The following is a 55499-nucleotide window of genomic DNA, read 5'->3' as shown; positions in this document are numbered from 1 at the left end:
CGCACAGCGGGTGCCGTTCCAGTTCACTGGCATGCAGGCCCGAATCGGGCAGACGGCCAAGACGGATCGCCAGGTCGAAGCGCTCGGGAATAAGGTCTGCCGGCGCGGGAGACGTGGACAGGTGCAGCTGCAGGGCCGGATGCCGCGCACGGAAGGCTTCCAGTGCGGGAATCAGGCGAAGCTGCGCGTACTCCGGGGTGGTGGTCAGGCGCAGCACACCCTGCAGCTGGTGCTGGTCGCGCCGCGCGGCATCGATTGCCGCCTGCGCGGCATCCAGCGCCTGTACGCAGTGCTGCAGGAACTGTTCGCCAGCGTCGGTCAGGGCCAGGTGGCGGGTACTGCGCAGCAGCAGGGTCACGCCCAGCTCCTGCTCCAGCCGTTTCAGGTTGAAGCTGACCACCGCACGGCTCAGGCCGAGCCGATCGGCCGCTGCGGTCAGGCTGCCGGCCTCGACCACGGCACGGAAGATATCGAAGCGATCGAGACTGACCATGGCGGTTCATTGTCAAAACAGATTTGACAGTGTTGCAGGTGTTGTCGTGTTTTTCCAACAGCTCCCGGGCGGCATGCTGGCGGTCTCTCTGCTGGAGCACCGCCGATGCCGTCCCCCCGCCTGCGCCATGAGGCGATCTTCCTGCTGGTGTTCGCCCTGGATCTGGTCAACATGTTCATCGCCACGGTGGCCTATCCGGCACTGGCAGCGGAACTGCACGCTGATGTCGGTACCCTGGCCTGGGTGGGCACCGCCTACATGCTGGGCCTGAGCGTGGTGATTCCGCTGGCGCCCTGGTTGGCCGCGCGCTGTGGTGAGCGTCGCCTGCTGCTGGTGGCGTTGCTGTTGTTCGCGGTTGCCGCTGTGCTGGCCGGCGCCGCACCGGGTATCGGCTGGCTGCTGGGCTGGCGCCTGCTGCAGGGGCTGGCCGGTGGCCTGCTGATTCCGGTGGCACAGGCGGCAGCGTACCGACAGTGCACGCCGGACCAGCGTGGCGCGCTGACCCGCCGCATCCTGCTGGTGGCGCTGCTGGTGCCCGCACTGGCGCCGGCGCTGGGCGGGTTGCTGGTGCAGTGGTTGTCCTGGCGCGGCGTGCTCTGGGCCAGCCTGCCGTTGGCGGTGGTGGCGATCAGCCTGGTGCTGGCCTGGATGCCGGCCGATGGCGCGCGCAGTGCGCCGCGCCTGCAGGCCTATGCGCTGTCCACCGCGATGCTGGCGCTGGGCGCGCTGCTGCTGGCGTTGACCTGGCTGGGTGAACCCGGCCATCGGGCCGCCGGTGCCGTACTGCTGTTGATCGCAATGCTGTTGGCGGCGGCCCACCTGCGGCATGCACGGCAGCAGGCGCAGCCCCTGCTGCGCTGGTCGCTGCTGTCCCATCGGGGCCTGCGCCTGGCGATGCTGGTCTATCTGGCAGTGCCCGGTGTGTTCATCGGCAGCCAGCTGGTCAGTACCCTGCAGCTGCACCAGGCCGGTTACAGCGCGGCACGCATCGGCGCGTTGATGCTGCCCTGGGCGCTGGCCTCGGCCATTGCGATCACGGCCAGCAAGCGCCTGCTGGCGCGCTTCGGCCCGGCCACGGTACTGCGTACGGGCATGCTCCTGCAGGCCAGCGGCCTGCTGTTGATGGCGCTGCTGCCGCAGCCGGCCTTCGCGTTGGCCGGGCTGCTGTTCGCGCTGATGGGCGCCGGCGGCAGCCTGTGCAGCAGCACCGCGCAGACGCTGGCCTTCCATGGGGTCGAGGGCGAAGCATTGGGCGATGCCAGCGCACTCTGGAACCTCAACCGCCAGCTCAGCTTCTGCCTGGGCACCGCGGCCATCGCGCTGCTGCTGGCATTGACCATGCAATGGCTGCCGGCCCACGCCACCGGCATGGCGCTGGGTCTGGCCGCGGTACTGACCCTGCTGCCGATGGCGCTGCTGCGCCGGCCGCAGTTGCTCACCCTTTCGCAACCGGAGAACATCTGATGGATACCACCGCAGAATATGAAATCCACCACCTGCACGACAAGCTGCAGGCCTGGTTCCGTGCCGATGTCGGCGCCGATGCGCTGGAGGATCTGATGGCGCACTTCAGCGCGGACTTCAGCATGGTCGGCATCGCGGGTCGCCGATTGGATCGGCAAGCCGTGCAGGCGTTGTTCGCGGGCGGTCACGGGGCGCGCCCCGGGCTGCGGATTTCCATCGACGCCGTGCACGCGGTGGAAGCGCCTTCACCGCTGGCGGTGCTGCGCTATCGCGAAGGGCATTCGCTCGATGGCGGCACGCCTGCATGGCGGGAGTCACTGGCGGTGCTGCGGCAGGAAGAGGGTCGCTGGCGCTGGCTGGCACTGCATGAGGTGGTGGTGGCCTGATGTTGTAGAGCCGAGCCTACGCTCGGCTGCTCTTCGGGTAGGTCGCGGCGGTCTGAGCCGAGCGTGGGCTCGGCTCTACAGGACGCACTGCTCCCACATTGGCCGCACATGTGCCATCAGTCCTGCCTGCATCCACCGCAGAATGCAAAGCCCGCACACACTTCATGGCTCGGGGCAGGAGTAGGCTTGGAGCTTTCCTGCCGGGAGGGGTTGTCCATGCGTGTGCGTGCCGTCGCTGTAGCCATTGCCCTTTGCCTGTCCAGCGCCGTGCTGGCCGCCGATACCCCGCCGATGACCCCGGACATCAGCGGCAAGCCCTTCGTTGCCCCCGATGTCGGTCGTGACTACGACAAGCGCGTGGTGATGGTGCCGATGCGTGATGGCACCAAGCTGTATACGGTGATCGTGGTGCCCAAGGGTGCCCGCAATGCCCCGATCCTGCTGACCCGCACCCCCTACGATGCCGCCGGCCGCGCCAACCGCAGTGATTCGCCGCGCATGCGCGACCTGCTGCCACAGGGCGACGAGGTGTTCGTCGACGGCGGCTACATCCGCGTGTTCCAGGACATCCGTGGCAAGTACGGCTCCGAAGGCGATTACGTGATGACCCGGCCGCTGCGCGGGCCGTTGAACAACACCAGGGTGGATCACTCCACCGACGCCTGGGACACCATCGACTGGCTGGTGAAGAACGTGCCGGAGAGTAACGGCAAGGTCGGCATGCTCGGCTCGTCGTACGAGGGTTTCACCGTGGTGATGGCGCTGACCGACCCGCACCCGGCACTGAAGGTGGCCGCGCCGCAGAGCCCGATGGTCGATGGCTGGATGGGTGACGACTGGCTCAACTACGGTGCGTTCCGCCAGGTCAACTTCAACTATTTCGCAATGCAGACCGAGAAGCGCGGCAAGGGCACGCCGCTGCCCAGCCTCGGCTATGACGACTACAGCACCTTCCTGCGCCTCGGTTCGGCCGGTGACTACGCGCGTTTCACCGGCGTGGACCAGCTGACCTGGTGGAAGAAGCTGGTCGAGCACCCGGCCTATGATGGCTTCTGGCAGGGCCAGGCGCTGGACGCGGTGATGGCCAAGACACCGTTGAAGGTGCCGACCATGTGGCTGCAGGGCCTGTGGGACCAGGAAGACATGTGGGGTGCCAACCACGCCTACCAGGCGATGGAAGGGCGCGACAGCGGCAACAACCGCAACTACCTGGTGATGGGCCCGTGGCGGCACAGCCAGGTGAACTACGGCGGCAGCGAGCTGGGTGCGCTGAAGTTCGATGGCGATACCGCGCTGCAGTTCCGTCGCGATGTGCTCAAGCCGTTCTTCGACCAGTACCTGGTGGATGGCGCGCCGAAGGCCGATACGCCGCCGGTGCTGATCTACAACACCGGCGAGAACCACTGGGAGCGCCTGAAGGGTTGGCCGCGCAGCTGCGACAAGGGCTGTGCCGCCAGCAGCAAGCCGCTGTACCTGCGCGCTGGCGGCAAGCTGGCGTTCCAGGCACCGGCGGCGGGCGAGGGGGACTTCGAGGAATACGTGTCCGACCCGGCCAAGCCGGTACCGTTCGTGCCGCGCCCGGTCCGCTTCGGCGACCGCGACATGTGGACCACCTGGCTGGTCAAGGACCAGCGATTCGTTGATGGCCGCCCGGACGTGCTGACCTTCATCACCGAACCGCTGACCGCGCCGCTGCGCATTGGCGGCGCGCCGGTGGTGCACCTGCAGGCTTCGACCAGTGGCACCGACAGCGACTGGGTGGTGAAGCTGATCGACGTGTATCCGGACCAGGAAGCGTCGACGCCTGAGATGGGTGGCTACGAGCTGCCGGTGTCGCTGGCGATCTTCCGTGGCCGTTACCGCGAAAGCTTCAGCGATCCGAAGCCGCTGGCCGCCAACCAGGTGCTGCCGTACCGCTTCGACCTGCCCAACGCCAACCACACCTTCCAGAAGGGCCATCGGGTGATGGTGCAGGTGCAGTCCAGCCTGTTCCCCCTGTATGACCGCAATCCGCAGACCTACGTGCCGAACATCTACCTGGCCAAGCCGGGCGATTACCAGAAGGCCACGCAGCGGGTCTGGCACAGCGCAGCGCAGGCCAGTTACATCGATCTGCCGGTGTATTGAGGTTGATGAGGTACGCCGGGTGCGCGATGCCCGGCGGCGGTAGTGCCGGCCGCTGGCCGGCATCGGCGACGGTGCAGGAGCGTGTCGACCAAGGTCGACACCTACCGGAGCGGGGATCCTCACCCCACCTTCGAGGGGCCCGTACGCCAGCGGCTGGGGACCAGACCGAAGCGCTTGCGGAACGCGGCGGCGAAGTTGCTGGGGTGGCGGTAGCCGCTGGCGGCGGCGGCCTGCTCAACCGTCCATCCGTTTTCGCGCAGGCCCTGTTCGGCATGGCGCATGCGCTGTTCATGCAGGTAGTCGAACACCGAACTTCCATACTGCTGGGCAAAATGGCGGCGCAATGAGCTGGGGCTCATGCAGGCCAGCCGGGCCAGCTCGACCAGGCTGTGTGCATGGCTGGGGTCGTCATGCAGGTAACTGCGTACCCGTTCCAGGCGCTCGCGCTGGCCGGCACGCAGCGTGCGCACCGGGTCGGTCTGCAGATCCTCGGCCTGCAGGCCGAGGGCCAGCAGCTGCAATGCCACGCCTTCGCGCCACAGCGCGTCGATGCCGTCCTGCCACGGGCTGTCGAACAACTGGCCCAGCACCGGCAGCATGGCGTGGGGAATGGCCCAGTGGCGGCATTCCAGGTGCGTGCCAAGCGCTTTTTCCAACTGTGGCATCTGGAAAACATCCGCGTCGATGCCACCCGGCACGATCACGCTGACCCCGCGCAGGCGCGTTTCGCCGGGGTGCGCGCCGGTCATCTCGATCTGGTCGCGATGGTGGGCGGTCATCGCGGTGCCGGCACGCAGGGTGAAACTTCCGCGTCGCGGGATACGCACGTCGACCTGACCCTGCAGCATCACGCGGATGGCGAGCCCGGGCCGCTGTTGCGCGGTCGCCACATAGGGGAACCGGTTATGCACGTCGGAGGCGATCAGGCTCATGCCACCGCGCATGAACTGTTCGTTGACTTCGCCGCGGCCGGCCCACTGGTCGTCGCGCAGGTGTTCCGGATCAGCGCGGTAATCGAAGCCGTGGCGTTGGCCGAAGCGGCGGTAATCGGCAAAGGTGAAGTATCGGGACATCGCTCGTCACGTACAGGAGGGGAGGCGCTGGCACCATGGCCCATGTGCTGCCCCGCGTAGCGGGCAGCCTGGAAGGCCGGAAAACGCCAGGTTGGAAAAAATGTGTCGAAGAAACTGGAAACGTTTCCCATTGTCGCTGCGAATCATTCGCAGGGGATTTGAATACGGTCAAACCGATTGGTCATTACGGCCAAGTTGAACGGGGTGCCGGACATACGCCAGCGTTTTGCCGCTATATCCGTACTTGATTCCCTACATGAACTTCGGTTGAGGTTTCATTGCTGGAACGATCATCCGCGGACAGGCTGTTGGTCTGCTCGTCACAGCGGCCGGCGTAAGGTGATGGATTGGCGGCCGCGCGCCGCATCGCTCCCCCCACCGATGGAGAATGCAGATGATTGATTACCAGCTGACCGGCAAGACCGCGATCGTGACCGGCGGCGTGTCGGGCATCGGCCTGGCCGTGGCACAGACGCTGGCCGCATCCGGTGCCCGTATTTCGGTCTGGGACCTCAAGCAGGATGCGGTGGATGCCACCGTGGCGCAGTTGCGCAGCACCGGCGCACAGGCCATCGGCATCGCGCTGGACGTCACCGACGATGCAGCGGTGGAGGCGGCGGTGCAGCGCACGGTCAAGGAACTTGACGGCCTGCACGTGGCGGTCAACAACGCCGGTATCGGCGGGCCGGCGGCCAGCAGCGGCGACTATCCGATCGAGGGCTGGCAGCGGGTCATCGACGTCAACCTCACCAGTGTGTTCCTGTGCCAGCGGGCGCAGATCCAGGCAATGCGGGCCGCTGGAACCGGCGGCAGCATCATCAACATGGCCTCGATCCTGGGCCAGGTGGGCTATGCCGGTTCCACCGCTTACGCGGCGGCCAAGCACGGCGTGGTCGGGCTGACCCAGACCGCCGCGTGGGAACATGCGGCCGACGGCATCCGTGTCAACGCGGTGGGTCCGGGTTTCATCAGCACACCGCTGCTGGAGAAGATGGACCCGAAGGTGCGCGCCACGCTGGAAGGACGGCACGCGCTGAAGCGGCTGGGCACGGCCGAGGAAGTGGCGGCATTGGTGGCCTGGTTGGCCAGCGACGACGCCTCGTTTGCGACCGGCGCGTACTACGCCATCGATGGTGGCTACCTGGCGCAGTGATGCGTTGAACGCAGGGTGCGGTGCCGCCGGGTGTCGCCCGGCGCTACCGGGTGAACGGACTGTGGCGTGGCCTTCACCTCTGTGCCACGGGGGCCACGCGACGCTCCGGGAAAACCCCGGAGCTTGACCATGGAACTCACCCAGGATGTCTCGATCCTGCTGCGCGTAGCCGCAGCGATGCTGTTTGGCGGCGTGCTCGGCGTCGAGCGCGAGATGGGCAAGCACGCCGCTGGCCTGCGTACGCACATGCTGATCGCGGGGGCCGCTGCGCTGATCGTCGGCCTCGGCGACTCGGTGGCCGAGCATTTCCAGCAGGAGCGCTACCGCGACCTGCTGCAGGTCGATCCGGTGCGCCTGATCGAAGCGGTGGTGGCCTGTGTCGGCTTCGTTGCCGCTGGCACCATCCTGCGTGGGTCACGCGAGGACCAGGTCAGCGGCCTGACCACGGCCAGCTCGCTGATCATGGCAGCGGCCATCGGGATTGCGGTGGGGATCAGCAAGTACGTGATCGCCATCGGGGTGAGCGTGCTGTGCGTGCTGGTGCTGGCGGTGATGCGGCGGTTGGAGAAAAGGATTCCGTAGGGAAGGTCTAGTTGCCGGCCAGCGGCCGCCACTACCATGAGAGCCGTAATGGTCGGACCAATATGAAGTCTAGCCCTATGGTCTAATAGGCACTTCGTCGGAGCGGCGGTTAAATCCGCTGCAAGTGGTCTGATCGAAATCATTATTGGTACGATCAATAGTCGACAGCCACGGCGACCCACCGCCTGCGGTGGAGCACATCCCGCCCCAGTCGAGAGCCTTCATGCAGCCCTGGCAACACCTGTACGACCCCGCCGGCAACCTGTGGTTGTCCAGCCTGATCGCGCTGCTGCCGATCGCGTTCTTCTTCGTTGCCCTTGCGGTGCTGCGCATGAAGGGCTGGCTGGCCGGCACGATCACCGTGGCCATCGCGCTTGGCGTGGCCCTGTTGTTCTACCGCATGCCGTTGAGCCAGGCGCTGGGCGCGGCCGGTTTCGGCTTCGTCTACGGCCTGTGGCCGATCGCCTGGATCATCATCGGCGCGGTGTTCCTCTACAAGGTCTCGGTCAAGACCGGTCAGTTCGACATCATCCGCGCCTCGATCCTGTCGGTGACCGAAGACCAGCGCCTGCAGATGCTGATGGTCGGTTTCGCGTTTGGTGCCTTCCTGGAAGGCGCGGCCGGCTTCGGTGCGCCGGTGGCGATCACGGCGGCGCTGCTGGTCGGGCTGGGCTTCAAGCCGCTGTATGCCGCCGGCCTGTGCCTGATCGTCAACACTGCGCCGGTGGCGTTCGGTGCGATGGGCATTCCGATCATCGTGGCCGGGCAGGTCACCGGCCTGGATGCATTCGAGATCGGCCAGATGGCCGGCCGCCAGCTGCCGTTCCTGACTGTGATCGTGCTGTTCTGGATCATGGCCATCATGGATGGCTGGCGTGGCATCAGGGAAACCTGGCCGGCGGTGCTGGTGGCCGGTGGCTCGTTCGCCATCGCGCAGTACCTCACCTCGAACTTCATCGGCCCGGAGCTGCCGGACATCACCGCCTCGCTGGCGTCGCTGGTGTGCCTGACCCTGTTCCTGCGCCGCTGGAAGCCGGCACGGATCTTCCGCTTCGATACCGAAACCAGCGCCGAGGCGGCCGCGCAGGCACTGGAGGCACCACGCTACAGCGTCGGCCAGATCGCCAAGGCGTGGTCGCCGTTCCTGATCCTCACCGCGATGGTCACGCTGTGGAGCATCAGGCCGTTCAAGTCGCTGTTCGCGGCAGGCGGCCCGTTGGAAGGCTGGGTGCTCAAGCTCCCGGTGCCGGGCCTGGACCAGAGGGTGCAGAAGATGCCGCCGATCGTCGACGCGCCGCTCAGCTATGAGGCGATCTACAAATTCGACTGGTTCTCGGCCACCGGCACCGCGATCATCCTTGCGGCGGTGATCGCGATCATCGCACTGCGCATGCAGGCCCGCTCGGCGCTGCAGACCTTCGGCGAAACCGTGCGTGAGCTGCGCATGCCGATCTACTCGATCGGCATGGTGCTCGCCTTCGCCTTCATCGCCAACTACTCGGGCCTGTCGGCAACACTGGCGCTGGCACTGGCACACACTGGCGATGCGTTCCCGTTCTTCTCGCCGTTCCTGGGCTGGCTGGGCGTGTTCCTGACCGGTTCGGATACCTCGTCCAATGCGCTGTTCTCGGCGCTGCAGGCCACCACCGCGCAGCAGATCGGCGTATCCGACGTGCTGCTGGTGGCGGCCAACACCACCGGCGGCGTTACCGGCAAGATGATCTCGCCGCAGTCGATCGCCATTGCCTGCGCGGCGGTCGGCCTGGCCGGCAAGGAGTCGGACCTGTTCCGCTTTACCGTCAAGCACAGCCTGATTTTCACCACGATGGTCGGCCTGATCACCCTGGCCCAGGCCTACTGGCTGACCTGGATGATTCCCTGAGCCATGCATGGCTGGCCGACCACCCGCTGTGCGCTTCGGGCCACAATGGCGCCATGAGCACGCAACGTATTTCGGACAGGGTGGCCGCGCAGCTGCGCGGCCTGGTGCAGGAACAGCGGCTGCGGCCGGGCGACCGGTTGCCCGCCGAGCGCACCCTGGCGGTGCAGCTGGGGGTCTCGCGCACCGCGCTGCGCGAGGCCATCGCGCAGCTGGCCAGCCAGGGCCTGCTGACCGCACGCATCGGTGGCGGCACTTACGTGGCCGAACCGGCGGCGCGCGCGCGGCAGGCGCTGGATGAACCGCTGGCGCCGTACCTGCCGCTGTTCCAGGGCGACCCGGAATACCGTTTTGACGTGCTGGAGATCCGCCACGCGCTGGAAGGTGCCACTGCCTGGCATGCGGCGCTGCGAGCCACCGATGAGGACCGTATGCGCATCGCGCAGGCCTTCCAGACCATGATGGACGCGCACGGCAAGGACGACCCCACCGGTGAAGCAGAGGCTGACGCGGCCTTCCACCTGTCCATCGCCGAGGCCTCCCACAACCTGGTGCTGCTGCAGGTGATGCGCGGCCTGTTCGAACTGCTGCAGACCAACATCTCGCAGAGCCGCGAGAAGCTCTACACCTCGGCGAGGACCTTCTCGCCCCTGTCCGACCAGCACCGCGAAATGATGGATGCGGTGCTGGCCGGCGACCCCGAACGCGCGCGCGCCGCCGCGCATGCCCACCTCGAGTTCGTGCACACCACGCTGCGCACGCTCGATGACAACGAAGCCCGGCGTGCGCGGGCCTCGCGCCTGCCTTCCCCACACGGTTGACCCCATGATCATCTCCGCCTCCACCGATTACCGTGCCGCAGCGCAACGCCGGCTGCCGCCGTTCCTGTTCCACTACATCGATGGCGGCGCGTATGCCGAGCACACGCTGAAGCGCAACGTTTCCGACCTGTCCGACATCGCGCTGCGCCAGCGCATCCTGCGCAACATGTCCGACCTGAGCCTGGAAACCGAGCTGTTCGGCGAAACGCTGGCAATGCCGGTGGCGCTGGCGCCGGTCGGCCTGACCGGCATGTATGCCCGCCGCGGTGAAGTGCAGGCGGCGCGCGCGGCCGACAGCCGGGGCATCCCGTTCACCCTGTCCACCGTATCGGTGTGCCCGATCGAGGAAGTGGCACCGGCCATCCAGCGGCCGATGTGGTTCCAGCTGTACGTGCTGCGCGACCGTGGCTTCATGCGCAATGCGCTGGAGCGGGCACAGGCCGCCGGCGTGACCACGCTGGTGTTCACCGTGGACATGCCGGTGCCGGGCGCGCGCTACCGTGATGCACACTCCGGCATGAGCGGCCCGAATGCCTCGCTGCGCCGCATCGGCCAGGCCGTCACCCATCCGCACTGGGCGTGGGACGTCGGCCTGTTCGGCCGTCCGCATGACCTGGGCAACATCTCCACCTACCGCGGCAACCCGACCGGGCTGGAGGATTACATCGGCTGGCTGGGCAGCAACTTCGATCCGTCCATTTCGTGGAAGGACCTGGAGTGGATCCGCGAGTTCTGGAAGGGCCCGATGGTGATCAAGGGCATCCTCGACCCGGATGATGCGCGCGATGCGGTCAGGTTCGGTGCCGATGGCATCGTGGTTTCCAACCACGGTGGTCGCCAGCTGGATGGCGTGCTGTCTACCGCACGTGCATTGCCGGCCATCGCCGATGCGGTGCAGGGCGACCTGAAGATCCTCGCCGATTCGGGCATCCGTACCGGCCTGGACGTGGTGCGCATGCTGGCGCTGGGGGCCGATACCGTGCTGCTGGGGCGCGCCTTCGTCTATGCGCTGGCCGCGCAGGGCGAGGCCGGCGTGGCCAACCTGCTGGACCTGATCGCCAAGGAGATGCGCGTGGCGATGACACTGACCGGCGCGCGCCGCATCGCCGACATCGGGCGCGATTCGCTGGTCAACCTGCCATGAGTGGCCATGACGCCGTGCTGGCGCAGTTGCGCGACGCGGTCGGCAGCCGCCATGTGTTGACCGGCGACAAGGCCACGCGCCGCTTCCGTCGTGGCTACCGCTTCGGCGATGGCCCGGTGCTGGCGGTGGTGCGCCCAGGTACCTTGCTGGAACTGTGGTATGTGCTGCAGGCAGCGGTGCAGGGCGGAGCGGCGATCATCCTGCAGGCGGCCAATACCGGCCTGACCGGTGGCTCGACCCCGGATGGGGACGACTATGGGCGCCCGATCGTGCTGGTCAGCACGCTGCGCCTGACCGGCATCCAGCTGTTGAACGAGGGCCGCCAGGTGCTGTGCCTGCCCGGCGCCACGCTCGACCGCCTGGAGCAGACCCTGGCACCGCTGGGCCGCGAACCGCATTCGGTGATCGGCTCCTCCTGCATCGGCGCCTCGGTGCTGGGCGGCATCTGCAACAACTCCGGCGGCGCGCTGGTGCGCCGTGGCCCGGCCTATACCGAGCTGGCGCTGTATGCGCAGGTCGATGCGCAGGGCCAGTTGCAGCTGGTCAACCACCTCGGCATCGCGCTGGGTGATACGCCCGAGCAGATCCTGCAGCGCCTGCAGGCCGGTGACTATGCCGCTGAGGACGTGGGTGACGGCGATGGCCGCGCCGCGTCTGATCCACGCTACGCCGAGGAAGTGCGCCGGGTCGATGCCGATACGCCGGCACGCTTCAACGCCGACCCCAGCCGCCACTTCGAAGCGGCCGGTTCGGCCGGCAAGCTGGCGGTGTTCGCGGTGCGCCTGGATACCTTCGAAAAGGAGCCCGCCGAGGTCTTCTACATCGGCAGCAACCGCACCGACAGCCTCACTGCGATCCGGCGCCAGCTGCTGACCGGCTTCGAGCGCCTGCCGATTGCCGGCGAGTACATCCACCGCGATGCCTATGACATCGGCGAGCGCTACGGCAAGGACAGCTTCCTGTTGATCGACCGCCTCGGCACTTCCCGTGTGCCCGCCGCGTTCGCATTGAAGAGCCGGGTCGATGGATGGTTCGAGCGGCTGGGCCTGCGCGGGGTGACCGACCGGGTGATGCAGGTGCTGACCGGCCTGCTGCCCTCGCACCTGCCCAGGCGCATGGGTGAATTCCGCCAGCGCTACGAGCATCACCTGTTGCTGAAGGTCTCCGCACAGGACGCGGCGGCAACCGAGGCCTGGCTGCGCGGCTTCTTCGCCGATCATGAGGGTGGTTACTTCCACTGCACGGCCGATGAGGGGCGCAAGGCGTTCCTGCATCGCTTCGCGGTGGCCGGCGCGGCGGTGCGCTACCGCGAAGTGCATCGGGACCAGGTGCAGGATATCGTGGCGCTGGACATCGCCCTGCGCCGCGATGATGCCGACTGGTTCGAGCAGTTGCCGGCCGATATCGATGGCCGCCTGCTGCACAAGCTGTATTACGGGCACTTCCTGTGCCATGTGTTCCACCAGGACTACATCGCACGCAAGGGCGAAGACCCGATGGCGATCGAGCACGCGATGTGGGCGCTGCTGGACCAGCGCGGCGCCGAGTATCCGGCCGAGCACAATGTCGGCCACCTGTACCCGGCCAAGCCGGCCCTGGCCGGGTTCTATCGGCAGCTGGACCCGAGCAATACGTTCAATCCGGGCATCGGCCAGACCTCGAAGGAAAAAGGGTGGGGTGGCTGCGACTGCGGATGATGTAGAGCCGAGCCCATGCTCGGCTGCTCTTCCCGACAGACAGCCGTCGAGCATGGCTCAGCCCCACCCGGACAGCGGTTACCATCGGAATCCCGTACGCAGGAGCCGCCCATGCCCACCATCGTTGCCCGCGCGACCCTATGCGCTGCATTGCTGGCAACACCGCTGCTGGTGCTGGCGCAGTCCGCGATCCTGCCGCAGCAGCGCGACGCCGCCGGCAACGTGATGGAGCCGCTGGGGCAGGTGCTGGAACAGGGAGGGCAGGGCGAAGCACGCATGCAGTACTGCACCCTCGATCGTGCCTGGTGCGTGCGTGTGCAGCCGGTGGCCGAGGACGGCGATCGGCCGACGACGCTGGAAGTCTCTGAACGGGAGGCCGGCGAAAGCGAGCCGCACGTCTACCACGTCAGCATCGACGTGCCGCAGGAAAGCGAGCTTTCGCTGTGGCCGTGGATCGTGCGGCTTGCGCCTGGCGTTGGCAGCGATGAGGCAGTGAGCGACCCGCGGCAGCGCGCCCGCCAGAACGTGCTGGTGGGCGGTATCGTCAAATTCAGCACGATGTACTCAGGCGGTGGTGCCGACGCGTCCACGCTGCAGCTGGCGCGCGTGCGTCACCTGCAGGATGACATCCAGGTGGACGACGACGTGCTGACCCTGCCATGGCTGGGCAACGCGATGATCCGCGCCTGTTTCAGCGAGCAGGACATGAAGCAGCGCGCCGGTGCCTGCCACGACGAGTACGGGTTCTCGGCAAGGCTGGCGCTGGATACCGCCGCCGGGGGCATGCCGGTGCTGCGCTACCAGACGGTGGCGACGCGGTTCCCGGCCGGTGTCTCACGCTTCGAGGATTCGCTGGCCAAGGGGCCGTTGAAGAAGAAGGACCTGCGCACCGAGCAGGACCCGGCGTGCAGCTACACGCGGTTGTTCCGCTTCAGTGATGGGGTGTTCCACCCCGACCAGGCGCTGCCGGACTGCGCGGGGTATACCGAGCCCTGAGCTGTAGAGCCGAGCCTGCGCTCGGCTGTCACGGAAGCGCAGCCGGGCATGGGCTCGGCTCTACAGCGCCTACTCGCAGCGGGTGGCGGTGATGATGTTGTCCTTGTCCACGTACACACGCAGGCGGTCGTGGCGGATGTCCTTGGTGGTGATGGTGTTGGGGCCGATCGGGTTGACCAGGCCGGCACCGCTTTCGCTGGACAGGCGGCGGATGTTGGGCTCATTGGCAGGCTGGCCGATTGCCCAGCCCAGCTGGCTGGCGTCGCAGTGGCCGGTACCCTTGACCTGCGGACCGGGGGTGCTGACGCAGGCCGACAGCAGCAGGGCCGACGCGGGTAGCAACAGGGACAGACGGAAGGCGGACATGCAGCGCTCCTGCGCAGGGAAGATGGGCGGAACGATAGCACCCGGCGCGCGAAAGGCGTCAGCGCCCCGGTCATTGCCGGCACGGCGTAGCCACTGCATAGTGGGAGGGATGACTGGCATCGCGCCAGCGGGCAGGCCGGGCCATTCCGGTGCAGGTGCTGGATACGGTATGACGGCAGACAGTTTCCGCGACAAGCGCAGGGCGATGACGGTACTTGCAGTATCGGTGCTGGCCGTGGCGTGTGCCGCCACTGCCGCCGAGCCAGTGCCGGCCGCAGCCGCGGAAACGCCGGTGTTCGGCGCGTGGCGCAACCTTCAGACCGAGGCCGGCTACGCGCCGGCCCAGCGCAATCTGGCCTTCGCCATGCTGCCGCAGGCGGCGACCCGCGGCGACCGTTTCGCCGTCCTCGACCGTGAAGGCAAGCGGGCGGTGTGTTGCCTGCAGGTGGCCAGCCCGTCGCTGGGCGTGGCCGCGCTGCGCGAGCAGTACCACCTGCCGCAGGCCTGGGTGACCGACCTGAGCAATGGCCGCAGCCCGGCGCGTCCTTATCTGCCGCATGTCTATGCGATGCAGCGTGTGGACGAACTGGCAGACTACGGCTTCGCCGATGTGCCCGGGGCCTACAGCGACCTGGGTGGGCTGCTGATCCCCGAGGGCGCCGCCCTGGAGGACGATGGCAGTGCCGTCCTGCTGGGCGACAACCGTTATTCCGTGCATTTCCAGCGCCAGCCGCACGCCGATGATGATGGCGCGCTGGACCGCTACACCCTGCAGGGCGGCGACGGCGAGGCCCCGTTCGTGGTTGAAGTGCCGTTCGGCACCTACTGACTGCAGCACTGCACTGGCTAGAATGCAGCGCGGCGCCGTCTGCCGTGCCTGTTCCGTGAGTTGCTGCCGTGTCCCTGCGCCCTTTGCTGCTGTCGTCCCTGCTGCTGTTGTCCGCCTGCGCCAGCGCGCCACCTCCACCGCCGGCCCATTCCGATGCGCTGTGGCGCTTGATCGAGCGTGACTGCAAGGCGGTGGAAGGACCGCGTGGCAGTTGCCTGCGGGTGGAGACGGCGGCCGACCGCCGCGACGTGCTGGTCAAGGATGCGCACGGTGACTACCAGTTCCTGCTGATGCCGCTGGACAAGGTCAGTGGCATCGAGAGCCACGGCCTGTACCAGCGTGGGGTACCCAACTATTTTGCGGCCGCCTGGCAGGCGCGCGGGCATACCGAACAGGCCCTGGGCCGGCCGCTGCCGCGCAGCGTGGCCAGCCTGGCACTGAATTCGCCGCACGGTCGCTCGCAGCACCAGCTGCATATCCATGTCGACTGCCTGCGCGCGGATGTGCTGCAGGCACTGGATGCACATGCCGGTGCGCTCGGTCCGCGCTGGTCACCGTTTCCGGTGCCGCTGCGCGGGCATCAGTACCAGGCCTATCTGCTGCCCGGTGCAGAACTGACCGCCAATCCGCTCAATCTGCTGGCCTATGGCCTGAGCGGCGTGGGCGATGTGGGCCAGTGGAGCCTGGTGGTGGCCGGGCGCGGCGAGGTGCAGGGCGGCCCCGGCTTCATCCTGCTGGCTACCCGCGTGGATGCCGCCAGCGGCAACGATGCCAGCGGCGAGGAACTACAGGACCATGCCTGCACGGTCTTGACCGGTGCCGGTGCGGCACTGGAGCGGGTGCGCTAGCCGATCGGCTGCTGGCAGCTGCGCCAGGCCGACGCGGTCAGCGCCAGCAGCTGACGGTCATGCCATCCCTGCGCGTCCAGATGGTAGTCGCGCAGGATCCCTTCGCGGATGAACCCATGGGCCTGCAGCGCCTGGGCAAACGGGCTGGTGCAGCCTGGCGGCAGCAGCACGAAGAGGCGGTGCAGGCCGACATCGTCGAACAGGAACGGGCACAGTGCCCGCAGTGCCGCCTGCGGATGGGGGTGCCGGTGCTGCAGCGATTGCAGCTCGGCGCAGCGCGAGTGCAGCGACTGCAGGCGGATATGCAGCTGGTCGTGCAGTACGCCCTGCACGTCGTCGAACACACCCAGCACCAGCAGGTCGTTGTCTTCCTGCAGGCGTGAACGATAGACGCTGGCGAGGAACCGCGCCTCTTCATCAATGCCGTAGGACGGCCGTTGGCCGCGCTGGCGACGGTCGTCGAAGGCACGCCAGCGTGGCAGGTCGGCGCGCTGGAACGAACGCAGGGTGATGGGCGTGGCCTGGAGGTGGAGCAAGTGGCGGCGCAGGACGGGTCGCAGTGGGGCGAAGTGGGTGGAAGGGGCGCTGTTGGTCATCCCGGCACGATGCGCATCACCGACGCGCCAGGCCATGCAATTCATTGCAAAAGTGGGGTGGTGCCGTAAACGCGTCTGATTCGGTTCAGGCATAAGCCCATCAGGGCTGGTCATTTCCGTTGAAACCACCCATTCAGGACACTTTCGTTACGGGATCGTTATGTGTCGTACCGGCTGCGGCTCCCGTACCACCCGCCCACTCCCCCAGGAAGCCCATGTCCGCCTCCCACAAGGCGATGCGCCCGCGTCCGCTGGTGCTCGCGCTGTCGTCCCTGATGCTGGCCTCGCTGCCGGCCTTCGCGCAGGAAAGCGCGCCCACCACATTGCAGGAAGTGAAGGTCACCGGCTCGCGCATTCCACGTGCCAGTGTCGAGGGACCCTCGCCGGTGACGGTGATCAGCCGCGAGCAGATCGACGCACAGGGCTACCGTAATGCCTTCGACGCCCTCAGCGCGCTGACCGAGAACACCGGCAACGTGCAGGGCGAGGATTTCGGCAATACGTTCACGCCGGCCGCCAACACCATCAATCTGCGCGGGCTGGGTCCGAACCGCACGCTGGTGCTGGTCAACGGCCGTCGCCAGGCCGACTACCCGCTGGCCTACGAAGGCTCGGTGAACGTTGTCAACCTGGCCAACATTCCCAGCGCCCTGATCGAACGCATCGAAGTGCTGGCTGCCGGTGCGTCGGCGGTGTACGGCTCCGACGCCATTGCCGGTGTGGTCAACATCATCCTCAAGGACCGCTTTGAAGGCGTGGACGTGAACGTGCGCGCCGGCGGCACCCAGCAGGGCGGCGGTGACAACCAGCGCGTGCAGGTGGTGGGCGGCAGTTCCGGCGAGCGCTGGGACGGCCTGTTCGGTTTCGAGTTCGACGTGCGCAAGGCGATCCACGCGCGCCAGCGCGACTTCATGGATTCGCTGGACGATGACCCGGCCGGCAAGGCGCCGCAGGCGACCGCGATCGCCTATCGGCGCAATGCTGCCACCGGCCGCAACATCGATCCGGGCGTCAACGGCTGCGACGCCGCGTCGGACATCTATGGCGGCAGCGTGTTCCGTGCCAACAACCCGCGACAGGGCTGGTACTGCGGCAGCAACGAGGCCGCCGCCAGCTACTGGACCGTGCAGACCCAGAAGCGCAATCTCAACGGCTACGGTCTGCTGACCTTCCACGTCAACGAGAGCACCGACCTGTTCGCCGATGTCGCCGTGGGCAGCGCGCGGATCTACAACAACACGCGTGCACCGACCTGGACCTCGGCCCGCAACTACTTCTACAACCAGACCACCGGCAACCTGGAAAGCTGGTACCGCCGCTTCGCGCCGGAGGAAATCGGCGGCCTGCCGCGCAATGCCAACCGCTTCCTGGAAAACTCGTGGTCGTTCAACGTCGGCGCACGTGGCCAGATCGGCGACAGCGGTTGGGATTACGAAGCGGTCTACAGCCGCTCGCGTTACGAGAACCGCACCCGCCGACCGGTGCTGCTGGCCGGCATCAACGAATACCTGCTCGGTCCGAAGCTGGGCGTACGCAATGGCGTTGAGGTCTATGCGCCCGACCCGGCACGCCTGTTCAAACCATTGACCCCGGGCGAATACGAGGGCCTGTCCGGCTACCAGGAAAGCCGCAATGCGGCGTGGCTGCAGACCTTCAGCGCCAGCGTCAACGGCCGTTTGTTCGCGCTGCCCGGTGGCGACGCTGCATTGGCGGCGGTGGTCGAGGCCGGCAGCCAGGGCTACCGCAACCGCCCGGACCCGCGACTGGGCACAGGCGAGTTCTGGAACACCAGCGCCGGTATCGGTGCCGGCGGTGATCGTGACCGCTATGCGGCCGGCGTGGAGCTGCAGTTGCCGTTGCTGAAATCGCTGACCACGACGCTGGCCGGTCGCTATGACCAGTATCGCGCCGGTGGCGAGCACATCGGCAAGGCGACCTGGAGCTTCGGCGTCGAGTTCCGCCCGATCGAGAGCCTGTTGATCCGCGGCTCTGCTGCGACCAGCTTCCGTGCGCCGGACATGAACTACGTGTTCGCGACCGAGACCCGCGGCTACAACCCGGGCATGACCGACTACTGGCGCTGCCGCACCGCAGGCCAGTCGTACGACAACTGCGACTACAACGGCCTGTCGATCGACTACAGCAACCGCGCCAACGCGCAGCTGCAGCCGGAAACCGCTAAATCCTATGGTTTCGGCGTGGTCTGGTCGCCGCTGTCCGGCCTGGATTTCAGTGCCGACTACTACGACATCCGCATCGACAACGAGGTCACCAGCCTCGATACCAGCCGCATCCTGCGCGACGAAGCCGATTGCCGCCTGGGCCGCACGCTGGGTGGCGAAGCGCGCGATATCGGTTCACCGCTGTGCCAGGACGCGCTGTCGCGGGTGATCCGCAACCCGTCCACTGCAACCGTGCAGCCGGACCAGGTGACCCGCGTGCTGATCAATCCGATCAACGCGGCCTCCGAATCGGTGCGTGGCCTGGACCTGAAGGGTAACTGGCGTTTCGATGCCGGCCGCTATGGCCGCTTCACTACGCGCCTGGCCTATACCGTGGTGCTGGAGCACAAGTACCGGCAGTTCTCCGATGATCCGGAGCGTGACATCCGCAATTCGCTGGATGACTACCAGTGGCGCAGCAAGGCCAATGGCAGCATCACCTGGAACCAGGGTGACTGGACCACCACGCTGTACGGCAACCGTTTCGGTTCACTGCCGAAGACCGATGGCAGTGGCCGCATCGCGCCGTACATGACCTACAACGCCAGCGTGTTCCGCCAGTTCGGCGAGAACCTGTCGGTGGGCGTGATCGTCAACAACCTGCGTGACAGCCGCCCGCCGGCGGACAGGAACGGTGGCGGCTGGCCGTTCTATCCGGTTGGCAACTACGACCCGTATGGCCGCCAGTACTGGCTGCAGCTGGACTACCGGTTCCGCTGATCCGGCTGGCAAACAGAAGGCCCGGCAATGCCAGGCCTTCTGCTGTGTCGATGTCCGCTGTGATGGCGGGCGCCGGTGGCCTAGGGCAGTGCCTGCTGCAGGTACGACTCGATGACGTAGCTGAAGGGCTGCTGCTGGCGATCGCGCAGCAGGGCGCGCACTTCCAGGATCACGCCGCGGTCGCCTTCGCCACGCGGTGGCCAGAAGGTCTGGTCAGCCAGTGTCTGGCGCTGGAAGCCGAGCGGGCCAACCACGCGGCCAAAGGGTTCGTCGGTGCTGTCCAGCACCTGGTTCATGGCCGGGCTGAGATGGTCCGGCAGGTACCAGTTGTCGGCCTCGGAGAGCACGCGGCTGCCACAGACCAGCTGCACGCGGCGGTAGCGAAGGGCGGTGCCGGGTTTCGCACCCAGTGCCTGCAGCACGTCGGCCGGTGCTGTCTTGTCCTGGCCGTGTACACGCACCGCGCGCACCCGCGCCTGTTCGGCCAGGCCGTGTTCGGCGCACCAGTGTTCCAGGGTGGCGGTGGCGCTCTGCCCGGAAAGCACATGCTGGTGCAGCCGCTCGACCAGCGCAGCCGGGGCGATGCGCTGTTGGCCAGGCGGCGCCTGCAACGGCGCGGTGGCGGCCGCATCAGTGGCGGACAGGCTGGCCATCGGGGCAGCAGCCAGCAAAGACGCGGCCTGCCAGCGGCGGAGACGATCGTGGCGGTCGGACGGGCCCATGCGGCATCACAACGGAAACAGGCGCCTATGGTACCCGTTCAGGCGTGTGCACGGCGTGGCTGCGAGCCGCCGTCGCGGCGGCATTCATCGTTCTGATGAATGTATGGCATCCAGATATTTCGTTGGCCGATGGCAGTGCCAGCGCTCAGGATGGCGCCATGACTTGGCTTTCCGGGAGTTTCCGATGACGCTTCAGTTCGTCCATGGCGGTGTAGACCGCTACGGCGCGCCACTGCATTTCCACATCCGTGGCGGCCGCATCAGTGGCCTCAATGGCGAGGCCTCGCCGGCCGACGGAGCGGAATGCGTCGACCTGCAGGGCTTCGCAGTCCTGCCCGGGCTGGTCGACGGCCACATCCATCTGGACAAGAGTTTTGTCGGCGACCGCTGGCACCCGCATCAGCCGGTGAACAGCCTGCGAGAGCGGCTGGCGGTGGAGAAGGCCGCGGTGGCGGGCGCGGCGCCAATGGTGGACCGTGCCGAGGCCTTGATCCGCCAGTGCAGCCGCTTCGGCACGGTGGCGATGCGCTGTCACGTCGATGTCGACGGCAGCACCGGCCTGCGTCATCTCGAAGCAGTGCGCGAGGCCGCGCTGCGCTGCGCCGACATCATGCGGATCCAGCTGGTGGCGTTCCCGCAGGCCGGGGTGATGTCCTGTCCGGGTACCGCCGCCGTGCTTGAGCAGGCCCTTGCAGCGGGCGTGGAGGTGCTGGGAGGCATCGATCCGACCACGCTGGATGGCGATGCTGAAGGCCAGCTGGCCCTGCTGTTCGGCCTGGCCGAGCGCTATGGCGTGCAGCTGGACATCCACCTGCATGAGCCCGGCGAAACCGGGCTGGCCCAGCTGCTGCGCATCGCCGCACGCACCCGTGCCGCCGGCCTGCAGGGGCGCGTTGCGGTCAGCCATGCCTACTCGCTGGGCGACGTGCCGCTGGCGCGCGCGCTGCAGGTGGGTGAAGCACTGGCCACGGCGGGCGTTGCGATCATGAGCAACGCGCCGGGCGACCATCCGTTCCCGCCGCTGCGTGCATTGCACGACGCCGGCGTGCGCATGTTCGCCGGCAATGACAACATCCGCGACTGCTGGTGGCCGTATGGCAATGGGGACCTGCTGCAGCGCGCGATGCTGCTGGGCTACCGCTCGGGCTTCTACACCGATGGCGACCTGATGCTGGCGCTGGACATGGTCACCACCCATGGCGCGCAGGTGATCGGGCTGCCGCAGCACGGCATCGCCGAAGGCCGGCCGGCGACGTTCGTGGCCGTGCGTGCGGACCATGGCCCGGCGGCCGTGGCCGGGGTGCCGGTGGAGCGCCGGGTGGTGGTTGACGGCCGCTGGTTGTAGATCCACGCCGTGCGTGGAGGGAGCCATCGCGTGGTCTCATTCATCCACGGATGGCATGGATCCACCTCGATGTGTCGTCAGGCGTAATCGTCGGCGCGGGTAGCGACGAACGCTTCCAGCCACGCAAGCAGGTGGGCGATGTCGATGACTTCGCCCTGTTCGACGCGCTTGAGCAGCAGTGTGCTGGCGCCGATCTGCAGGCTGCTGCCGGCATAACGCAGCACTGCATCGATGCCCCAGGCGTCGGTGACCTGCATCCAGGCCAGCCCCGGCACGCGCTGGGCCAGGGTGTCACCGAACGCCACGCCCAGCGCTTCCCAGCCATCGCAGTCGGCACGGTCGATCAGCTCGGCATCGACCACGCGCTGCAGTGTGCTCGCCGCCAGCGGCCATTGCACCGGCAACGTCGGGAAGCCGGCCGCCACGCGCGCGGCGATCAGCGAGCGCTGGTGCTTCAGGTGCGTCTGCAGGGCGGCGGGCAGGGGCTCGAAGCGGGCGGGGATTTCGTCGGACATGACACGATGCCGTGGAGCACGGAAACAGGGGGCACTCTAGCGGCAGAGCCGTGACTTCCGCGCGACAGGCGTGATCAGCTTTCGATGGTCAATGCGCGGATTTCGCTTCGGGGTCAGATCCGTTTCGGAAAACGGATCTGACCCCACGCGGGACGATGTTGCCGTCGCGGCTGCCGGCCAGCGGCCCACGCTACTGCAGTTGCAGTGGTCAATCCGGTTCGCGCTGCACCTGCCGCCACAGCTCGCTGGCCAGCGCGCGCACCGCATCGTCGGCGTCCGCACGATGCAGCAGGCCGATTTCGTAGTTGTCGATCACCGGCAGGTCGCGCTCACCATCGATGATGCGATGATCGCGGGCGACCGCGCGGCGGGGCAGCAGGCTGATGCCGATGCCATCGGCCACGGCACCCTGGATGCCACTCAGCGACGAGCTGGTGAAGGCGATGCGCCAGCGCAGGCCCAGCGCTTCCACGGCGTGGATCATCTCGTCGCGGTACAGCCCGCGCGGCGGGAAGGTGACCAGCGGCAGCGGGTCCTGCTGCAGGCAGCTGCTGCGCAGGCTGTCGATCCAGTGCATCGGCTCGCGGCGGCAGTGCACCGCCTGGCGGCTGTTGCGTCGCTGCTTGACCAGCACAAGATCCAGTTCACCGTGGTCGAAGCCGTGCGCCAGGTCGCGGCTGAGGCCGCTGCTGATTTCCAGTTTCACCTGTGGGTGACGGCGGCTGAAGGCGGCCAGCACGCGTGTGGTCTGCGCGTTGACGAAGTCCTCGGGGACACCGATGCGCACCGCGGTTTCCACGGTGGCGCCGGCCAGCGCCTGCGCCATTTCCTCGTTCAGGTCGAGCATGCGCCGCGCATAGCCGAGCAGGGTGTGGCCGGCGTCGGTGGGGTGCACGTCGCGGTGGCCGCGCTCGAGCAGGCGATGCCCCGCCAGCTCTTCCAGGCGGCGCACCTTCTGGCTGACCGTGGACTGGGTCGAATGCAGGCGGGTGGCGGCCGTGGTGAAGCTGCCGCAGTCGGCCACCATCACCAGCGCCCGCAGCAGGTCCAGTTCGAACAGGGTTCTATTCGATTTGGCACTGTCTTGCATTTGAACATTTCACTTCTGGATACCCAGGCCGACTTCTACCATGCAGGGCAGGGGCCGGCAATGCCCGGCTGTTGCTACCGTCGCACGGCGTTCCGTGGCGACGGACATGAGGAGACACTGTCATGCGCGTCCATCATTCCGCTGGCTGGCCTGCGCCGTTCACGCGCGTGCTGCTGTTGTGCCTGCTGGCCATGTTCACCCCCGCCTGCACCGCCACGTCCCGGGCCGACGCAGACGCGCGCCTGCGGGATGCTGCCAGCCGTGGCGACGCCGATGCGGTGCGGCAGGCGATCGAGGATGGCGCCACGCTGGAGGCGCGCGATGGCCAGGGTCGCACGGCGTTGCTGCTGGCCACGCAGGGCAACAACGTGGATGCCGCGCGCGAGCTGATCGAAGCCGGTGCCGACGTCAATGCCAAGGATGTGTTGCAGGACAGCGCCTACCTGTACGCCGGCGCGCGGGGCCTGGATGAGATCCTGGCGATGACCCTGGCGCATGGCGCCGATCTGCGCAGTACCAATCGCTATGGCGGCACCGCGCTGATTCCGGCCGCCGAGCGCGGCCATGTCGCCACCGTGCGCACGCTGCTGCGTGCCGGTGTGGCGGTCGATCATGTCAACCGCCTGAACTGGACCGCGCTGCTGGAAGCGATCCTGCTCGGCGATGGCGGTGCGCGCCACCTGCAGATCGTGCAGTTGCTGCTGGAGGCCGGCGCCGACCCGGAGCTTGCCGACGGCGACGGCGTGACGCCGCTGGCGCACGCGCGCCAGCGCGGCTATACCGGAATTGAGACCCTGCTGCGCCAGCACGGCGCGGTGCGCTGAATGCAAACCCCTTCCACCCGCACGCTGGGCGTGCCCATCAGGATGCTGTCCATGTTCCGTTCCCGTCCGTTGTCCCTTGCCATCCTCCTTGCGGTGGCACCGCTGTCGGCGTCTGCCGCCGAGCGCGCCGACCTGCTGATCCGCAATGCCACCGTGGTCGATGTCGAGCACGCCAGTACCCGCGCCGGGCAGAGCGTGGTGATCCGTGGCGAGGACATCGTCGCCGTCGGCCCGGACGCGCAGCTGCGCAGCCAATGGAGCGCGGCCCGCCAGATCGATGCCAAGGGCAAGTACCTGATCCCGGGCCTGTGGGACATGCACGTGCACTTTGGTGGTGGCCCGGCGCTGATCGAAGAGAACAAGGCACTGCTGCCGCTGTACATCGCGCACGGCATCACCACGGTGCGTGACTGTTCCGGCGACCTGCCCGAGCAGGTGCTGCAGTGGCGCGGGGAAATTGCCAAGGGCACGCTGTTCGGTCCGCGGCTGCTCAGCTCGGGCGCGAAGATCGAAGGCCTCAAGCCGGTCTGGAAGGGCACGATCGAAGTGGGCAGCAAGGCTGACGTCGACAAGGCGATCACCCGCCTGCAGCACGACAAGGTCGATTTCGTGAAGATCACCGACAGCACGCTGAAGCCGGAACTGTTCCTGTACTCGGCCAGTGCCGCGCGCAATGCCGGATTCAAGGCGTCGGGGCACATCCCGATGGCGCTGACCGTGGAGCAGGCAATCGATGCCGGGCTGGCCTCGATCGAGCATCTGGACTACGCATTCAAGGCCGGGAGCAAGGACGAGGCGCAGATTGCCGGCGACTTCGGTGCCGGCCGCATCGACCGCGCCGAAGCCAACCGCCGCCTCGACGCCAGCTTCGACCGCGATACGGCGATGCATGCCTACCGCGATTTCGCCAGGCGCGGCGTGTTCGTGACCCCGACCCTCAACGGTGGCCGCATCCTCGATTTCCTTGACCAGGATGACCACGCGAACGATCCGTACCTGGCTTACATCGGCCCGGGCCTGCGCGCGACCTACCAGTGGCGCGTTGAACGTGCCGCCAAGGCAACGCCAGCGCAGATCGAAGCGCGCCATGTGCAGTACCACCAGGTGGCCGCCGTGCTGCCGATGCTGCAGGAAGCCGGCGTGACGATCATCGCCGGCACCGATGCGGGCTTCCTCAACTCGTTCAACTTCCCGGGCATCGCCCTGCACCAGGAGCTGCAGCTGTTCGTGAAGGAAGGCTTGAGCGCGCCGCAGGCGCTGTCGGCGGCGACCCGTTCCGGCCCGGCCTGGTTCGGCCAGATGAATCGTTACGGGGGTGTTGCTCAAGGCAAGGCCGCCGATCTGGTGCTGCTGACCGCCAACCCGCTGCAGGACATTGCCGCCACCGAAAAGATCGACAGCGTGATCCTGCGTGGCAACGTGTATGACCGCGCCGCGCTGGACAAGATGTTGGCTGATACCAGGGCCAAGGTGGCGGCGTGGAATGCCGAGGCGGCGAAGGCGCAGTGATCGACAGGGTCAGAGCCCTTCCCCGTGGGAAGGGATCCGACCCTGTGGCTTCTATGCGGTCGGTGACCTAGCGCGGTGCCGGCCGCATTCCGTGCAGCTGCGGCAGTGCGGCCTTCATCGCATCGATGAAGGCGCGCAGCCGTGGCGGCTGCTGGCGCGCGGCGGGAAATACCACGTGTACCGGCAGCGCCGGCGCCTGCCAGTCCGGCAGCAGCTGCACCAGCCGCCCTTGTGCGAGGTCTCCGGCCACCAGCCAGGCCGAGACCACCGCTGCACCCAGCCCAGCACATGCGGCCTGTTGCACCACGAACAGGTTGTCGCTGAGCAGGCGCGGGCTGATCGAAAGGGTATGCGCACGCCCCTGTGCGTCATGCAGCAGCAGGCGTTCGCGGTAGTAGGTGACCAGTGAAATCCACGGCAGTGCCTGCGCCTGTTCTGGTGTGCTGATCGCGGTGGCCTGCACCAGCGAGGGCGCTGCCACGACGATGCGCGGCACTTCGGCGAGCGGCAGTGCGACCATGCGCGGTTCGTCGACCGGTCCCACCCGCACCGCGCAGTCGATGCCTTCGGCGATGAAATCCGGGCGACGATCTTCCAGGATCCACTCCAGGCTCAGCTGTGGGTGCTGGGCGAGGAACGCGAGCATGGTCGGCAGCAGCTGCGCCTGGCCGAAGGCATGCGGCACCATCACCCGCAGGCGTCCGCGCAGCGTTTCCGGTTCGCCGTGCAGTTCGGCCTGCAGCGACTCCCATTCGTCGACCACGCGTTGCGCATGGCGCTGGCAGCGCAGGCCATCTTCGGTCAGCTGCAGGCCATGGGTGGAGCGCTGCAGCAGGCGCAGGCCGAGCTGCCGCTCCAGTGCCTGAAGGCGCCGGCTGACCGTCGGCTGGGTGGTGCCCAGCTGCACGGCGGCGGCAGACAGGCTGCCGGCATCGACGATGCGCAGGAAGGTGCGCAGCAGATCCAGGCGATCGGCGCCGGTGGCGAGGTCATTCATGCGTGTCACGTATGAAGTATATGTGCAGGAGCCTACTACAGACGCATGGCGAATACGGGCAGGATACGCCCACTTCCTCCACCGGACTCCCCCATGTCTACCCCTTCGCTGTCCGTCGTCGCACCCGCGAACGCGCCTTCCACCCCGCTGGTGCTGGCGATGGCGGCCGGCGCCGGCTTTTCGGTCGCCTCGCTGTACTACAGCCAGCCGATGCTGGGCCTGATCGCGCAGGACCTTGGCGCAGGTGAGCGCGCCGCCGGGCTGGTGCCGACCCTGACCCAGCTCGGCTACGCGCTGGGCATCCTGCTGCTGGCACCGTTGGGCGACCGCTTCGACCGCCGCCACCTGATCCTGTTGAAGTCCGCGCTGCTGGCGTTGGCACTGGGCGCCGCAGCGATGGCCGGGCACCTGCCGGGCCTGCTGATGGCCAGCCTGCTGGTCGGGTTGATGGCCACGCTGGCGCAGGACATCGTGCCGGCCGCTGCGGTGCTGGCGCCGGATGCACAGCGCGGCCAGATCGTCGGCCGGGTAATGACCGGCCTGCTGCTCGGCATCCTGCTGTCGCGCGTGGTCAGTGGCGTGGTGGCCGAGGCATGGGGTTGGCGCACGCAGTTCGTGCTGGCCGCGGTATCGGTGGCGGCGATGGGCGCAGTGATGGCGCGTGCGCTGCCGCGTTTCGCACCGACCAGCACGCTGCGCTATCCGGCGTTGCTGGGCTCGTTGCTGGCGTTGTGGCGCGAGCAGCCGCAGCTGCGCCGCGCGGTGGCGAGCCAGTCGTTGCTGGCGGTCGGCTTCAGCGCATTCTGGTCGACGTTGGCGCTGATGCTGCATGCCCGCCTGGGCCTGGGCAGTGCGGCGGCGGGTGCGTTCGGTATTGCGGGTGCGGCCGGTGCGCTGGCCGCACCGTTCGCAGGACGTTTCGCTGATCGCCTGGGTTGCCATGCCGTGGCGCGGTTGGCGATCGCGGTGGCGCTGCTGGGCTTCGGCCTGCTGCTGGCCGAAGCCTGGCTGCCGGCCGCCGCGCTGCTGCCGCTGCTGGTGGTGAGTGCGCTGCTGTTCGACTTCGGTTTCCAGTCGGCGCTGGTGGCGCACCAGACGCTGGTCTATGGCCTGGTGCCGCCGGCACGCAGCCGGCTCAACGCGCTGCTGTTCACCGGCATGTTCATCGGCATGGCCGCTGGCGGTGCGCTGGGCAGCCTGGCGCTGGCGCAGTGGGGGTGGCACGGCGTGGCCTGGCTGGCGGTGATGTGCGCGGGCGGCAGTCTGCTGCTGCGTTTGAAGTAGGGGTGGTGTTCGGCAGGGCTTGCAGCCCTGCACCTGCGGTAGTGCCGGCCGCTGGCCGACAACAGCGCAAACAGCGGATTTTCAGTAGCCTTCGACATGTTCCTGCGGTCTGTTGGAACGGCTCTTGGGATCAGATCCGTTTTCCGAAGGAAAACGGATCTGACCCCTGATTGATTTCGATATCTGACAGAAGTGTCGACCAAGGTCGACACCTACCAAACGCCATCGGAATCCGTCAGAGGTGGGGCGGTGTCGGAGTGCGGGGTGTCAGCCGCATGGATGCGGCTGCCAAGCTTGCAGGGACGTACTTGCAGCGTCCCCGCAGTCCGACACCGCCCCGCCATCCCACGGAATCCATGCTGTTGCTGTTGCTGTTGCTCCAGCGCGTAGCGGGTGCAGGGCTGCAAGCCCTGCCGAACAACCCCCTAGTCGTGACCGCTGTCGTCCAGGCTGATGATGCCGCGCCGCAGCGCCTGGGTCACCGCGTGCGTGCGATCACCCACCCCGAGCTTGTCCATCAGGCTCTTCATGTGTGCCTTCACCGTCTGCTCGGAAATCTGCATGCGCTCGCCGATGCGCTTGTTCGACAGGCCACCGGCCACATGCCGCAGCACCTCGGTCTCGCGCGGCGACAACCGGTCCTCCACCACATGTGCGGCAATGCTCGCAGCGACTGCCGGTGGTATCGGTGCGCGCCGGCCGCCAGCGACCATGCGGATCGTATCGACCAGCTCGTGGCGCAGCATGTCCTTCAACAGGTACGCACTGGCGCCGGCCTGCAGCGCCCGTACCGCACGCACGTCACCGCGATAGGTGGTCAGCACGATGATGCGCGCACGCGGGTCCATCGCGCGGATCCGCACGATGGCTTCCACACCATCCAGGCGTGGCATCTGCAGGTCCATCAGCACCACGTCCGGCTGCAGCTGCTGATAGCGCTCGATGGCTTCCTCGCCATCGGCGGCCTCGCCGAGCAGGCGCAGGTCGGAATGGGCGCCCAGCAGCGCGGCCAGGCCGTCACGCAGCAGCGGGTGGTCGTCGACCACCAGCACGCCGATCGGGGCAGGGGACTCAGTCATGGTGGCTTCTACTCCAGGGCCAGCGCCAACGCGATGGGCGGCGGTGATACAGGCGACGGGCGGGAACCGCCAGCGCGACTTCAGTGCCCAGCCCGGGGCGGGTCCACAGCCGCAGCTCCGCGCCGAGGCGCTGCGCGCGCTCACGCATGCCCTGCAGGCCCCAATGGCCATGCCCGGCATTTTCGTCGGCGATGCCGACGCCATCGTCGCGCACGTGCAGCAGGAAGCACCGCGCGCCGTAGGACAGCTCTACCTCGATGGCGCTGGCATTGGCGTGGCGCAGTGCATTGCGGATGGCCTCGCGGCCGATCAGGAACACCTCCTCGGCGGCATCGGCCTGCAGCGGTGGTGTTGCGCCTTCCACAGTCAGGCGCAGCGGATTGGTGCCGTGCCCGGCGTATTCGGCGTGAACATCGGCCAGCGCCGAAGCGAGGTCGCGGCCCGCGAAAGGACCGTCGCGCAGTGCGTTGACCCGCTCCCGGCCCTCGGCCAGGTTGCGTTCGGCCAGCTGCATCGCCGATTCCAGCTGGCCGCGCACCCTGTCCGGGGTCTGCGGCGACTGGCTGATCGCGTGCAGCCGCAGGATCAGGCCCTGGCTGCCCTGCAGCAGCGTGTCGTGCAGGTCGCGGGCAATGCGTTCGCGTTCGCCATGGCGTTCCTGCAGGCGCGCACGGAACAGTGCAGCCAGCTGCCCGCTGCGGATGCGCACCGCCAGGACCAGCAGCGCAAGCACCGCGGCGGCGCACAGCAGCTTGAACCACAGGGTCTGCATGAAGGTGGGGGCGATGCGGAAGGTGCGGCTGGCGGGTGCAGTGCTCCAGATGCCGTCTTCGTTGGCGGCTTCCACCTCGAACCGGTAATTGCCCGGTGCGAGGTTGGTGTAATACGCGCGCGTGCTGCTGCCGGCATCCTGCCAGCCGTCGTCGACCCCGGACAGGCGATAGCGGTAGCGGTTGCGCTCCGGGCGCGCCAACGACAGCGCCACGTAATCGATCTGCAATTGGCTGGTGCCGGCCGGAAGGCGCAGGCCGTCGCGCAGTGGCTGGTGTTCACTGCCATACAGCACGTCGCCGATGCGCACGCTGGGCGCCATGGTGTTGACGTGCGAGCGGGTGGTGTCCAGCCAGGCCAGGCCCTGGTTGGTGGCCAGCCACAACAGGCCATCGCTGGCCAGCGCGGTGGTGGAGATCGGTCCGCTCTGCAGGGCGATGCCCGGCATGCCATCCACCGCATCGAACAGGCGGGGCGTCACCGGCTGCGGGCTGCGCAGTGCGCGCCGCAGCTGATCGCTCCCGAGCCGGACCAGGCCACGACTGCCATTGAGCCAGAGGTAGCCATTCGCATCGGCCACCATGCCGGTGATGCCTTCCATGACGCCGGCCATGTCGGTGCTCACCTGAACGAACCGGCCATTGCCCGGGCGCACGGCCAATCCGGCCTCGCCGGCTACCAGCAGGAGGTCCTGATGATCGAGTACCGCCGTGATCGGCCCGACCGACAGGCCGTGGCTGGCGTCGAAGGTTTCGATCTGCGTCGCCCCCATGCGGCGCAGCCGGCCGTCTGCATAGCCGAGCAGCAGCTGGCCGTTGGCATCCAGCGCCAGTGACGAGCAGGCCTGTTCGGGCAGGCGGCGTTCGCGTTGCCACTGGCCCTGCTGGTAGTGCAGCACCCCCCGTTCGCCGGTGCAGACCCAGGCCTGTTCGTCGTCGGGGAACAGCAGGGCATGCAGTGGTTGCCCGGTGAACGGCGCAGGCAGCGGAATCCGCGTGGTGCGGCCGGCCACGGTGCGCGCAAGGTTGACCCAGTCGAACTGCCAGATCGGGGCAGCGGCCTGGCGCGCGGCGGCCTGCAGCTGCGTGGCGCTGCCATCGAGCAGGGTGCGCTCGAGGTCGTAGAGCTTGAGGTCTTCGCCATAGCCATACACATGGCCATCGCTGGCCCGCACCAGCGAGCGGTAGGGATCACTGGGACCAACCGCCAGCGTGTGCACGCTGCGCGCGCGGAAGCGGTTGAGGCCGAGATTGGTGCCGACCCAGAGATTGCCTTCGCGATCAACGATGATCGGCACGGCCGAGGTGGCGGTCAGCCCGTGCGGCGAATCGAAGCGCTCCATGCGTATGGCGCGGTCGCCATCGAAGGTGACCCGGGCGACACCGCCATGCGGGCTCATCGTTGCCCACAGCGCGCCATCGGCAGTGAACTGCAGGCGCGCCGCCACCAGCTCCGGCAACCGCCGTGCCTCGCGCTCGCTGTCCGGCAGCAGGCCTCGTGCGTTGGCCAGCGGCGACGTACCGCGCACGCGGTCGGCCAGCCACACTTCCCCCTGCGGACTTTCGGCCAGCGTCGCCATCTGCGAAACGGCGATGCCGGTGTCCTTGAAGGCCGCCTGGCCGGCCGCGCGCACCCAGATCTTCAGGTCGGCCAGTACCCAGAAGGTGCCGCGGCTGTCGTGCAGCAGCCATTGCACGCGATGTTCCGGCACCCCCATGCCAGCGGGCAGCGGCTGCCAGCGTTGGCCAGTGAACTGGCGTAGTCCACCATTGATCGCGGCCCACAGCCGGCCGTCACGGTCCTGGCTGAAGTGTGGCACCACACCCACCGGCACGCCCTGGTCGCGGCCGTAGTTGTGCAGCTGGCCGCGCGCAAACTGACTGATGCCGGCCTGGAAGTAGCCGATCCACAGTGCATCGTCGCGGCCCCGCGCAAGGGTGACCATGTTGGTGGACGGGAAATGGCTGCCCGCGGGAGCGGCCTGGCGTTCAAAGCGACGACCGTCGAAGCGGTACAGCCCTGAGCCGGTGGCCAGCCACAACAGGCCATCGCGGTCCTGGGTGATGTCCCAGATGTCACCGGGGGCGCCCTGGCCGACGCGCCAGGCCGTGTGCTCGTAATCGGGCAACCCGCCGCTCACCGGCGGGCGCTGCACGGCAAGGGCGGGCAGGGCGGTCAACAGCAGCAGGCAGGTCAGCAGCGTCCGCAGGTGACGTTGCAACGGGAAGGGGCGGCCACGCATGGCGCGCATTCTGGCAGGTGCGGGGCAGTCCGGGGTGACCCGAACGGGGTAGGCAGTGGCCGCCGTGGTCGGCTATCACGCCGGCATGACCCCTGGAGCCCGGCCATGCAGCGCCTGTTCGTGATGTTCCCTGATCGCGGTCCGGGCATCGGCCTGCTGTGGCTGCGGCTGTGCCTGGCCGCCGCGCTGTGCGCGCCTGGCACGCATGCTGGTTGGGGGGCGGTGCTGTGCGGGCTGGCGGCGGCCATGCTCGTGCTGGGCGTGTTGACGCCGCTGGCGACCCTGATGGCAGCCGCGACCATGTTCGCGCAGCAGGCACCCTGGCCGCTGGTGGCGTTGCCTGCGGCGCTGCTGATGCTGGGGCCGGGCGCCTACTCGGTGGATGCGCGCTTGTTCGGGCGCCGCCTGCTCGGCCGTCGGCCTCCCCCATTCGGGTAGGTGCCGGCCTCGACCGACGGGGGTAGGGCATCGTGCGCCGGCCACGCACCATGGGCCACCCCCTCGCGGCGCCCCGCATGGCCACCGTCAGTCCGTCCGATCCGTCCGCCACCCCGCTTGCCCCGCAGCAGGCTGCCGCACTGCAGCGCGCCCTGCGCTATGTCGATGAGCACCTGTCGCAGCCGCTGCGGGTGACAGAGCTGGCGCAGGCTGCCTGTGTCAGCCGCTTCCACCTGGTGCGCCTGTTCCGTAGCGGCACCGGTGCCAGCCCGCTGCGCTACGTGCGCCGCCGCCGCATCCAGCGTGCCTGCCAACTGCTGCCCAGCGCGCAGCTGCCGATGGCGTGCCTGGCCCAGCAGCTGGGCTTCTTCGACCAGAGCCATTTCGTCCGCAGCTTCCGCGCCGAGACCGGCTGCAGCCCCGGCCAGTATCGGGCCGGCGATGCGGCCCTGCTGCTTCCCCCTGATCATGTTTCCCACGGAGTCCACCCATGAGCCTTGCCACCGCCACGCCCGCCCCGGCCCTGCTGTCGCCCACCGACCATGCCCTGGTGCTGATCGACTTCCAGTCGCAGATGGCATTTGCTACCCACACGATCGACATCTCCGCGCTGCGCAACAACGTGTCGCTGATCAGCAAGGGGGCCAAGGGGTTCAACGTGCCGGTCGTGTTGACCACGGTGGCCGAGACGTCATTCTCCGGCCCGATGTTCCCGGAACTGCCGCAGATCTTCCCGGGCCAGCCGGTGTTCGACCGCACTTCGATGAATACCTGGGAAGACCAGCCGGTAATCGATGAGATCAACCGCATCGGCAAGCGCCGGCTGGTTCTTGCCGGCCTGTGGACCAGTGTCTGCATCGTGGGTCCGGCGCTGTCGGCGCTGGCGCAGGGCTTCGAGGTCCACGTGATCACCGACGCTTGTGGCGATGTCAGCGAAGAAGCGCACGAGCGTGCGATCACCCGCATGGTGCAGGCCGGCGCGGTGCCGATGACCAGCGTGCAGTACCTGCTTGAACTGCAGCGTGACTGGGCACGCGGTGAAACCTACGACCTGACCACCGGCATCGCCCGCGACCACGCCGGCGGCTATGGCATCGGCATCCAGTACGCCAAGCGCATGTTCGGCGCGCAGGAAGGCGGGCACTGAGCATGCTGGCCGGCCACGGCCTCGACCTGGCCCTGCTGATGCTGCGGGTGGCGGCAGGCGGCTTCCTGCTGCCGCACGCGCTGGGCAAGCTGTTTGGCTGGTTCGGCGGACCGGGGCTGGCCGGCTTCGCCACCGAGCTGCGCGGTTTCGGGCTGCCGGCAGTGGCGCCGTTGCCCCTGCTGTTGTCCCTGCTGCAGGTGCTGTCCGGGCTGGCCGTGCTGCTGGGCTGGCAGACCCGCATCGCCGCGCTTGCCGCCGCTGCCTTCATCGGCTTCACCGTCCTGTTGGCCTTGCCCAGGGGCTGGTTCTGGATGCGCGGCGGCAGTGAGTACCCGCTGATGTGGGCCACGGTGCTGCTGGCCATCGCCCTGGCCGGGCCGGGGGCCTGGGCGCTGGACGGCCAACGTCTTCCGGGAGCTTTCGCATGAGTCACGATCCCCCCGACCACGGCCGCCGCAACGTGGTGCTGGCCAGCGGTGCCGCGGTTGCGCTCGGCCTGGCCGGTCGCGCCGCTGCCGCACTCGATTCCACTTCCAAGGAGCGTCGCATGAGCACGCTGGTCATCCGCAATGCCCGCATCACCACACTCGACCCGCAGCAGCCGCACGCGCAGGCACTGGCCGTGCAGGAGGGCCGCATCGTCGCTGTCGGCAGCGATGAGGAGATCATGCGCGGCTGGGGCAATGAAGCGACCCTGATCGATGCGCAGGGCCGGCGCCTGCTGCCCGGCCTAAACGACAGCCATACCCACCTGATCCGCGGTGGCCTGAACTACAACCTGGAGCTGCGCTGGGACGGTTTGCGCTCGCTGGGCGACGCGCTGGACATGTTGAAGGCCCAGGTCGACCGCACCCCGGCACCGCAGTGGGTGCGCGTGGTCGGTGGCTTCACTGCCGCACAGTTCAACGAGAAGCGCCTGCCGACGCTGCAGGAGCTCAACGACATTGCGCCGGATACGCCGGTGTTCCTGCTGCACCTGTATGACCGCGCGCTGCTCAACCGCGCCGCGCTGCGCGCCTGCGGCTACAGCAAGGACACGCCGGATCCACCGGGCGGGCAGATCGTGCGTGACTCGCTGGGCAACCCGACCGGGCTGCTGCTGGCCAAGCCCAACGCGCTGATCCTGTATGCGACGCTGGCCAAGGGGCCACGCCTGCCGATCGAGTACCAGGCGAACTCGACGCGCCACTTCATGCGCGAACTGAACCGGCTCGGCATCACCTCGGTGATCGACGCTGGCGGTGGTTTCCAGAACTACCCCGAGGACTACCAGGTCATCGAGCAGCTGCATCGCGATGACCAGCTGACGGTGCGCATCGCCTACAACCTGTTCACCCAGAACAAGGGCAAGGAAGTGGACGACTTCCGCGGCTGGAGCGAGATACTGCAGCCGCGCCAGGGCGATGACCTGCTGCGCCACAACGGCGCTGGCGAAATGCTGGTGTTCTCCGCGGCCGACTTCGAGCTGTTCAACGAGCCGCGCCCGGAACTGCCGCCTGAGCTGGAACCGGAACTGCACGATGTGGTGAAACTGCTGGTCGAGAAGCGTTGGCCGTTCCGCATCCACGCCACCTATGACGAGAGCATCACCCGCATCCTCGATGTGTACGAACAGGTCAACCGCGAGGTGCCGTTCGATGGCCTGCACTGGTTCATCGACCACGCCGAGACCATCACCCCGCGCAACATCGAACGCATCCGCGCGCTGGGCGGCGGCATCGCCGTGCAGCACCGCATGGCCTACCAGGGCGAAGCCTTCGTCGAGCGCTATGGTGTGCAGGCGGCGCGGCACACGCCGCCGGTCAAGCGCATGCTGGCCGAAGGCGTGCCGGTCGGTGCCGGTACCGATGCCACCCGCGTGGCCAGCTACAACCCGTGGGTGGCGTTGTCCTGGCTGGTGACCGGGCGCACCGTGGGCGGGCTGGCCCTGTATGGCGATGAGAACCTGCTCGAGCGCGAACAGGCGCTGCGCCTGTGGACCCAGGGCAGCGCCTGGTTCTCCGGCGACGAAGCGGTGAAGGGCACGCTGAAGGTGGGCCAGCTGGCCGACTTCATCCTGCTCTCGGCCGACTTCTTCCGCGTTGATGACGCGCAGATCGCCGACATCACCAGCCTGCTGACCGTGGTCGGCGGCCGCATCGTGCACGCCGACGGCGACTACGCCGGCCTGGCGCCGCAGCTGCCGCCGGCGATGCCGGACTGGTCGCCGGTCAACCGCTTCGGTGGCTACCACGTTGGCGGTGCCGCCACCGGATTGGCCGCCGCGCATCGCCACCATCACGGTGTGCCCTGCAGTACGCATGGTGCTCACGGCCATGCCGCGCAGCATGCGGCGCCCACCGACGACCTGAGCGCCTTCTGGGGTGCGATGGGATGCTCGTGCTTCGCGTTCTGAGCCTGGCGCTGCTGGCCATGCCATGGATGGCGCTGGCCTGTGACACCGGCCGCTGCACCGACATGGGCGGCGGGCAACTGCAATGGGACGCCTCGCTGCGCTTCAGGGGGATGTACTACGACCCGGCCCGGTTCGGTATCGGCGGCAGTGAAGACGGCTACGGTCTGCTGCGTGCACTGGCGTCGGCCACGTATGTCGAGGACAACTGGCAGGCACGGGTGCAGCTGGGCGTGCATGCCGAGAATGGCAAGGCAGGTGGACCCGGCCGCACCGACCGCAGCGCGCTGGACGTGCAGCAGGCGTACTGGCGCTGGCAGCGCGGTGGCTTCCATCTGCAACTCGGCCGACAGGAAGCCGGCTATGGCAGCTCGCGGCTGTTGTCGGTGCGCGATGGGCCGAACATCCGCCTGGCGTTCGACGGTGCGCGCGTGGGTTGGAAGGGTAGATCCGGCACGCTTGAACTGATGGCGCTGCGTCCGCTGGAGAACCGACCGGGTGCCCTCGATGATCGCGGCGAACACGGCGCCCACCTGTGGGGTGCCTATGCCACCACGGCACGCGGGCGGGGCGCGGGACAGTGGGATCTGTACCTGCTTGACTACCGTCGCGACGGCGCGCGCTTTGCCGCCGGCAGCGGCACCGAACGTCGGCAGACCCTGGGCGCGCGCTGGTTCGGCCAGGCTGGTGCACTGGACTGGAACAGCGAGCTGGTGGCGCAGGGCGGTGCACTGCGAACGACCGCCGGCACGCTCGCTATCCACGCCTGGACGCTGGCCACCGATACGGGGTGGCGCTGGACGGACCTGCCGCTGCAGCCGCGTCTGGGGCTGAAGGCCGACATCGCCAGTGGCGATGGCAATCTGCACGACGGCCGCCTGGGCACCTTCAATGCCTTGTTCCCGAAATCGGCCTATTTCAGCGAGGCCAGCCTGCTGGCCCCGGCCAACCTGATGGACGTCCAGCCGACCCTGACACTGCGCCTGCACGACGCGGTGACCACGGAACTGGGCGTACAGATGGCCTGGAAGCATCGTCGCGCCGATGCGGTCTACACCACGCCGGCACCGCTGGTGGCGTTGCCGGGCAGCGCCGGCGGCGCGCGCCGCATCGGCACGCAGTACAAATCCGAAACCCGCTGGCAGGCCAGCGAACACTGGCAATGGCAGCTGCAGCTGGCCTGGGTCGATGCCGGGCCTGCACTGAAGCAGGCCGGCGGCCGGGACACGCTGTTCGCCTCGATCGTTGGAGCATGGCAATGGTGAACGCAACCGCGTCGCAACCCCCCGTACAGGCCGCAGGCGCCTGGTCCCCACTGAAGATCCAGATGTTCCGCTCGATCTGGCTGGCGATCCTGGCCAGCAACATCGGCACCTGGGTCAATGACGTGGCCGCCGCCTGGGTGATGGCCGAACGTACCGGCTCGCCGTTGATGGTGGCCCTGGTGCAGTCGGCCACCACCGTGCCGATCGTGCTGCTGGCACTGGCCGCCGGAACCCTGGCCGACATCGTTGATCGCCGCAGGTACCTGCTGGCCACGCAGGGTTGGATGCTGCTGGTCGCCGCCGTGATGGCGGCGCTGACCGCAATGGACATGCTGACCCCGCAGCTGCTGGTGCTGCTGACCTTCTGCATGGGCTGCGGTGCGGCGATGGCGATGCCGGCGCAGGCCGCCATCGTGTCCGAACTGGTGCCGCAGCCGATGCTGGCCTCGGCGGTGGCGCTGAACTCGATCGGCATCAACATCGCGCGCTCGATCGGCCCGGCCATCGGCGGCGTGATCGTCGCCCAGCTCGGTGCGGTCTGGGCCTTCGGCTTCAACGCCATCACCTTCGCCGCAATGCTGTTCGTGGTGTGGGGCTGGAAGCGCGACCCGAAGCAGTCCAGCCTGCCGCCGGAAGGCTTCGGTGCGGGCCTGAAAGCGGGCCTGCGCTATGCGAGCCGCGCCGGGCGGTTGCAGGCGGTGCTGATCAAGTCGGTCGGCTTCTTCTTCTTCGCCGCAGCGATGAATGCGTTGCTGCCGGTGGTGGTGCGTGGGCAGATGCAGGGCGGGGCGGGCCAATACGGCATGCTGCTCGGCTGCATCGGCATCGGTGCGGTGGGGGGGGCGCTGCTGCTGCCGAAGCTGCGCGCGCAGCTGGATCGCGACCTGCTGGTACTGCTGGCGACCCTGTCGCTGGCCATGAGCCTGGTCGGGCTGGCGCTGACCCGAAGCTGGTACGTGCTGCCGCTGGTGATGCTGGTCAATGGCTTTGCGTGGATCACCGTGCTGTCGTCGCTGCAGATCGCGGCGCAGACCGCAGTGCCGGCGTGGGTGCGTGCGCGTGCGCTGGCGCTGTACATCATGGTGTTCTCTGCCGGCATGGCCGCCGGCGGCCTGAGCTGGGGCGCACTGGCTCAGCGCACCTCACCGGAGCTGGCCCTGCTGGTGGCTGCCGCGGGTGCGGTCATCGGCGGGTTGCTGGTGTGGCGCGTGCGCATCGCCGGCACCGAAGACCTGAACCTGCGTCCGGCGGGGCACTGGCCAGCCCCCGAACTGTCGGTACCGGTATCCAATGATCGAGGCCCGGTGCTGGTGACCATCGAGTACCGCATTGACGATGCTGATCGCGCCGCGTTCCAGGCGCAGATGCGCGCACTGGGCACCATCCGCCGCCGCGATGGCGCCGTGGTCTGGGGCGTGGTCGAGGATGTGGCCACCCCGGGCATCCACCTGGAGTATTTCGTGACCCCGTCGTGGCTGGAGCACCTGCGCCAGCACGAACGCATCACCGCCGACGACAGGGCGATCCAGGAAGTGCTGCGCGGATTGCATCGGGGTGAGCGTGCGCCGGTGGTGCGCCACTTCGTGGGTGGGCATGACCCGCTGCCTGCCGCTGTGCCGCATCACCACAACGACATCTGACAAAAAAAGGGGACGGAGGGGATTAAGTCGTTTGTGCACAAACGACTTAATCCCCTCCGTCCCCTTTTTGCGATCGAAGGGGCGGCGGCACCGTTACAGTGCCGCCGCGGCGCATCAACTGCGCGCGAACGCCAACAGGTCGGCGTTGAACTGCTCGGCGTGGGTGATGGTCAGGCCGTGCGGGGCACCGGCGTATACCTTCAGTTCGGCATTCTTGATGATCTGCGAGGAGAGCTTGGCCGAGGCATCGAACGGGACGATCTGGTCGTCATCACCGTGCACGACCAGTGCCGGCACGTCGATCTTCTTCAGGTCTTCGGTGTAATCCACTTCCGAGAATTCGTGCACGCAGTCGTACTGGCCCTTGACGCCACCGAGCATGCCCTGCAGCCAGAACGCATCACGCATGCCCTGGGTGACCGTGTTGCCATCGCGGTTGGCGCCGAAGAACGGGGTGGTCAGGTCCTTGAAGAACTGCGAACGGTCGCCGCCGGTGCCCTTGCGGATGCCGTCGAAGACCTCCAGCGGGGTGCCGGCCGGGTTGCCGGCGGTCTTGAGCATCAGCGGCGGCACGGCGCCGACCAGCACCACCTTGGCCACGCGCGTGCTGCCGTGGCGGCCGATGTAGTGGGCCACTTCGCCGCCGCCGGTGGAATGGCCGACCAGGATCGCGTCCTTCAGGTCCAGCGCCTCGATCACTGCAGCCAGATCGTCGGCGTAGGTGTCCATGTTGTTGCCGTCCCAGGTCTGGCTGGAACGGCCGTGGCTGCGGCGGTCGTGGGCGATCACGCGGTAACCGTTCTGGCCCATGAACAGCATCTGCGGGTCCCAGGCATCGGACGACAGCGGCCAGCCGTGGGCGAACACGATCGGCTGGCCGTTGCCCCAATCCTTGTAGAAGATGCGGGCGCCGTCGGCGACGGTGACGAAGTTGCTCATTGCAGGTTCCTTGGCGGAAGGGAGGGAAGGCACCGGCAGGCTGCCGGTGCCTTCGGCAGTACAGCGCAGGTGCCGGCGACGGACTTGCACCGCTGTGCTGGATTGCAGAGGATGTGACGCATATCGCTCTGGCGGGACCCGAGTCGCGCGCCGAGGATGTCCGCAGCCCGCCTGTGGAATGCCCGGATGCCCGCCACGCGATGGTCCCTGCTGTTGTGCCTGCTGTTGCCGATGGCCGCGCCGGCTCAGACCAATGTCTACAAATGCGTGGATGGACCGCATCCGGTCTACCAGCAGACACCCTGCCAGGGCCGGGCGGCGTGGCGCTGGGATGTCCCGGCGGAGCAGTCATTGTCCCGTGGGGCGGTGGTTCCCGCAGTCACGCCATCGAAGCCGTCGCGTCGCCCGCGTCGTGCCGTCCGGGCGCAGGGCGCATTGATCACGATCAGTACGGATGCGGCGGCCTGCGAGCGTGTGCGCCGCCAGCGCGGACAGGCGCTGCTCAAACGTCGGCGGTTGGATTTCGTGCAGCGCCGGCAGCTGGATGACGCGGTCTACGACGCCTGCCAGTGAAGTGGTGCACTGAAGCGCCGAAAACAACAACGGCGCCCTGGGGCGCCGTCGTGTGCAATGCCGTGAGTGCAGCTCTCAGCGGCCGTCGCTGGTGGCGGCCGGTGCCGGCGAGGGCACGCTGTCCGGCTTGGGCAGGCTCAACTCCGGGTTGCCCTGTTCGGCCTGCAGGATCTGGATGCGGCGCTGCAGGGCGTCCAGCTGGCTGTTGGTGCTCTGCACATCGGTGCTGAGGCTGACTGCCTGCTGCTGGGCCTGCTGCAGGGCGGCGCTGACCTGCGCCGACTGTGCCTGCTGCTGTTCCATTTCCTGCTGCAGGGTGCGCAGGCGTTCTTCGTTGTAGGCCACCAGGCGCTCGGTGTAGCGCTTGCCGGCTTCCAGGCGGGTGGTGTCGATGTAGACCTGGGCCAGCTGCTCGGACTGCTGCGCGAAGGTGCGGTAGACACGTTCGGCGTTGTCCACCGCATCGGTCTTGATCACCCGCCAGAAGTTCTTCTCCTGGAACAGGGCGACGTAGTAGGTCAGGGTATTGGCGTTGAACAGCAGGCTGGCGCCGTAGTTGCCGTTGTAGGTGGTGCGCAGCTCGGTCAGCTGGCGCGAATCCATCAACTGCTTGAGCTCGTCCACGGTATTGCGCACCACCGGCGCGCTGCGCGCCGGTTCGGCTGCAGCCTCGCGGTCGCCACGCGCGGCCATCGCCGCCGGTGCCACCAGCATCATGGCCACGGCCAGCACTGCTGCGTTGCGCGCGTGCCGGGCGAAGACCGCGCCCCCTGAAGTTTCTCGCATGTCTAGACCATCCACGGATGAGTGTGGGTTGAGATGAAGGTGGTTCCCCGCCGGGAGTCTAGCATGGGCGCGGGCGCCGCCAAGGGCGGCGGTCACGGCGCGATTTCAATAGACCAGCTGTGCCGCGCTGCAATGGATCGACTGCACGTTGACGTCGGTCCGGCCCAGTTCCAGGCCCAGCACGCTGGCCAGCAGGTTGGTCAGCAGAGTGCCGACACTGTTGAGCACCGGTCGCAGTGCGGCCAGGATCGGCTTCAGCACGGTGCACAGCAGGCCGCTGCAGCTGACGCTTCCGTCCGGGTTGGCGACGCCGCTGCCACTGGCGCCATCGAGGAAACCCGCCGGCGCGGTCTGGATGTACGACGCCAGGTTGTTGCGTACGCAGCCGTTGTAGTCGATCAGGTTGCCGAGCAGGCTGTCGCAGCGGTTGATCAGCAGGCCGCCGACCAGCGAGCCGAGCAGGCCATCGAGCAGGCCCAGGCCCTGGCCGGTGACGGTCGTCCTGTAACCGGTCCACACCGAACCGTCCTCCCAGCAGGTGGTCAGGCCCAGCAGGCAGGGCTTGGGGACGCCATTCTTCACCGTCCAGTTGCCCAGCGGGGCGAGGTTGCGTGCCGGATCGCCATCGCGCAGCAGCGGGATGACCTGGTCGACGTTGTAGCGTCCGCCAGTGGGAAAGGCCGCCTGCAGGTAACGATCGGCCAGCGCCTTGGCCGTGTCGTTGGCACTCATGCCCTGCTTGGGCGAGCTGAGCATGCCCGACAGCACCCGCAGCAGCTCGTTGACCAGGCTCGACACTGCGTCACCGATCGCGAGCGGATTGATCCGGGTCGAGCCGGTCTCGCCCGCAGCCAGGGTCAGGTTCTGTGAGCCGGTGAGGGCGGGCAGGGTGATCCTGTCGTTGATCAGCGGCTGGCCCAGCAGCTTCAACAGCTGTTCGTTCTGCAGCGTGGCGTCGCAGACATTGGCCTTGGAGAATCGCTGTGCGGGGTCGACGTTGCCGACGCAGGCACGCAGCACCGATGAATCGACCTGGATGGTGGCCTTGGGGGGACTGCCGCCGCACTGGATGCCGGTCAGGGTACCCATGCCGTTGGCCACGTCGACGTGCAGCGGCAGGTGCAGGCGCGTGCCGAGCAGGTTCAGCAGCGGCCCAAGCGCGAACAGGTTGTTGCTGTCCACGTCCACCATCAGCCGCACCTGCGCATTGTAGGCGCGGGTGCCGACGCCGCCGATGGCGATCGACGGCGGCTCGACCACGCCGCCCTGGATGTTGATGCCCAGCAGGTCCAGCCCCTTGATCGTCACGCCGTTGCCATCGTTGGCGATGGAGATGGCGGTGCTGATCAGGTTGAGCACGTTGATCTTCGATTCCAGTGCGCTGCCGACGGTGCCGTCGGGTGAGACAACTTCCGCGAACAGCCCGCCGCCGCCGGCCTGGCTGCCGAGCACGATGTTGAGCTTGTTGATGTCCAGCTGGGTGGCGACCAGGTCGGACAGGGCGCGCAGCTGCACGCCCACCGTCGAGTCACGGCCGACCACGGTGGCGGTGGCATCGACCAGTTGCGCCAGCGAGATCTTGTTGACCGACAGCAGGCGGTTGAAATCGGCCACGCTGAGGTTGGCGCTCACCGGGATGTTGAGTGCCTTCAGCAGGCCGGATGGGGTGACGTTGGCCTGCGCCAGACCGTCATAGGACAGCACCGTGGCATTGCTGACATCCAGGCCGACCAGGCGCAGGGTCGACAGCAGTACGGAATCGCCATTGGTGCGCAGCAGCTGCGAGCCCACCGCGAACACCGCCGTGGGCTCCGAGCGGCGGGCGACCGCCTGCACGCTGACGGTCGGCAGGCTGGTGTTCTGGCCGAAGAAGGGCAGCACGCTGCGCTCGGCGATCACCTGCACCGCATTGCGCGGGTTGCTGGCATCAACGCTGGTGACGAAACGGTTGCTGGTACCGCGGCTGGCACTCCAGTTGCCGCAGCGGACCTGCAAGGTGCCTGCGAACCTGTTCTGGGCCAGTGCGCTTTGCCGGGCGGCGCTGTTGTCGCTGTTGTCCGCGCTGCACAACTCCAGTCGCTGCGCGCCGGCCAGTGCGGCCAGATCGGCAACCTTCTGCGCATCGCGCTTGGCCCAGAACAGATAGCCGATCTCGATCAGGCCCAGCATCGCCAGCAAGGCCAGCATGACCAGCATCATGGTGACCGACATGCCGCCGCGTGCGCGGCCGAAACTGAACTGGCGTGGGCGTTTCATGGCCTACCTCAGCGTCCGGAGGAGGAGGCATCCTTGGACCGGGCAACATCGGTCTCAAAGAAGTCCGGGATCTCGTGTTCAAAGCTCTTCAGGTAACGCGCATAACTCAGGGTGGCCTGGTCGCCCAGGATCGGCAGGCGCTGGCCGGCCTGCTGTCCCGACGCCTGCAGGCGGAACAGGTTGCGGGTGGCTTCGCCGCTCTGCAGGCGCGCACGCGGTGTTGCCGGCGGGGCACCGTCGGTTGCGGGGAGTGCCGGTGGCACCGCTGCCACCGCCGCGGATGCGGCGGGTGCGGCCAGCTCCACGGTGGGAAGCGGCTCGGCCTGCATCGGTGCTGCGGCCGGTGCCGACGGCAAGGGGCCACCTAGCATCTGTCCGGTCAATGGCTGTTGCTGGGCCTGCACGGCACCGGCAGCAAGCAGGCAGGACAGCACGGGCAACAGGCGTCGGGTCAGGCGCATCGCAGTCATGGTGTGCTTCCGGTCGGGTGTTCGGTGGTGCTGAAGCGTTCCAGCATCGACGGTGGCAGGCGCTGCGGATCGCGCTCGTCACGTGCTTCGCGGCGTGGTTCGGCTGCCAGCCGGGTGCTGCCCGACGCACGGGCGCCGTGTTCGCTGCTGGCCGCGGACGCAGGCGCAGGGGCGTTGACGGCGGCCGCCGCCTGCCGCTGCTGCAGGCGCGTGCGGATCTGCTGGGCCTGCTGCTGGATGCTGCGGCGCGTTTCGTCGTTGAGGTTGGCCTGTGCCGCCAGGCGCTCCGCGGTGGCCTGGTCGCCGCGCAGGAGCGCCCACAGTGCGAGATTGGCCGTGGCCTTGGCGTTGCCTGGCGACAGTTCCAGGGCCTTGGCCAGCGGCTCGCGCGCCTGGTCGAACTGGCCGGCGCGCAGCCGCGCATAACCCAGGTCGCCCAGGTAGTCGGTGTTCAAGGGCTGCAGTTGCGTGGCGCGCGCCAGCGCCTGTTCGCTGCCGGCGTCGTCATCGCGGCGTGCAGCGATCAGGCCCAGGCCGTGGGCGGCCGCAGCGGCCTGCGGCCCGCTGGACAGCTCGCGATACAGCGCGACCGCTGCGTCGCTCTGGCCAGTCTCGCGCAGGGCGTCGGCCTGCAGCAGGCGCAGGGCGGGGCGATCACCATAGCGTTGGCGGAAGGCCTCCACGTGGGCGAGCGAGGCATACCAGGCGCCCTGCTGCTGCATGCGCTCGATCAGCTCCAGATAGGTGTTGCGGCTGTCCTGCGGATCGGGCTCCGGCGGCGCAAGGCTGGGCGACCGCACGTACTTCGGCGTGGTCGATGCGCAGCCACTGGCCAGGGTGGCGAGGGCGACGGCAAGCAGCAGGCAGGAGGTGCGCAGGGCAGGCATCAGGGCGATCCCATCTTGGACATGGTGGTGGCCAGCGCGACCAGCGCTGGACCGGCAAGCACCAGCATCAGTGCCGGCAACAGGGTCAGCATCATCACCACGGTCATCTTCACCGAGAGCTTGCCGACCTTTTCCTTCAACGTGTTGCGGCGCTGCTCGCGCAGGCGGATGCTGAACTGGCGCAGCGGTTCCTGCACGGCGCCGCCGTGCGCATGCACCTGCAGGATCAGCTGCATCAGGCTGGCCAGGTCGTCATCGGCGTAGACCTCGCTCAAGCGCCGCAGTGACTGCGCGCGGGTGCGGCCGTGGGTGTAGGCCACGTTGGCTTCCTGCAGTTCGCCGCCCAGTACCGGCAACGCATCGCGCAGCTTGTCGCCCAGCGTCTGCAGGCTCTGGTCCATGCTGAAGCCCACGCCCTGCAGCAGGCGCAGCAGGTCGATCAGCAAGGGCAGTTCGTTCTCGACCGCGCGGCGGCGGCGCTTGACCCACGACGACAGCACGAACTTGGGCAGCAGCAGCCCGGCCGCCAGCGCACCGATCACCACCATCACCCTGGCCAGACCGTGCGCGCTGCTGAACGCCAGCGCCAGCGCCAGCACCAGCAGCGCAAGCAACAGGCGCAGGCCGAGATAGATGGCGGTGCCGCGGCGCGTGTTCCAGCCGGCCAGGTCCAGCAGCAGCCTGTCCTCGTTGGCCAGCAGCGCGGCCTCCAAGCGGCCACCACTGAGCGAGCGCCCGAAGCGCTCGAGCCAGCCCAGCGAGTCGCGGCGCGTGGCCTCGGTGTCGCGGGCTTCCTCGCGCGGCTGCAGGGCGGTCTTCAGCGCGGCCGAGGTGCGGTGCTCGCGATGGCTGCGCACCCAGCCGGCAATGCCGAGCAGGGCGACGCCCGCTGCCAGCACCAGCAGCGAAAGGGCGAACCAGGCGCTGGCGCTCATCGGGCACCTCCCGGGTAGCTGCGGGCGGTCATAGCGATTTGGCCAGGCGGTACAGCAGCAACGCCCCGAGCAGTTCCAGGCCCAGTGCGATCAGCAGGATCCTGTGGCCGAGCGGGTCATGCAGCACCGGCTGGAAGAACGCCGGGCTGGAGATCGCCATCAGCACCGCACTGGCCGGTGGCAGCAGCCCCAATACCCAGGCCGACATGCGGGTTTCCGAGGTGGTGGCGGCCAGCTCCTGCTGGGCCTGCTCCAGGTCGCGCATGAAATCACCCATGCGCTGCAGGATCTGGTCGGCGCGCCCGCCGATGCGCACGCTCACCCCGATCACCACTGCCAGCACCTTCAGCACGTCCATCCGGTACGGCTGTGCGGCCAGGCTCAATGCACGATCCAGCTCCATGCCGCTGCGCGCATAGCGCACCGTGGTGTCCAGCAGGCCGCGGAGTGGCGCGCTGGTCTGCATCGAAGACACCTGGAACGCGGCCTGCAGGCTGTTGCCCAGCGCGGTGAGGCGGACCAGGTTGTCGAGGAAGTCCGGCATCTGGTGCAGCAGCTGCGCGCGCAGTCTCGTGATCCGGCGCATCACCCACAGCCAGCAGCCCAGCAGGTACAGCAGAAGGGTCAGCGGAAACATCCAGGCCGTGCCCAGCCGCACCGCCGCCACGACCGCAAGCACCAGTCCCGGTACCAGCAGCATCAGTGGCAGCTTCCAGCCCGGCTGCAGGCCGGCGCGCTGCAGGACGCCATCCCAGGGTAATGCGCGGCTCCCACTGCTGGCGGGGCGGGCCGAATCGTTCGCCGCCGCAACGGCAGGCCCGGCCGGCGCCGCACCGGCCGTGCTGCCGCGTGCCAGCTGCTGCTCGGTGTGCTGCAGCGAGGCCTGGCGCTGTTCACGGCTGCTGGCGGTACCCCACAGCCAGACGGCCAGCGCCAGCAGCACCGAGATGATGCTCAACACGCCCAGCAGCAGGCCGGTGCCCATGTTCAGAAGTCCCCGTAGAGTGATTCGCGCAGCTGCTGGCGGAACGGCTCCAGCTTGTGCGAATGCGGATGGAAGCCCAGGCCGATCCAGCGGTCGGTCTCGCGGCCGGTGCCATCGATCTGCACCTCGTGGCGGAACATCTCCTGGGTGGTGATCAGGTTGTCGCTGACCCCGGTGATCTCGGTGATCGAGACCAGCACCCGGCGCCCGCTGCCCAGTCGCGAGATCTGCACGATGAAATCAATGGCGCTGGCGATCTGCCGGCGCAGGCTGTCTTCGCTGCCCTGGAAGCCGGCAAACCCGGCCAGCATCTCGATGCGGTACAGGCAGTCGCGCGGCGTGTTGGCGTGGATGGTGGCCATCGATCCGTCGTGGCCGGTGTTCATCGCCTGCAGCATTTCCAGCACTTCAGCGCCGCGCACTTCGCCGACCACGATGCGGTCCGGGCGCATGCGCAGGCTGTTGCGCACCAGGTCGCGGATGCTGACCGCGCCCTGGCCCTCGGCGCCGCCGATGCGGCTCTCCAGGCGCACCACGTGCGGATGGTTCAGCGAAAGCTCGGCGGTGTCCTCCACGGTGATGACGCGCTCATCGGCCGGCACGTAGCTGGCCAGGGCATTGAGCAGCGAGGTCTTGCCCGAGCTGGTGCCGCCGGAGACCAGGATGTTGCAGCGCCCCAGCACCATCGCCTTCAGCAGTGCCTGCATCGGTGCGTCGAAGGTGCCCTTGGCGAGCAGTTCGTCGGGGGTGAACGGGTCCTTGCGGAACTTGCGGATGGACACCATCGGTCCGTCCACCGCCAGCGGCGAGATGATCGCGTTGAGGCGGCCACCGTTGGGCAGGCGCGCGTCGACCATCGGATTGGAATCATCCAGCCGGCGGCCGAGCGGGGCGAGGATGCGGCGCAGGATGCGCAGCAGGTGGGTATCATCGGTGAAGCGCTGGGTGGCGCGCTTGAGCTGTCCGCCCTGCGAAACGTGCACGTCCTTGAAGCCGTTGATCAGGATGTCTTCGATGGAGGGGTCGTGGAGCAGGTCGTCCAGCGGGCCGAAACCGGTCAGCTCCTTGACCAGTCCCTCGGCGACGACCTGCATCTCTTCTTCGTTGATCGGGATGCGCCATTCCTGGATGAAGCCCACGGTCTGCACCTGCACCCAGCGGGCGATGGTGTCCGGGGCCCAGGAATCGATGTCGATGCGCTCGTCCTCGATGCTGTTGAGCAGATGCTCATGCGCGGCCGACAGCACCTTCTGGTACTGCTCGGTCTGCGCGAACGGCAGGTGGCCCGGGGCAGATTCGGGCAGTACCGGGCGGGCAACGGCGTGCGGGAACGGGGTTACCTTGTCTTCCATTGCGATCCACCCAGGGCAAGGGAGAGTCTTTCCCGCAGGCCATGCGGCTGGACCGGGCAGGCGGCCGGATCCAGGCGCGACACGAGCGGGGCGAGGGCACGCAGATAGGGGTCGCGCGGGGCATCCTGCAGCAGCAGGTGTCCCTGGCTGGCGGCCAGGCGCACGCGCGGTCGTTCGGGCAGCGTCGCCAGCAGCGGTACTTCGAAGCGGCGTGCGATCTGTTCCGGGCTCATGCCGCTGCTGTCATCGTGGCGGTTGATCACCAGTTGCAGGCGCTTCTCGCGCTCACGCTGGCCCGCCAGGTGCTTCAGGGCCTGGTCCAGAGAAACCAGCGTGGCGATCGAGGCATCGGTGACCAGCCAGATCTCGTCGGCCTGGTCCAGCAACAGGGGCGGAAGCTGCCGCAACGGGCAGCCGCCGGCATCGCACAGCACGCTGGCGAACACGCCGCGCAGGCGCTGCAGCAGCGCGCCAGGATCCGAGGGCGGAACGGCATCGCTGCCACTGGCACGATCCAGCAGCACCAGCCCGGAGTCATGGCGCGCCATGGCCGTGCGGGCGAGGGTGGCATCGATGCGGCTGGCATTGCGCAGCGCGTCTTCGTAGTGGAAGCGGCTGTCGAGATTGAGGTACAGCGCGAGGTCGCCGGAGGGCTGCGCCAGCTCCATCAGCAGGCCGTCCTGCTGCACGGCTTCGCCCTGGGCCAGGGCGCGCGTCTGCTGCGCCAGCACCGAAAGATGTGCGGCCAGGGTGCTGGTGCCGACGCCGGCGCGCACACCCAGCAGCACGATCAGGCGTGCCTTGTGTGCGTGCTGGGCAACCGCTGCCGGGCGCGGAGACAGGGCGCGCTGCAAGGCCGCCTCGATGCCTGCGTCGTCACTGTCCAGGTCCAGTACATCGCGCAGGCCGGCGCGCAGCGCGATCACCACGCCTTCGACCTGGCCGGCGCTGGTGGCGCCCACGGCCACCAGCGGCAGGTCCGGTTGGGTCTGCTGCAGCTGCTGCGCCAGCACGCTCGAGGCGGCCGCATGCTCGGGCCGGAAGTCGAGCAGCACCAGGCTCTGCGGGCCGCGTTGCAGGTCCTGGGCGGAGGTGGGGGCGTTGCTGTCCTGCCAATGCAGGGCGGTGCTCGGCGGCAGCTTGGCGGCCAGCCGGGGCAGCAGTTCGCGGTCGATGCCGTACAGGACCAGGTTCATTGGCGGTCCTTGCGGATGCAGCGGCTGGGCGGTGGCGTAGGGCATGGGCGTGGTATCGCAGGCATCATGGAGTCAGCGCGAGAATCCGGGCACCGGGTCCTGGCTGACCGGACCCAGCAACCAGGAACCCCACTCGGGGAGATGCGGCCTGGCTTCGCGCTCGCCGGGCAGCGGCAGTTCGGTGTTGCGCGCCAGTGGCTGCACCAGGCGCGGGGTGACGATGATCACCAGCTCCTTGTCCTGGCGCTTGTAATCGAAGTTGCGGAAGAACGAGCCGATGATCGGCAGGTCGCCCAGCAGCGGAATCTTGCTGACGTTGGAGACGATGTTGGAGCTGACCAGGCCCCCGATGACGAAACTCTCGCCATCACCCAGCTCGACGGTGGTGTCGGCGCGGCGGGTGGTGATCGAGGGAATCTGCACGTTGTTGAGCACAATGGCATTGCTGTAGTCCAGGTCGCTCGCTTCGGGCGCTACCTTCAGCGCGATGCGGTTCGCTGCCAGCACGGTCGGGGTCACGGTCAGGCCGATGCCGAACGGCTTGTAGGTGATGGTGGTGGTGCCAAGCCCCTGCGGTTCCAGGATCGGCAGTTCGCCACCGGCCAGGAAACTGGCGCTCTGCCCGGACAGCGCCACCAGCGTCGGCTCGGCCAGTACGCGGGCCATGCCATTGGCCTGCAGCAGTTCGACATCGGCGTTCCACAGCCCCTTGGTCGAGCCGAAAACAAGGCGGAACGCCGAGGAAATCGGCGAGACGGCCTCGTTGCTGCTGTTGCCTTCCTTCATGCCGGGCAGCAGGCCGGTGTTGCCCGGCAACCCGGTGCCGGGCCGCGCGAAGCCGTAGGCGAAGCCGCCGTTGCGGTTCTGGAAGTTGATGCCGATCTGCTTCATCGCGGTCTTGTTGAACTCGACCACCTTGACCTCGACCTGGACCACACCGCCGCTGCTGATGGTGGACGTATCGGCAAGCGCACCTTCCTTGCCCAGTGCCATCGCCGCCGTGCGTTGTTCCTGCATGTGCGAGAGCACGCTGTCAGTGCTTCCCTGCAAAAGGCCCTGCTGGTCCTGCTGGGTGAACACCAGATCGTTGCCGCCGGTGCTGGCCGCACCCTGTACGGCGCTCTGCACCCGTACTGTCACCCGTTGCGGCTCGGCCTGCTTGCGGTGCCACAGCAGCAGGGTGGTGGTGCCGGGCATCCTGCCCACCAGCAGCGCCTGGCGCTGGCCGCGCAGCATCACGATGTCGGCAACGCCGGGGTCGGCAATGGCCACCCGTTCCAGGTCGGCCGGCAGGTTCCAGGGACGCTGCTCACGGGCCTGCAGCACCAGGTCATCGGCGGCCACGCTCGTTGCCGGTGCCAGCAGCACCAGCATCAGGGCCAGCCACCGCTGGCGGGGAGAAAGGCGTGGACGGCGGCGACGTTCGGTCATGGATGCGCTCGATGCAGGTCAAAGGGAGCCACGGGGGGCGGAACTGTCGCCACGGATGATCTCGATACCCGAAGCGCGCGGGGCGCTGCGACGGGGCGCCGGCGCACGTGCGGGTGCATCCGCGTTGCTGCGTGGCGGGGCACTGTCGCGGCCGGCCAGCGCGTCGCCGTCGATACCGGCGAAGGCGTGGTTCTCCGGGCGCTGCAGTGCCAGCTGCTGCTCTGCGTCGAGCCCACGCAGCGGATCGATCACGCCGCGCGACTGAGGGAACAGTGCGAGGTCGGGCAGGCCCGTATCAGCGGGATTGCGCAGCGCCAGGAACAGCTTGCCCTGCTGCGCACCCAGCAGCAGTCGATTGGCGTCGGCCACCGGTACCGCCAGCACCGCGCTGCGCGCGGGTTGCGGGGCTTCATTGCTGCTGTGGCTGCCGCCACTGCCGGTGATGTCGGCCGCGCGCGGGTCGTTGCGGGTGTCGGCCTCGCTATTGGAGGTGGCTTCCGAGGCGACCGGCGCGATGTCCTGCTGCCCATAGCTCAGCACGCGCAGGCGCGACAGCAGCAGGCGCGTCTGCGCGGCTTCGGCGGGGCTGTTGATGCTGGGCTGGGCATTGCGCAGGTTGAGGAAGACGTCGACGAAGTCACCGGGAAGGATGCGGTTGCCGGCACCAACCAGTTCGTCCACGGGCACGGCCAGTGCGCGCTCGCCCGGCCGCAGCTGCAGCGAGAAGCCCTGTGCCAATGCGCTGCTGCTGATCGGGCTGCCTTCGGCGATGTCCTGCACCGGCACCTTGCCGACCACGGCGGCGATGCTGGTGGCGGCACCGGCGACGGGGGAGGTGCGCTGGGCCAGGCGCAGGTCGTTGGCGCTGATCGGCTCGCCCGCGGGCAGGCGCGCCACGGCTTCCACCACCGTGATGGCCTGCACTTCGTTGTGCGCGATCGGCGCGGCCGTGACCGGTGCGGCCGGTTTGCGCCCGATCATGAAGGCGATCAGCGCCAGCAGCACGGCCAGGCCGATCAGGGCGACGGCAGCGATGCGGGTCAACTTGAGCATGGAACCGTCTCCAAAATACCGGTCATCAGTTGCCGCTGCCGAGATCGAGCTGGGCGACCGCGACGCTGCGGATGGGAGCCTGCATCACCCACTTGTAGAGCGTGGCGGTGCCGGGCAGGAAGGGATGGCTGGCGTAGTCGTAGCTGACTGTCACGGTCATGCACTGGGCCGTGGCCAGGCCGGCGCAGGGCGCCTGCGCGGACACCACGATGGCATTGCTGCCCCCCGCGCTGCAGTCCACGTTCTGCTTGGAGAACTGCAGCAGCCATTGCATCGAGGTGCGTGCGGCGACGCAGGCGGCGGTGCGCCGTTCGCCGGCCGTGCCGTAGCGCAGCGAGGCGCGCGCGCCTTCGGCCGAGGCGGTGGCCAGGGTCTGCTGCGCTGCCATGATCATCACCCCGGAGAAGGTGAACAGCAGCAGCGGCAACAGGCCGAGCATCAGCATCAGGGCGAACTCGATGCTGGCGACGCCGCGTTGCTGGCGCGGGCTGCGGATGTTCATGGTGCACCTCCGTAGATGCTTGCCAGCACCCAGCCGATGGCGGCGAGTGCGAGGTAGGCGGCATAGGGAATGCCACGTCGTCCCTGGCGTGCGGCCTGCATGTCGCGCAGGGCCGGATGCGCGTGCCATTGCGTGCTGGTGCGATTCACCTGCATCTGCAGGTGGCCGGGCAGCAACACGCCCAGGCGCCGGCCCGCCAGCACCAGCACGGCGTGCAACCCGGCGGCGAGGCTGGCAACCAGCCAGACCGGCAGCAGCGCCTGCCAGCCCAGCATCAGCCCCAGCACGGCAAAGAACTTCACGTCGCCGGCGCCCATCCAGCGCAGGGCATAGAACGGCAGCAGCGCCAACAGGCCGAGCGCCGCGCCGGCAACGTGGGGCAGCCACGGCTGGCGCGGCGCACTGAACTGGCCGAAGACGATCACCACGGTGGCGATCACGCAAGCGGCGATCAGCCAGGCGTTGGGCACCCGACGGGCATACAGATCACTGATCGCGATCCGCAGGCATACGCCGATGGCCAACAATCCCAGCAGTGTCATCGCACACTCCGTGGTCCGTCACTGGACGGTCTTCGCCTGGTTCCATGCGCCCCACCGTCGCGGCTCTGCCGGCCGCGCGCGGTCGCCGCTCAGGTCGTCGAGCCCGACGCCTTGGTGGCCAGTGCGGAGAGGTTCTTGAACAGCGTTTCGAAGAACCCCTTGATCTGGTCGTTGCCGACCGCGATCAGGACACCAGCGATGACGGCAGCCAGCAGCCCGTACTCGAGCGCGGTGACACCGTCTTCTTCCTTCAGGAATTTGCGGATCGATGCTTTCATGACCAATGTCTCCCTCTACCTGTCTGCGGATGCAGTACACCTGCGTTGGGCGGTGGCCCGGCTCCGCCGGGATCGTCCGTGGGCCTCCGCGCGTCCTGGCGGAGGAGGCACGGCGGGATGGACCCGCTGTGCTCAAGCAGGGTGATCGTCTCCAGGCTGGCCGCCAGCCGCACGGTCGCGACCGCTCGGCCCGGGGCCGGTGGTCGAGGCATCCAATGATGCGTGCGTGGTCATGCTGTCCCCCTGGGTGCGGCCGGATCAGTTGGCCGGATCACCGTGCTATCGACTTTGCCTGAATGGACGTTGGCTGCAACAGGAACCTATATGCAAATTCGGCAGAAACCCCGGGATGCTGAAACTTTCAGGCCGTTTCTGTGACGAGAATCCTTTCGAAGGCAAAACGATTCATGGTCGTGCAGATTATGTGATTTCCATTTTCCGGCGCATGCGAGGACCGTGCCAATGGCGCCGACATTTTGTTCATCTGTGTATCTTTTTTCTTCATTGCAGCCCGCGGGTTTACCTTCGCCGATTATCGGGCATACTCGCATTCAAGCTGTTGCATTTCCATGGTTGGCCGCATCGGAGCCGATGCGGCCTGCACGACAACGGAAGTGGTTTCTGGATCGCTGCGCGCCCTGTCAGGCAGTGGGGGCCGCATCGCATGGCGGATCAACGGGGGACAACACTGTCATGGTCGATGGTGGGGTAGGAGACAGCGGCGACAGCGGCCTGCGGTCGATAGACCTGGCCACGCTGAGCGGCGTGCTTCGTGTCTGTGATGTCGAACTGCTGCTGCTCGATGGCAATGGGCCACGTGCGGCATTCGCTTCGCGCGTGCACGAGGAAGCCCTGTTCTGCAGCATCAGCTGCGGTTTCCACTGCCGCGGCCGTTTCATGCTGCCGCCGGACTGGGCGATGCTCGGGTACCTGCACGCCACCGATGAGACGCTGAGCTGGTGCCATGGCGTACCGCTCACGCCGGGGATGGCGTTGACGATCATGCCGGAAGGCATCAGTGAGTTCACCCTGAGCCCAGGCACGCACATGACCCTGATGCTGCTGCCGGTGGCACGGGTGCAGCGCAAGCTGACCGAACTGAGCCTGCGCAGCACGCCTCCCGCTGGCCAGGCACTGTCACTGTTCAATCTGGCCAGCGAAGGCACGCCGTTGGCACGCCACTACCAGCAGCTGCACCTGCAGCTGGGGCAGGGTGCAGGCCTACAGCCGGAAGAAACTGAAACCCTGCTGCACGAGCATGTGCAGGCCCTTCTGGGTGCCGGTGCGGCGGATCGCCCGGGTTGCAGCCGTGCACGGCGTACGCATTATCTGATCGCACAGCGGGCAGAGAACTTCATGCGGCTCAACCTGCGCCGCAATATCTACATGAATGAAATCTGCGATGCGGCTGGGGTCAGCGAGCGCGGCCTGCGTTATGCGTTCGAGGACCTGTTTGGAACCTCGCCCAACCGGTATCTCTCCATGCTGCGCCTGTGCGCGGCCTGCCGCAGCCTGTCGATGGCCGATTCCAGCCGTCGCTCGGTGAAAGCCATCGCCCTCAGCTGCGGCCTGTGGGATCTTTCGCGCTTCGCCGACAATTACCGCAAGGTATTCGGCGAACTGCCGCGCGATACCCTGATACGCGCGCCCGCGCAGATCGGCCAACCGGCCTGAGCCAAGCCCCGCAAGGGTTTTCGCGGCATTCGTGCCGGAATTGCACATCCGCTTGCCGATCATGTTGCCGCTTCTGCATAAACGGCTGCCGATTCCGGCCGTGGATTTGCCGGAATGCGCGATTGTCGTGCCGGATTGAAGTGCGCCGCCACCGTTGCAACCGCTGAAATGTCAGTCACCTGCCTAACGGCAAGTCCACTGACATTCCAGTTGTTCGCCTACGGGGGAAATGCTCATGAACCGCATCTACCGGCGTGTATGGAACCGCCAGCTCAATGCTCTGGTTGTGGCCTCGGAACTGGCCACCGGCGACAGCGGCGGCGCCGCACGCGATCCGCGCGCCTTCCTGCTGATGCCCACCGCGCTGGCCCTGGCACTGCTGTGCGCGCTGGCCAGCGGCCACGCAGGGGCATCGGAAACCAATCAGTCGCTGCGCGACCTGCAAGCGCTTGCGGCGAAGTATGCGCAGCCGATGCCGGTCAAGGTCGATGCGGAAGTGGCCTTGGCTGCCGCCGCGCGACAGGCGCAGAGCAGCCCCGCGATCAGTGCGGACGCTCGCCTGGGCCTGCAGTTGAACACCACATCGCTGCCGGTGGTGCGTGACGTATTGCCGGCCGCCGTGCAGGTGAAGCTGGCAGCGAACACCACGCCGAAGCAGGTGGCCGTGCCGGCGCTGGCGGCCGATGTACGCGCCACTGTCGGCCTGGGCAACACTGCGATCAAGGCGGCACAGGTGGATGCATCGCTGGCAGCGCACGTTGCGCCGGGCGCGCAGGCGCCGCTGGGCGTGGCTGCCGATGCGCGCGCCAGGGCCAAGGTCGGCATCGCTGGCCATCAGGTCGCTTCGATCGATTCGGGTGCCCAGGCGGCAGCGGGCCTCAGCGGTTCGTCCCTGAAGGCCTCTGTCGACGGCGACACCGACGCGCATCTGGCGGTGGCTGGCCATCACATCGAGGGGCAGGGCCAGGCCCGGGCGACGGCGGC

The 55499-nt window shown here is 67.9% G+C and carries 50 protein-coding genes and 1 pseudogene (2 of these 51 cut by a window edge); 27 read left to right on the top strand and 24 right to left on the bottom strand.

What is annotated here, in order from left to right; translation table 11 throughout:
- Positions 1-493 carry the 5' portion of a LysR family transcriptional regulator gene (locus AC5P7F_RS13970; protein WP_164077361.1) on the bottom strand. The gene continues 404 nt to the left of window position 1, outside the view, so 493 of the gene's 897 nt are visible here — the first part of the coding sequence; the start codon lies at positions 491-493; its stop codon lies beyond the left edge, outside the window.
- 105 nt (positions 494-598) lie between these two features.
- Between AC5P7F_RS13970 and AC5P7F_RS13965 the strand changes: the two genes are divergently transcribed.
- From AC5P7F_RS13965 to AC5P7F_RS13955, 3 genes are all read left to right on the top strand, one after another.
- Positions 599-1957: an MFS transporter gene (locus AC5P7F_RS13965; RefSeq protein WP_164077362.1), complete on the top strand. Its 1359-nt coding sequence runs from the start codon at positions 599-601 to the stop codon at positions 1955-1957.
- Positions 1957-2343: a DUF4440 domain-containing protein gene (locus AC5P7F_RS13960; RefSeq protein WP_164077363.1), complete on the top strand. Its 387-nt coding sequence runs from the start codon at positions 1957-1959 to the stop codon at positions 2341-2343. The genes AC5P7F_RS13965 and AC5P7F_RS13960 overlap by 1 nt, the downstream gene beginning before the upstream one ends.
- A 216-nt stretch (positions 2344-2559) precedes the next feature.
- Positions 2560-4470 (top strand): CocE/NonD family hydrolase, encoded by a 1911-nt coding sequence (locus AC5P7F_RS13955; RefSeq protein ID WP_164077364.1) that lies wholly within the window; start codon positions 2560-2562, stop codon positions 4468-4470.
- Positions 4471-4589: 119 nt separating this feature from the next.
- On the opposite strand, the gene AC5P7F_RS13950 is transcribed toward AC5P7F_RS13955, so the two are convergent.
- Complete coding sequence (locus tag AC5P7F_RS13950; protein ID WP_049407541.1) at positions 4590-5543, bottom strand: helix-turn-helix transcriptional regulator; 954 nt, start codon at positions 5541-5543, stop codon at positions 4590-4592.
- Between the two features lie 394 nt (positions 5544-5937).
- Between AC5P7F_RS13950 and AC5P7F_RS13945 the strand changes: the two genes are divergently transcribed.
- The 7 genes from AC5P7F_RS13945 (at position 5938) to AC5P7F_RS13915 (ending at position 13815) form a co-directional block, all read left to right on the top strand.
- Positions 5938-6696: an SDR family NAD(P)-dependent oxidoreductase gene (locus AC5P7F_RS13945; protein ID WP_014647496.1), complete on the top strand. Its 759-nt coding sequence runs from the start codon at positions 5938-5940 to the stop codon at positions 6694-6696.
- 129 nt (positions 6697-6825) lie between these two features.
- Positions 6826-7278, top strand: coding sequence for an MgtC/SapB family protein (locus AC5P7F_RS13940; RefSeq protein WP_014647495.1), 453 nt, complete (start codon positions 6826-6828; stop codon positions 7276-7278).
- Positions 7279-7501: 223 nt separating this feature from the next.
- Positions 7502-9160, top strand: a complete 1659-nt coding sequence (gene lldP, locus AC5P7F_RS13935) for an L-lactate permease (RefSeq protein WP_481462463.1) — start codon at positions 7502-7504, stop codon at positions 9158-9160.
- Positions 9161-9213: 53 nt separating this feature from the next.
- Positions 9214-9978 carry a transcriptional regulator LldR gene (lldR, locus tag AC5P7F_RS13930; protein ID WP_053495068.1) on the top strand — a complete coding sequence of 255 codons (765 nt, stop codon included), beginning with the start codon at positions 9214-9216 and terminating at the stop codon, positions 9976-9978.
- 4 nt (positions 9979-9982) lie between these two features.
- Positions 9983-11122, top strand: a complete 1140-nt coding sequence (gene lldD, locus AC5P7F_RS13925) for an FMN-dependent L-lactate dehydrogenase LldD (RefSeq protein ID WP_075076509.1) — start codon at positions 9983-9985, stop codon at positions 11120-11122.
- Positions 11119-12819, top strand: a complete 1701-nt coding sequence (gene dld / locus AC5P7F_RS13920) for a D-lactate dehydrogenase (RefSeq protein WP_142234898.1) — start codon at positions 11119-11121, stop codon at positions 12817-12819. The genes lldD and dld overlap by 4 nt, the downstream gene beginning before the upstream one ends.
- A 111-nt stretch (positions 12820-12930) precedes the next feature.
- Positions 12931-13815: a hypothetical protein gene (locus tag AC5P7F_RS13915; protein ID WP_032957700.1), complete on the top strand. Its 885-nt coding sequence runs from the start codon at positions 12931-12933 to the stop codon at positions 13813-13815.
- A 69-nt stretch (positions 13816-13884) separates the two neighbouring features.
- On the opposite strand, the gene AC5P7F_RS13910 is transcribed toward AC5P7F_RS13915, so the two are convergent.
- Entirely contained in the window at positions 13885-14181 is a 297-nt protein-coding gene (locus AC5P7F_RS13910; protein WP_014037553.1) for a hypothetical protein, read from the bottom strand.
- Between the two features lie 169 nt (positions 14182-14350).
- Between AC5P7F_RS13910 and AC5P7F_RS13905 the strand changes: the two genes are divergently transcribed.
- Entirely contained in the window at positions 14351-15010 is a 660-nt protein-coding gene (locus tag AC5P7F_RS13905; RefSeq protein ID WP_142234897.1) for a decarboxylase, read from the top strand.
- Positions 15011-15078: 68 nt separating this feature from the next.
- A complete protein-coding gene (locus tag AC5P7F_RS13900; protein ID WP_046431172.1) occupies positions 15079-15858 on the top strand; it encodes a CDP-diacylglycerol diphosphatase in 780 nt (259 codons plus the stop codon).
- Here the strand turns inward: AC5P7F_RS13900 and AC5P7F_RS13895 are convergent.
- Entirely contained in the window at positions 15855-16490 is a 636-nt protein-coding gene (locus AC5P7F_RS13895) for a GNAT family N-acetyltransferase (protein WP_164077366.1), read from the bottom strand. The two genes, AC5P7F_RS13900 and AC5P7F_RS13895, sit on opposite strands and share 4 nt — an antisense overlap.
- A 179-nt stretch (positions 16491-16669) precedes the next feature.
- Here AC5P7F_RS13895 and AC5P7F_RS13890 point away from each other — a divergent pair, with 179 nt between their 5' ends.
- Complete coding sequence (locus tag AC5P7F_RS13890; protein WP_164077367.1) at positions 16670-19396, top strand: TonB-dependent receptor domain-containing protein; 2727 nt, start codon at positions 16670-16672, stop codon at positions 19394-19396.
- A gap of 80 nt (positions 19397-19476) precedes the next feature.
- On the opposite strand, the gene AC5P7F_RS13885 is transcribed toward AC5P7F_RS13890, so the two are convergent.
- Positions 19477-20118: a hypothetical protein gene (locus AC5P7F_RS13885; RefSeq protein WP_197639986.1), complete on the bottom strand. Its 642-nt coding sequence runs from the start codon at positions 20116-20118 to the stop codon at positions 19477-19479.
- A gap of 184 nt (positions 20119-20302) precedes the next feature.
- Here AC5P7F_RS13885 and AC5P7F_RS13880 point away from each other — a divergent pair, with 184 nt between their 5' ends.
- Positions 20303-21463 (top strand): amidohydrolase, encoded by a 1161-nt coding sequence (locus AC5P7F_RS13880; protein WP_164077369.1) that lies wholly within the window; start codon positions 20303-20305, stop codon positions 21461-21463.
- A gap of 77 nt (positions 21464-21540) precedes the next feature.
- Here the strand turns inward: AC5P7F_RS13880 and AC5P7F_RS13875 are convergent, their stop codons facing one another.
- Both AC5P7F_RS13875 and AC5P7F_RS13870 read right to left on the bottom strand, forming a co-directional pair.
- Entirely contained in the window at positions 21541-21978 is a 438-nt protein-coding gene (locus tag AC5P7F_RS13875; RefSeq protein WP_164077370.1) for a DUF3806 domain-containing protein, read from the bottom strand.
- Between the two features lie 208 nt (positions 21979-22186).
- Entirely contained in the window at positions 22187-23068 is an 882-nt protein-coding gene (locus AC5P7F_RS13870) for a LysR substrate-binding domain-containing protein (RefSeq protein WP_075076517.1), read from the bottom strand.
- Positions 23069-23190: 122 nt separating this feature from the next.
- Between AC5P7F_RS13870 and AC5P7F_RS13865 the strand changes: the two genes are divergently transcribed.
- The gene (locus AC5P7F_RS13865; RefSeq protein WP_495204161.1) at positions 23191-23892 is read left to right on the top strand and encodes an ankyrin repeat domain-containing protein; all 702 of its coding nucleotides are present in this window, start codon (positions 23191-23193) and stop codon (positions 23890-23892) included.
- A 51-nt stretch (positions 23893-23943) separates the two neighbouring features.
- On the top strand, positions 23944-25401 hold the full coding sequence (locus AC5P7F_RS13860; RefSeq protein WP_075076518.1) for an amidohydrolase family protein: 1458 nt from the start codon (positions 23944-23946) through the stop codon (positions 25399-25401).
- A 67-nt stretch (positions 25402-25468) separates the two neighbouring features.
- Here the strand turns inward: AC5P7F_RS13860 and AC5P7F_RS13855 are convergent, their stop codons facing one another.
- Positions 25469-26398 carry a LysR family transcriptional regulator gene (locus tag AC5P7F_RS13855; protein ID WP_014647478.1) on the bottom strand — a complete coding sequence of 310 codons (930 nt, stop codon included), beginning with the start codon at positions 26396-26398 and terminating at the stop codon, positions 25469-25471.
- A gap of 93 nt (positions 26399-26491) precedes the next feature.
- On the opposite strand from AC5P7F_RS13855, the gene AC5P7F_RS13850 reads away from it, so the two are divergent.
- A complete protein-coding gene (locus tag AC5P7F_RS13850) occupies positions 26492-27682 on the top strand; it encodes an MFS transporter (RefSeq protein ID WP_014647477.1) in 1191 nt (396 codons plus the stop codon).
- Positions 27683-28107: 425 nt separating this feature from the next.
- Here AC5P7F_RS13850 and AC5P7F_RS13845 read toward each other — a convergent pair whose 3' ends face one another.
- Complete coding sequence (locus AC5P7F_RS13845; RefSeq protein ID WP_014647476.1) at positions 28108-28761, bottom strand: response regulator; 654 nt, start codon at positions 28759-28761, stop codon at positions 28108-28110.
- Positions 28754-31783: a two-component regulator propeller domain-containing protein gene (locus tag AC5P7F_RS13840; protein WP_164077983.1), complete on the bottom strand. Its 3030-nt coding sequence runs from the start codon at positions 31781-31783 to the stop codon at positions 28754-28756. Before AC5P7F_RS13840 ends, AC5P7F_RS13845 begins: the two co-directional genes overlap by 8 nt.
- Positions 31784-31879: 96 nt before the next feature.
- Here AC5P7F_RS13840 and AC5P7F_RS13835 point away from each other — a divergent pair, with 96 nt between their 5' ends.
- From AC5P7F_RS13835 to AC5P7F_RS13805, 7 genes are all read left to right on the top strand, one after another.
- The gene (locus AC5P7F_RS13835) at positions 31880-32212 is read left to right on the top strand and encodes a hypothetical protein (RefSeq protein WP_046431144.1); all 333 of its coding nucleotides are present in this window, start codon (positions 31880-31882) and stop codon (positions 32210-32212) included.
- Between the two features lie 77 nt (positions 32213-32289).
- Entirely contained in the window at positions 32290-32706 is a 417-nt protein-coding gene (locus AC5P7F_RS13830) for a helix-turn-helix transcriptional regulator (RefSeq protein WP_049407118.1), read from the top strand.
- Positions 32703-33359, top strand: coding sequence for a hydrolase (locus tag AC5P7F_RS13825; RefSeq protein ID WP_014647472.1), 657 nt, complete (start codon positions 32703-32705; stop codon positions 33357-33359). Before AC5P7F_RS13830 ends, AC5P7F_RS13825 begins: the two co-directional genes overlap by 4 nt.
- Positions 33360-33361: 2 nt before the next feature.
- Positions 33362-33787 (top strand): DoxX family protein, encoded by a 426-nt coding sequence (locus AC5P7F_RS13820; RefSeq protein ID WP_014647471.1) that lies wholly within the window; start codon positions 33362-33364, stop codon positions 33785-33787.
- 119 nt (positions 33788-33906) lie between these two features.
- The gene (locus AC5P7F_RS13815; RefSeq protein WP_197602811.1) at positions 33907-35754 is read left to right on the top strand and encodes an amidohydrolase family protein; all 1848 of its coding nucleotides are present in this window, start codon (positions 33907-33909) and stop codon (positions 35752-35754) included.
- Positions 35733-37016 (top strand): alginate export family protein, encoded by a 1284-nt coding sequence (locus AC5P7F_RS13810; RefSeq protein WP_164077985.1) that lies wholly within the window; start codon positions 35733-35735, stop codon positions 37014-37016. The genes AC5P7F_RS13815 and AC5P7F_RS13810 overlap by 22 nt, the downstream gene beginning before the upstream one ends.
- On the top strand, positions 37010-38656 hold the full coding sequence (locus tag AC5P7F_RS13805) for an MFS transporter (RefSeq protein ID WP_197602807.1): 1647 nt from the start codon (positions 37010-37012) through the stop codon (positions 38654-38656). Before AC5P7F_RS13810 ends, AC5P7F_RS13805 begins: the two co-directional genes overlap by 7 nt.
- 114 nt (positions 38657-38770) lie before the next feature.
- Here AC5P7F_RS13805 and AC5P7F_RS13800 read toward each other — a convergent pair whose 3' ends face one another.
- Positions 38771-39595, bottom strand: a complete 825-nt coding sequence (locus tag AC5P7F_RS13800) for an alpha/beta fold hydrolase (RefSeq protein ID WP_014647467.1) — start codon at positions 39593-39595, stop codon at positions 38771-38773.
- Positions 39596-39781: 186 nt separating this feature from the next.
- Between AC5P7F_RS13800 and AC5P7F_RS13795 the strand changes: the two genes are divergently transcribed.
- Positions 39782-40168: a hypothetical protein gene (locus AC5P7F_RS13795; RefSeq protein ID WP_014647466.1), complete on the top strand. Its 387-nt coding sequence runs from the start codon at positions 39782-39784 to the stop codon at positions 40166-40168.
- A gap of 75 nt (positions 40169-40243) precedes the next feature.
- Here the strand turns inward: AC5P7F_RS13795 and AC5P7F_RS13790 are convergent, their stop codons facing one another.
- The 13 genes from AC5P7F_RS13790 to AC5P7F_RS13730 form a co-directional block, all read right to left on the bottom strand.
- Positions 40244-40954 carry a DUF2968 domain-containing protein gene (locus AC5P7F_RS13790; RefSeq protein ID WP_014647465.1) on the bottom strand — a complete coding sequence of 237 codons (711 nt, stop codon included), beginning with the start codon at positions 40952-40954 and terminating at the stop codon, positions 40244-40246.
- 105 nt (positions 40955-41059) lie between these two features.
- Entirely contained in the window at positions 41060-43210 is a 2151-nt protein-coding gene (locus AC5P7F_RS13785; protein WP_164077793.1) for a TadG family pilus assembly protein, read from the bottom strand.
- A gap of 8 nt (positions 43211-43218) precedes the next feature.
- Entirely contained in the window at positions 43219-43680 is a 462-nt protein-coding gene (locus AC5P7F_RS13780) for a DUF3613 domain-containing protein (protein ID WP_049440896.1), read from the bottom strand.
- Entirely contained in the window at positions 43677-44567 is an 891-nt protein-coding gene (locus AC5P7F_RS13775; RefSeq protein ID WP_164077794.1) for a tetratricopeptide repeat protein, read from the bottom strand. The genes AC5P7F_RS13780 and AC5P7F_RS13775 overlap by 4 nt, the downstream gene beginning before the upstream one ends.
- Complete coding sequence (locus AC5P7F_RS13770; protein WP_014647461.1) at positions 44567-45502, bottom strand: type II secretion system F family protein; 936 nt, start codon at positions 45500-45502, stop codon at positions 44567-44569. Before AC5P7F_RS13770 ends, AC5P7F_RS13775 begins: the two co-directional genes overlap by 1 nt.
- A 28-nt stretch (positions 45503-45530) precedes the next feature.
- Positions 45531-46487, bottom strand: coding sequence for a type II secretion system F family protein (locus AC5P7F_RS13765; RefSeq protein ID WP_164077795.1), 957 nt, complete (start codon positions 46485-46487; stop codon positions 45531-45533).
- A 2-nt stretch (positions 46488-46489) separates the two neighbouring features.
- Positions 46490-47839 (bottom strand): TadA family conjugal transfer-associated ATPase, encoded by a 1350-nt coding sequence (locus tag AC5P7F_RS13760; RefSeq protein WP_014647459.1) that lies wholly within the window; start codon positions 47837-47839, stop codon positions 46490-46492.
- Positions 47824-49080 (bottom strand): CpaE/TadZ family protein, encoded by a 1257-nt coding sequence (locus AC5P7F_RS13755; RefSeq protein ID WP_481462523.1) that lies wholly within the window; start codon positions 49078-49080, stop codon positions 47824-47826. The genes AC5P7F_RS13760 and AC5P7F_RS13755 overlap by 16 nt, the downstream gene beginning before the upstream one ends.
- Positions 49081-49107: 27 nt before the next feature.
- Positions 49108-50466 (bottom strand): type II and III secretion system protein family protein, encoded by a 1359-nt coding sequence (locus AC5P7F_RS13750; RefSeq protein ID WP_049440895.1) that lies wholly within the window; start codon positions 50464-50466, stop codon positions 49108-49110.
- An 18-nt stretch (positions 50467-50484) separates the two neighbouring features.
- A complete protein-coding gene (cpaB, locus tag AC5P7F_RS13745; RefSeq protein WP_164077796.1) occupies positions 50485-51519 on the bottom strand; it encodes a Flp pilus assembly protein CpaB in 1035 nt (344 codons plus the stop codon).
- A 25-nt stretch (positions 51520-51544) separates the two neighbouring features.
- Positions 51545-52021 carry a TadE/TadG family type IV pilus assembly protein gene (locus tag AC5P7F_RS13740; protein WP_164077797.1) on the bottom strand — a complete coding sequence of 159 codons (477 nt, stop codon included), beginning with the start codon at positions 52019-52021 and terminating at the stop codon, positions 51545-51547.
- Positions 52018-52563 (bottom strand): A24 family peptidase, encoded by a 546-nt coding sequence (locus tag AC5P7F_RS13735; RefSeq protein WP_046431106.1) that lies wholly within the window; start codon positions 52561-52563, stop codon positions 52018-52020. Before AC5P7F_RS13735 ends, AC5P7F_RS13740 begins: the two co-directional genes overlap by 4 nt.
- Before the next feature lie 89 nt (positions 52564-52652).
- Positions 52653-52841: a Flp family type IVb pilin gene (locus AC5P7F_RS13730; RefSeq protein WP_164077798.1), complete on the bottom strand. Its 189-nt coding sequence runs from the start codon at positions 52839-52841 to the stop codon at positions 52653-52655.
- 693 nt (positions 52842-53534) lie between these two features.
- On the opposite strand from AC5P7F_RS13730, the gene AC5P7F_RS13725 reads away from it, so the two are divergent.
- Both AC5P7F_RS13725 and AC5P7F_RS13720 read left to right on the top strand, forming a co-directional pair.
- Positions 53535-54515, top strand: coding sequence for an AraC family transcriptional regulator (locus AC5P7F_RS13725; protein ID WP_481462524.1), 981 nt, complete (start codon positions 53535-53537; stop codon positions 54513-54515).
- A gap of 235 nt (positions 54516-54750) precedes the next feature.
- Positions 54751-55499: pseudogene (locus AC5P7F_RS13720) on the top strand (ESPR-type extended signal peptide-containing protein); it runs 5172 nt beyond the window's last position.

This window comes from Stenotrophomonas sp. YJH_SMC_105-26 (assembly GCF_059368915.1).
This window is presented reverse-complemented; position numbering and strand designations above follow the sequence as displayed.

What these genes read in the sequence shown, in the direction of transcription:
- AC5P7F_RS13965 (WP_164077362.1), top strand. Translation starts at nt 599, where the DNA reads ATGCCGTCCCCCCGCCTGCGCCATGAGGCGATCTTCCTGCTGGTGTTC.
- AC5P7F_RS13960 (WP_164077363.1), top strand. Translation starts at nt 1,957, where the DNA reads ATGGATACCACCGCAGAATATGAAATCCACCACCTGCACGACAAGCTG.
- AC5P7F_RS13955 (WP_164077364.1), top strand. Translation starts at nt 2,560, where the DNA reads ATGCGTGTGCGTGCCGTCGCTGTAGCCATTGCCCTTTGCCTGTCCAGC.
- AC5P7F_RS13950 (WP_049407541.1), bottom strand. Translation starts at nt 5,543, where the DNA reads ATGTCCCGATACTTCACCTTTGCCGATTACCGCCGCTTCGGCCAACGC.
- AC5P7F_RS13945 (WP_014647496.1), top strand. Translation starts at nt 5,938, where the DNA reads ATGATTGATTACCAGCTGACCGGCAAGACCGCGATCGTGACCGGCGGC.
- AC5P7F_RS13940 (WP_014647495.1), top strand. Translation starts at nt 6,826, where the DNA reads ATGGAACTCACCCAGGATGTCTCGATCCTGCTGCGCGTAGCCGCAGCG.
- lldP (WP_481462463.1), top strand. Translation starts at nt 7,502, where the DNA reads ATGCAGCCCTGGCAACACCTGTACGACCCCGCCGGCAACCTGTGGTTG.
- lldR (WP_053495068.1), top strand. Translation starts at nt 9,214, where the DNA reads ATGAGCACGCAACGTATTTCGGACAGGGTGGCCGCGCAGCTGCGCGGC.
- lldD (WP_075076509.1), top strand. Translation starts at nt 9,983, where the DNA reads ATGATCATCTCCGCCTCCACCGATTACCGTGCCGCAGCGCAACGCCGG.
- dld (WP_142234898.1), top strand. Translation starts at nt 11,119, where the DNA reads ATGAGTGGCCATGACGCCGTGCTGGCGCAGTTGCGCGACGCGGTCGGC.
- AC5P7F_RS13915 (WP_032957700.1), top strand. Translation starts at nt 12,931, where the DNA reads ATGCCCACCATCGTTGCCCGCGCGACCCTATGCGCTGCATTGCTGGCA.
- AC5P7F_RS13910 (WP_014037553.1), bottom strand. Translation starts at nt 14,181, where the DNA reads ATGTCCGCCTTCCGTCTGTCCCTGTTGCTACCCGCGTCGGCCCTGCTG.
- AC5P7F_RS13905 (WP_142234897.1), top strand. Translation starts at nt 14,351, where the DNA reads ATGACGGCAGACAGTTTCCGCGACAAGCGCAGGGCGATGACGGTACTT.
- AC5P7F_RS13895 (WP_164077366.1), bottom strand. Translation starts at nt 16,490, where the DNA reads ATGGCCTGGCGCGTCGGTGATGCGCATCGTGCCGGGATGACCAACAGC.
- AC5P7F_RS13890 (WP_164077367.1), top strand. Translation starts at nt 16,670, where the DNA reads ATGTCCGCCTCCCACAAGGCGATGCGCCCGCGTCCGCTGGTGCTCGCG.
- AC5P7F_RS13885 (WP_197639986.1), bottom strand. Translation starts at nt 20,118, where the DNA reads ATGGGCCCGTCCGACCGCCACGATCGTCTCCGCCGCTGGCAGGCCGCG.
- AC5P7F_RS13880 (WP_164077369.1), top strand. Translation starts at nt 20,303, where the DNA reads ATGACGCTTCAGTTCGTCCATGGCGGTGTAGACCGCTACGGCGCGCCA.
- AC5P7F_RS13875 (WP_164077370.1), bottom strand. Translation starts at nt 21,978, where the DNA reads ATGTCCGACGAAATCCCCGCCCGCTTCGAGCCCCTGCCCGCCGCCCTG.
- AC5P7F_RS13870 (WP_075076517.1), bottom strand. Translation starts at nt 23,068, where the DNA reads ATGCAAGACAGTGCCAAATCGAATAGAACCCTGTTCGAACTGGACCTG.
- AC5P7F_RS13865 (WP_495204161.1), top strand. Translation starts at nt 23,191, where the DNA reads ATGCGCGTCCATCATTCCGCTGGCTGGCCTGCGCCGTTCACGCGCGTG.
- AC5P7F_RS13860 (WP_075076518.1), top strand. Translation starts at nt 23,944, where the DNA reads ATGTTCCGTTCCCGTCCGTTGTCCCTTGCCATCCTCCTTGCGGTGGCA.
- AC5P7F_RS13855 (WP_014647478.1), bottom strand. Translation starts at nt 26,398, where the DNA reads ATGAATGACCTCGCCACCGGCGCCGATCGCCTGGATCTGCTGCGCACC.
- AC5P7F_RS13850 (WP_014647477.1), top strand. Translation starts at nt 26,492, where the DNA reads ATGTCTACCCCTTCGCTGTCCGTCGTCGCACCCGCGAACGCGCCTTCC.
- AC5P7F_RS13845 (WP_014647476.1), bottom strand. Translation starts at nt 28,761, where the DNA reads ATGACTGAGTCCCCTGCCCCGATCGGCGTGCTGGTGGTCGACGACCAC.
- AC5P7F_RS13840 (WP_164077983.1), bottom strand. Translation starts at nt 31,783, where the DNA reads ATGCGCGCCATGCGTGGCCGCCCCTTCCCGTTGCAACGTCACCTGCGG.
- AC5P7F_RS13835 (WP_046431144.1), top strand. Translation starts at nt 31,880, where the DNA reads ATGCAGCGCCTGTTCGTGATGTTCCCTGATCGCGGTCCGGGCATCGGC.
- AC5P7F_RS13830 (WP_049407118.1), top strand. Translation starts at nt 32,290, where the DNA reads ATGGCCACCGTCAGTCCGTCCGATCCGTCCGCCACCCCGCTTGCCCCG.
- AC5P7F_RS13825 (WP_014647472.1), top strand. Translation starts at nt 32,703, where the DNA reads ATGAGCCTTGCCACCGCCACGCCCGCCCCGGCCCTGCTGTCGCCCACC.
- AC5P7F_RS13820 (WP_014647471.1), top strand. Translation starts at nt 33,362, where the DNA reads ATGCTGGCCGGCCACGGCCTCGACCTGGCCCTGCTGATGCTGCGGGTG.
- AC5P7F_RS13815 (WP_197602811.1), top strand. Translation starts at nt 33,907, where the DNA reads ATGAGCACGCTGGTCATCCGCAATGCCCGCATCACCACACTCGACCCG.
- AC5P7F_RS13810 (WP_164077985.1), top strand. Translation starts at nt 35,733, where the DNA reads ATGCTCGTGCTTCGCGTTCTGAGCCTGGCGCTGCTGGCCATGCCATGG.
- AC5P7F_RS13805 (WP_197602807.1), top strand. Translation starts at nt 37,010, where the DNA reads ATGGTGAACGCAACCGCGTCGCAACCCCCCGTACAGGCCGCAGGCGCC.
- AC5P7F_RS13800 (WP_014647467.1), bottom strand. Translation starts at nt 39,595, where the DNA reads ATGAGCAACTTCGTCACCGTCGCCGACGGCGCCCGCATCTTCTACAAG.
- AC5P7F_RS13795 (WP_014647466.1), top strand. Translation starts at nt 39,782, where the DNA reads ATGCCCGCCACGCGATGGTCCCTGCTGTTGTGCCTGCTGTTGCCGATG.
- AC5P7F_RS13790 (WP_014647465.1), bottom strand. Translation starts at nt 40,954, where the DNA reads ATGCGAGAAACTTCAGGGGGCGCGGTCTTCGCCCGGCACGCGCGCAAC.
- AC5P7F_RS13785 (WP_164077793.1), bottom strand. Translation starts at nt 43,210, where the DNA reads ATGAAACGCCCACGCCAGTTCAGTTTCGGCCGCGCACGCGGCGGCATG.
- AC5P7F_RS13780 (WP_049440896.1), bottom strand. Translation starts at nt 43,680, where the DNA reads ATGACTGCGATGCGCCTGACCCGACGCCTGTTGCCCGTGCTGTCCTGC.
- AC5P7F_RS13775 (WP_164077794.1), bottom strand. Translation starts at nt 44,567, where the DNA reads ATGCCTGCCCTGCGCACCTCCTGCCTGCTGCTTGCCGTCGCCCTCGCC.
- AC5P7F_RS13770 (WP_014647461.1), bottom strand. Translation starts at nt 45,502, where the DNA reads ATGAGCGCCAGCGCCTGGTTCGCCCTTTCGCTGCTGGTGCTGGCAGCG.
- AC5P7F_RS13765 (WP_164077795.1), bottom strand. Translation starts at nt 46,487, where the DNA reads ATGGGCACCGGCCTGCTGCTGGGCGTGTTGAGCATCATCTCGGTGCTG.
- AC5P7F_RS13760 (WP_014647459.1), bottom strand. Translation starts at nt 47,839, where the DNA reads ATGGAAGACAAGGTAACCCCGTTCCCGCACGCCGTTGCCCGCCCGGTA.
- AC5P7F_RS13755 (WP_481462523.1), bottom strand. Translation starts at nt 49,080, where the DNA reads ATGCCCTACGCCACCGCCCAGCCGCTGCATCCGCAAGGACCGCCAATG.
- AC5P7F_RS13750 (WP_049440895.1), bottom strand. Translation starts at nt 50,466, where the DNA reads ATGACCGAACGTCGCCGCCGTCCACGCCTTTCTCCCCGCCAGCGGTGG.
- cpaB (WP_164077796.1), bottom strand. Translation starts at nt 51,519, where the DNA reads ATGCTCAAGTTGACCCGCATCGCTGCCGTCGCCCTGATCGGCCTGGCC.
- AC5P7F_RS13740 (WP_164077797.1), bottom strand. Translation starts at nt 52,021, where the DNA reads ATGAACATCCGCAGCCCGCGCCAGCAACGCGGCGTCGCCAGCATCGAG.
- AC5P7F_RS13735 (WP_046431106.1), bottom strand. Translation starts at nt 52,563, where the DNA reads ATGACACTGCTGGGATTGTTGGCCATCGGCGTATGCCTGCGGATCGCG.
- AC5P7F_RS13730 (WP_164077798.1), bottom strand. Translation starts at nt 52,841, where the DNA reads ATGAAAGCATCGATCCGCAAATTCCTGAAGGAAGAAGACGGTGTCACC.
- AC5P7F_RS13725 (WP_481462524.1), top strand. Translation starts at nt 53,535, where the DNA reads ATGGTCGATGGTGGGGTAGGAGACAGCGGCGACAGCGGCCTGCGGTCG.